This is a genomic window from Vibrio xiamenensis, assembly GCF_900100015.1.
Classification (GTDB): domain Bacteria; phylum Pseudomonadota; class Gammaproteobacteria; order Enterobacterales; family Vibrionaceae; genus Vibrio; species Vibrio xiamenensis.
The window spans coordinates 1-52,095 of sequence record NZ_FNDD01000035.1 but is presented as its reverse complement, the minus strand read 5'-3'; the positions used below and the strand labels follow the sequence as shown (position 1 = coordinate 52,095).

General features: G+C 47.1%; 76 protein-coding genes, 1 tRNA gene and 3 pseudogenes (1 of these 80 only partly in view). 74 read left to right on the top strand and 6 right to left on the bottom strand.

The window, feature by feature from the left end:
* The 37 genes and pseudogenes from BLS03_RS21740 to BLS03_RS21570 form a co-directional block, all read left to right on the top strand.
* Positions 1 to 543, top strand: partial view of a DUF4336 domain-containing protein gene (locus BLS03_RS21740; RefSeq protein ID WP_093278890.1) — the 3' portion only. 144 nt of this gene lie to the left of the window's left edge; 543 of the gene's 687 nt are visible here — the last part of the coding sequence; its start codon lies off the left edge, out of view; the stop codon is at positions 541 to 543.
* Between the two features lie 53 nt (positions 544 to 596).
* A complete protein-coding gene (locus BLS03_RS21735; protein ID WP_093278888.1) occupies positions 597 to 1,223 on the top strand; it encodes a LysE family translocator in 627 nt (208 codons plus the stop codon).
* The gene (locus tag BLS03_RS21730) at positions 1,213 to 1,773 is read left to right on the top strand and encodes a nucleotidyltransferase family protein (protein ID WP_176765665.1); all 561 of its coding nucleotides are present in this window, start codon (positions 1,213 to 1,215) and stop codon (positions 1,771 to 1,773) included. Before BLS03_RS21735 ends, BLS03_RS21730 begins: the two co-directional genes overlap by 11 nt.
* A gap of 34 nt (positions 1,774 to 1,807) precedes the next feature.
* A complete protein-coding gene (locus tag BLS03_RS21725) occupies positions 1,808 to 2,071 on the top strand; it encodes a hypothetical protein (RefSeq protein WP_093278885.1) in 264 nt (87 codons plus the stop codon).
* 104 nt (positions 2,072 to 2,175) lie between these two features.
* A complete protein-coding gene (locus BLS03_RS21720) occupies positions 2,176 to 2,493 on the top strand; it encodes a hypothetical protein (RefSeq protein ID WP_093278883.1) in 318 nt (105 codons plus the stop codon).
* Positions 2,494 to 2,904: 411 nt separating this feature from the next.
* Positions 2,905 to 3,555 carry a GNAT family N-acetyltransferase gene (locus BLS03_RS21715; protein ID WP_093278881.1) on the top strand — a complete coding sequence of 217 codons (651 nt, stop codon included), beginning with the start codon at positions 2,905 to 2,907 and terminating at the stop codon, positions 3,553 to 3,555.
* A 3-nt stretch (positions 3,556 to 3,558) separates the two neighbouring features.
* Entirely contained in the window at positions 3,559 to 4,137 is a 579-nt protein-coding gene (locus tag BLS03_RS21710) for a chloramphenicol phosphotransferase CPT family protein (protein WP_093278879.1), read from the top strand.
* A gap of 29 nt (positions 4,138 to 4,166) precedes the next feature.
* The gene (locus tag BLS03_RS21705; protein WP_093278876.1) at positions 4,167 to 4,709 is read left to right on the top strand and encodes a GNAT family N-acetyltransferase; all 543 of its coding nucleotides are present in this window, start codon (positions 4,167 to 4,169) and stop codon (positions 4,707 to 4,709) included.
* Positions 4,710 to 4,715: 6 nt separating this feature from the next.
* Entirely contained in the window at positions 4,716 to 5,234 is a 519-nt protein-coding gene (locus tag BLS03_RS21700) for a tetratricopeptide repeat protein (RefSeq protein WP_093278874.1), read from the top strand.
* Positions 5,235 to 5,239: 5 nt separating this feature from the next.
* The gene (locus BLS03_RS21695) at positions 5,240 to 6,016 is read left to right on the top strand and encodes a phosphotransferase family protein (protein WP_093278872.1); all 777 of its coding nucleotides are present in this window, start codon (positions 5,240 to 5,242) and stop codon (positions 6,014 to 6,016) included.
* Between the two features lie 39 nt (positions 6,017 to 6,055).
* The gene (locus tag BLS03_RS21690) at positions 6,056 to 6,289 is read left to right on the top strand and encodes a cysteine-rich CWC family protein (RefSeq protein WP_093278870.1); all 234 of its coding nucleotides are present in this window, start codon (positions 6,056 to 6,058) and stop codon (positions 6,287 to 6,289) included.
* On the top strand, positions 6,238 to 6,420 hold the full coding sequence (locus tag BLS03_RS25495) for a hypothetical protein (protein ID WP_143015675.1): 183 nt from the start codon (positions 6,238 to 6,240) through the stop codon (positions 6,418 to 6,420). The genes BLS03_RS21690 and BLS03_RS25495 overlap by 52 nt, the downstream gene beginning before the upstream one ends.
* Positions 6,421 to 6,460: 40 nt before the next feature.
* Positions 6,461 to 6,868 (top strand): GFA family protein, encoded by a 408-nt coding sequence (locus BLS03_RS21685; RefSeq protein WP_093278928.1) that lies wholly within the window; start codon positions 6,461 to 6,463, stop codon positions 6,866 to 6,868.
* Between the two features lie 62 nt (positions 6,869 to 6,930).
* A pseudogene (locus tag BLS03_RS25980) lies at positions 6,931 to 7,170 on the top strand (nucleotidyltransferase domain-containing protein); the annotation flags it as partial.
* A 606-nt stretch (positions 7,171 to 7,776) separates the two neighbouring features.
* On the top strand, positions 7,777 to 8,244 hold the full coding sequence (locus BLS03_RS25975) for a GNAT family N-acetyltransferase (protein ID WP_245696766.1): 468 nt from the start codon (positions 7,777 to 7,779) through the stop codon (positions 8,242 to 8,244).
* 154 nt (positions 8,245 to 8,398) lie between these two features.
* The gene (locus BLS03_RS21675) at positions 8,399 to 10,807 is read left to right on the top strand and encodes a putative bifunctional diguanylate cyclase/phosphodiesterase (RefSeq protein ID WP_093278866.1); all 2,409 of its coding nucleotides are present in this window, start codon (positions 8,399 to 8,401) and stop codon (positions 10,805 to 10,807) included.
* A 76-nt stretch (positions 10,808 to 10,883) separates the two neighbouring features.
* On the top strand, positions 10,884 to 11,420 hold the full coding sequence (locus BLS03_RS21670) for a GNAT family N-acetyltransferase (protein ID WP_093278864.1): 537 nt from the start codon (positions 10,884 to 10,886) through the stop codon (positions 11,418 to 11,420).
* Positions 11,417 to 11,938: a GNAT family N-acetyltransferase gene (locus BLS03_RS21665; protein WP_093278862.1), complete on the top strand. Its 522-nt coding sequence runs from the start codon at positions 11,417 to 11,419 to the stop codon at positions 11,936 to 11,938. Before BLS03_RS21670 ends, BLS03_RS21665 begins: the two co-directional genes overlap by 4 nt.
* Before the next feature lie 64 nt (positions 11,939 to 12,002).
* The gene (locus tag BLS03_RS21660; RefSeq protein WP_093278860.1) at positions 12,003 to 12,389 is read left to right on the top strand and encodes a nuclear transport factor 2 family protein; all 387 of its coding nucleotides are present in this window, start codon (positions 12,003 to 12,005) and stop codon (positions 12,387 to 12,389) included.
* Positions 12,390 to 12,393: 4 nt separating this feature from the next.
* Positions 12,394 to 12,888, top strand: a complete 495-nt coding sequence (locus BLS03_RS21655) for a DinB family protein (protein ID WP_093278858.1) — start codon at positions 12,394 to 12,396, stop codon at positions 12,886 to 12,888.
* Between the two features lie 103 nt (positions 12,889 to 12,991).
* Positions 12,992 to 13,510 carry a pyrimidine dimer DNA glycosylase/endonuclease V gene (locus BLS03_RS21650; RefSeq protein ID WP_093278856.1) on the top strand — a complete coding sequence of 173 codons (519 nt, stop codon included), beginning with the start codon at positions 12,992 to 12,994 and terminating at the stop codon, positions 13,508 to 13,510.
* Between the two features lie 72 nt (positions 13,511 to 13,582).
* The gene (locus BLS03_RS21645) at positions 13,583 to 13,963 is read left to right on the top strand and encodes a SpoIIAA family protein (protein ID WP_093278854.1); all 381 of its coding nucleotides are present in this window, start codon (positions 13,583 to 13,585) and stop codon (positions 13,961 to 13,963) included.
* A 366-nt stretch (positions 13,964 to 14,329) separates the two neighbouring features.
* On the top strand, positions 14,330 to 14,572 hold the full coding sequence (locus BLS03_RS21640) for a hypothetical protein (protein WP_218122031.1): 243 nt from the start codon (positions 14,330 to 14,332) through the stop codon (positions 14,570 to 14,572).
* Between the two features lie 89 nt (positions 14,573 to 14,661).
* Positions 14,662 to 15,291, top strand: a complete 630-nt coding sequence (locus tag BLS03_RS21635; RefSeq protein WP_093278850.1) for a LysE family translocator — start codon at positions 14,662 to 14,664, stop codon at positions 15,289 to 15,291.
* A gap of 268 nt (positions 15,292 to 15,559) precedes the next feature.
* A complete protein-coding gene (locus BLS03_RS21630; protein ID WP_218122030.1) occupies positions 15,560 to 15,760 on the top strand; it encodes a hypothetical protein in 201 nt (66 codons plus the stop codon).
* A 43-nt stretch (positions 15,761 to 15,803) separates the two neighbouring features.
* A complete protein-coding gene (locus BLS03_RS21625) occupies positions 15,804 to 16,247 on the top strand; it encodes a GNAT family N-acetyltransferase (protein ID WP_093278846.1) in 444 nt (147 codons plus the stop codon).
* A 4-nt stretch (positions 16,248 to 16,251) separates the two neighbouring features.
* A complete protein-coding gene (locus BLS03_RS21620) occupies positions 16,252 to 16,737 on the top strand; it encodes a GNAT family N-acetyltransferase (RefSeq protein WP_245696758.1) in 486 nt (161 codons plus the stop codon).
* A gap of 90 nt (positions 16,738 to 16,827) precedes the next feature.
* Entirely contained in the window at positions 16,828 to 17,523 is a 696-nt protein-coding gene (locus tag BLS03_RS21615; protein WP_093278842.1) for an SDR family NAD(P)-dependent oxidoreductase, read from the top strand.
* Between the two features lie 184 nt (positions 17,524 to 17,707).
* A complete protein-coding gene (locus tag BLS03_RS21610; RefSeq protein WP_093278840.1) occupies positions 17,708 to 18,058 on the top strand; it encodes a DUF805 domain-containing protein in 351 nt (116 codons plus the stop codon).
* 173 nt (positions 18,059 to 18,231) lie between these two features.
* Complete coding sequence (locus tag BLS03_RS21605; protein WP_093278838.1) at positions 18,232 to 18,417, top strand: hypothetical protein; 186 nt, start codon at positions 18,232 to 18,234, stop codon at positions 18,415 to 18,417.
* 150 nt (positions 18,418 to 18,567) lie between these two features.
* Positions 18,568 to 18,993, top strand: a complete 426-nt coding sequence (locus BLS03_RS21600; RefSeq protein WP_093278836.1) for a GNAT family N-acetyltransferase — start codon at positions 18,568 to 18,570, stop codon at positions 18,991 to 18,993.
* 3 nt (positions 18,994 to 18,996) lie between these two features.
* Entirely contained in the window at positions 18,997 to 19,470 is a 474-nt protein-coding gene (locus tag BLS03_RS21595; RefSeq protein ID WP_093278834.1) for an HIT family protein, read from the top strand.
* 1 nt (position 19,471) lies between these two features.
* A complete protein-coding gene (locus tag BLS03_RS21590; RefSeq protein WP_093278832.1) occupies positions 19,472 to 20,074 on the top strand; it encodes a DUF2238 domain-containing protein in 603 nt (200 codons plus the stop codon).
* Positions 20,075 to 20,165: 91 nt separating this feature from the next.
* Positions 20,166 to 21,074: a DMT family transporter gene (locus BLS03_RS21585; RefSeq protein ID WP_093278830.1), complete on the top strand. Its 909-nt coding sequence runs from the start codon at positions 20,166 to 20,168 to the stop codon at positions 21,072 to 21,074.
* Between the two features lie 94 nt (positions 21,075 to 21,168).
* Entirely contained in the window at positions 21,169 to 21,594 is a 426-nt protein-coding gene (locus BLS03_RS21580; RefSeq protein ID WP_093278829.1) for an MAPEG family protein, read from the top strand.
* A 210-nt stretch (positions 21,595 to 21,804) separates the two neighbouring features.
* On the top strand, positions 21,805 to 22,773 hold the full coding sequence (locus BLS03_RS21575) for a D-2-hydroxyacid dehydrogenase family protein (protein ID WP_093278827.1): 969 nt from the start codon (positions 21,805 to 21,807) through the stop codon (positions 22,771 to 22,773).
* A 73-nt stretch (positions 22,774 to 22,846) separates the two neighbouring features.
* Entirely contained in the window at positions 22,847 to 23,437 is a 591-nt protein-coding gene (locus BLS03_RS21570) for a hypothetical protein (RefSeq protein WP_093278825.1), read from the top strand.
* A gap of 41 nt (positions 23,438 to 23,478) precedes the next feature.
* Here BLS03_RS21570 and BLS03_RS21565 read toward each other — a convergent pair whose 3' ends face one another.
* On the bottom strand, positions 23,479 to 24,117 hold the full coding sequence (locus BLS03_RS21565) for a MarC family protein (RefSeq protein ID WP_093278823.1): 639 nt from the start codon (positions 24,115 to 24,117) through the stop codon (positions 23,479 to 23,481).
* A gap of 194 nt (positions 24,118 to 24,311) precedes the next feature.
* Between BLS03_RS21565 and BLS03_RS21560 the strand changes: the two genes are divergently transcribed.
* From BLS03_RS21560 to BLS03_RS21535, 6 genes are all read left to right on the top strand, one after another.
* Positions 24,312 to 24,737, top strand: a complete 426-nt coding sequence (locus tag BLS03_RS21560) for a bifunctional diaminohydroxyphosphoribosylaminopyrimidine deaminase/5-amino-6-(5-phosphoribosylamino)uracil reductase RibD (RefSeq protein WP_093278821.1) — start codon at positions 24,312 to 24,314, stop codon at positions 24,735 to 24,737.
* A 98-nt stretch (positions 24,738 to 24,835) separates the two neighbouring features.
* Positions 24,836 to 25,381, top strand: coding sequence for a cysteine hydrolase family protein (locus BLS03_RS21555; RefSeq protein WP_093278819.1), 546 nt, complete (start codon positions 24,836 to 24,838; stop codon positions 25,379 to 25,381).
* Between the two features lie 95 nt (positions 25,382 to 25,476).
* Positions 25,477 to 25,950 (top strand): NYN domain-containing protein, encoded by a 474-nt coding sequence (locus BLS03_RS21550; RefSeq protein ID WP_093278926.1) that lies wholly within the window; start codon positions 25,477 to 25,479, stop codon positions 25,948 to 25,950.
* Between the two features lie 73 nt (positions 25,951 to 26,023).
* Positions 26,024 to 26,515: a GNAT family N-acetyltransferase gene (locus BLS03_RS21545; RefSeq protein WP_245696756.1), complete on the top strand. Its 492-nt coding sequence runs from the start codon at positions 26,024 to 26,026 to the stop codon at positions 26,513 to 26,515.
* Between the two features lie 8 nt (positions 26,516 to 26,523).
* Entirely contained in the window at positions 26,524 to 26,880 is a 357-nt protein-coding gene (locus BLS03_RS21540; protein WP_093278817.1) for a MerR family transcriptional regulator, read from the top strand.
* Positions 26,881 to 26,972: 92 nt separating this feature from the next.
* On the top strand, positions 26,973 to 27,359 hold the full coding sequence (locus tag BLS03_RS21535; RefSeq protein WP_093278815.1) for a carboxymuconolactone decarboxylase family protein: 387 nt from the start codon (positions 26,973 to 26,975) through the stop codon (positions 27,357 to 27,359).
* A 79-nt stretch (positions 27,360 to 27,438) separates the two neighbouring features.
* Here BLS03_RS21535 and BLS03_RS21530 read toward each other — a convergent pair whose 3' ends face one another.
* Entirely contained in the window at positions 27,439 to 27,681 is a 243-nt protein-coding gene (locus tag BLS03_RS21530) for an RNA recognition motif domain-containing protein (RefSeq protein WP_093278813.1), read from the bottom strand.
* 221 nt (positions 27,682 to 27,902) lie between these two features.
* Here BLS03_RS21530 and BLS03_RS21525 point away from each other — a divergent pair, with 221 nt between their 5' ends.
* The 6 genes from BLS03_RS21525 (at position 27,903) to BLS03_RS21500 (ending at position 31,354) form a co-directional block, all read left to right on the top strand.
* Positions 27,903 to 28,118, top strand: a complete 216-nt coding sequence (locus BLS03_RS21525) for a VF530 family protein (RefSeq protein WP_093278811.1) — start codon at positions 27,903 to 27,905, stop codon at positions 28,116 to 28,118.
* Between the two features lie 30 nt (positions 28,119 to 28,148).
* Positions 28,149 to 28,439 (top strand): YkgJ family cysteine cluster protein, encoded by a 291-nt coding sequence (locus BLS03_RS21520; protein WP_093278808.1) that lies wholly within the window; start codon positions 28,149 to 28,151, stop codon positions 28,437 to 28,439.
* 33 nt (positions 28,440 to 28,472) lie between these two features.
* The gene (locus BLS03_RS21515; RefSeq protein WP_093278806.1) at positions 28,473 to 28,820 is read left to right on the top strand and encodes a DUF4144 family protein; all 348 of its coding nucleotides are present in this window, start codon (positions 28,473 to 28,475) and stop codon (positions 28,818 to 28,820) included.
* Between the two features lie 139 nt (positions 28,821 to 28,959).
* A complete protein-coding gene (locus tag BLS03_RS21510) occupies positions 28,960 to 29,577 on the top strand; it encodes a pentapeptide repeat-containing protein (RefSeq protein WP_245696754.1) in 618 nt (205 codons plus the stop codon).
* Between the two features lie 159 nt (positions 29,578 to 29,736).
* Entirely contained in the window at positions 29,737 to 30,624 is an 888-nt protein-coding gene (ypfJ, locus tag BLS03_RS21505; protein WP_093278804.1) for a KPN_02809 family neutral zinc metallopeptidase, read from the top strand.
* Between the two features lie 235 nt (positions 30,625 to 30,859).
* Positions 30,860 to 31,354, top strand: coding sequence for a DUF2127 domain-containing protein (locus BLS03_RS21500; RefSeq protein WP_093278802.1), 495 nt, complete (start codon positions 30,860 to 30,862; stop codon positions 31,352 to 31,354).
* 253 nt (positions 31,355 to 31,607) lie between these two features.
* Here BLS03_RS21500 and BLS03_RS21495 read toward each other — a convergent pair whose 3' ends face one another.
* On the bottom strand, positions 31,608 to 31,790 hold the full coding sequence (locus tag BLS03_RS21495) for a hypothetical protein (protein ID WP_093278800.1): 183 nt from the start codon (positions 31,788 to 31,790) through the stop codon (positions 31,608 to 31,610).
* A gap of 411 nt (positions 31,791 to 32,201) precedes the next feature.
* Between BLS03_RS21495 and BLS03_RS21490 the strand changes: the two genes are divergently transcribed.
* The 22 genes and pseudogenes from BLS03_RS21490 to BLS03_RS21390 all read left to right on the top strand — a co-directional run bounded on the left by BLS03_RS21490 (position 32,202) and on the right by BLS03_RS21390 (position 45,138).
* A complete protein-coding gene (locus tag BLS03_RS21490) occupies positions 32,202 to 32,636 on the top strand; it encodes an EamA family transporter (protein ID WP_093278798.1) in 435 nt (144 codons plus the stop codon).
* 159 nt (positions 32,637 to 32,795) lie between these two features.
* A pseudogene (locus BLS03_RS21485) lies at positions 32,796 to 32,981 on the top strand (LysE family transporter); the annotation flags it as partial.
* Positions 32,982 to 33,181: 200 nt separating this feature from the next.
* The gene (locus BLS03_RS21480; protein WP_093278796.1) at positions 33,182 to 33,694 is read left to right on the top strand and encodes an arsinothricin resistance N-acetyltransferase ArsN1 family B; all 513 of its coding nucleotides are present in this window, start codon (positions 33,182 to 33,184) and stop codon (positions 33,692 to 33,694) included.
* Between the two features lie 30 nt (positions 33,695 to 33,724).
* On the top strand, positions 33,725 to 34,126 hold the full coding sequence (locus BLS03_RS21475) for an NUDIX hydrolase (protein ID WP_176765664.1): 402 nt from the start codon (positions 33,725 to 33,727) through the stop codon (positions 34,124 to 34,126).
* 16 nt (positions 34,127 to 34,142) lie between these two features.
* The gene (locus BLS03_RS21470) at positions 34,143 to 34,676 is read left to right on the top strand and encodes a GNAT family N-acetyltransferase (protein WP_093278788.1); all 534 of its coding nucleotides are present in this window, start codon (positions 34,143 to 34,145) and stop codon (positions 34,674 to 34,676) included.
* Positions 34,677 to 34,738: 62 nt separating this feature from the next.
* On the top strand, positions 34,739 to 35,281 hold the full coding sequence (locus BLS03_RS21465; RefSeq protein WP_093278784.1) for a histidine phosphatase family protein: 543 nt from the start codon (positions 34,739 to 34,741) through the stop codon (positions 35,279 to 35,281).
* A 75-nt stretch (positions 35,282 to 35,356) separates the two neighbouring features.
* Positions 35,357 to 35,821 carry an OsmC family protein gene (locus BLS03_RS21460; protein ID WP_093278781.1) on the top strand — a complete coding sequence of 155 codons (465 nt, stop codon included), beginning with the start codon at positions 35,357 to 35,359 and terminating at the stop codon, positions 35,819 to 35,821.
* 48 nt (positions 35,822 to 35,869) lie between these two features.
* A complete protein-coding gene (locus BLS03_RS21455; RefSeq protein WP_093278778.1) occupies positions 35,870 to 36,262 on the top strand; it encodes a MazG nucleotide pyrophosphohydrolase domain-containing protein in 393 nt (130 codons plus the stop codon).
* Positions 36,259 to 36,741 (top strand): GNAT family N-acetyltransferase, encoded by a 483-nt coding sequence (locus tag BLS03_RS21450; RefSeq protein WP_093278775.1) that lies wholly within the window; start codon positions 36,259 to 36,261, stop codon positions 36,739 to 36,741. The genes BLS03_RS21455 and BLS03_RS21450 overlap by 4 nt, the downstream gene beginning before the upstream one ends.
* A 160-nt stretch (positions 36,742 to 36,901) precedes the next feature.
* A complete protein-coding gene (locus BLS03_RS21445; protein WP_093278772.1) occupies positions 36,902 to 37,252 on the top strand; it encodes a hypothetical protein in 351 nt (116 codons plus the stop codon).
* Between the two features lie 125 nt (positions 37,253 to 37,377).
* The gene (locus tag BLS03_RS21440) at positions 37,378 to 37,854 is read left to right on the top strand and encodes a hypothetical protein (RefSeq protein WP_143015674.1); all 477 of its coding nucleotides are present in this window, start codon (positions 37,378 to 37,380) and stop codon (positions 37,852 to 37,854) included.
* Positions 37,855 to 38,009: 155 nt separating this feature from the next.
* The gene (locus BLS03_RS21435; protein WP_093278767.1) at positions 38,010 to 38,225 is read left to right on the top strand and encodes a DUF4177 domain-containing protein; all 216 of its coding nucleotides are present in this window, start codon (positions 38,010 to 38,012) and stop codon (positions 38,223 to 38,225) included.
* A gap of 350 nt (positions 38,226 to 38,575) precedes the next feature.
* Positions 38,576 to 39,103: pseudogene (locus BLS03_RS25970) on the top strand (AAA family ATPase); the annotation flags it as partial.
* Positions 39,098 to 39,589, top strand: a complete 492-nt coding sequence (locus BLS03_RS25835; RefSeq protein ID WP_245696764.1) for a GNAT family N-acetyltransferase — start codon at positions 39,098 to 39,100, stop codon at positions 39,587 to 39,589. The pseudogene BLS03_RS25970 and the gene BLS03_RS25835, both read left to right, overlap by 6 nt.
* A gap of 30 nt (positions 39,590 to 39,619) precedes the next feature.
* Positions 39,620 to 40,150 carry a GNAT family N-acetyltransferase gene (locus BLS03_RS21425; protein WP_093278761.1) on the top strand — a complete coding sequence of 177 codons (531 nt, stop codon included), beginning with the start codon at positions 39,620 to 39,622 and terminating at the stop codon, positions 40,148 to 40,150.
* 29 nt (positions 40,151 to 40,179) lie between these two features.
* On the top strand, positions 40,180 to 40,536 hold the full coding sequence (locus BLS03_RS21420) for a hypothetical protein (RefSeq protein WP_093278759.1): 357 nt from the start codon (positions 40,180 to 40,182) through the stop codon (positions 40,534 to 40,536).
* Positions 40,537 to 40,607: 71 nt separating this feature from the next.
* Entirely contained in the window at positions 40,608 to 41,042 is a 435-nt protein-coding gene (locus tag BLS03_RS21415) for a GNAT family N-acetyltransferase (protein WP_093278753.1), read from the top strand.
* Between the two features lie 34 nt (positions 41,043 to 41,076).
* A complete protein-coding gene (locus BLS03_RS21410; RefSeq protein WP_093278750.1) occupies positions 41,077 to 41,718 on the top strand; it encodes an HAD family hydrolase in 642 nt (213 codons plus the stop codon).
* Positions 41,719 to 41,965: 247 nt separating this feature from the next.
* On the top strand, positions 41,966 to 42,370 hold the full coding sequence (locus BLS03_RS21405) for a GFA family protein (protein WP_093278920.1): 405 nt from the start codon (positions 41,966 to 41,968) through the stop codon (positions 42,368 to 42,370).
* A gap of 43 nt (positions 42,371 to 42,413) precedes the next feature.
* Positions 42,414 to 42,989: a DJ-1/PfpI family protein gene (locus tag BLS03_RS21400; RefSeq protein ID WP_093278747.1), complete on the top strand. Its 576-nt coding sequence runs from the start codon at positions 42,414 to 42,416 to the stop codon at positions 42,987 to 42,989.
* A 172-nt stretch (positions 42,990 to 43,161) separates the two neighbouring features.
* Positions 43,162 to 43,680 (top strand): GNAT family N-acetyltransferase, encoded by a 519-nt coding sequence (locus BLS03_RS21395; RefSeq protein ID WP_093278745.1) that lies wholly within the window; start codon positions 43,162 to 43,164, stop codon positions 43,678 to 43,680.
* A 264-nt stretch (positions 43,681 to 43,944) separates the two neighbouring features.
* Entirely contained in the window at positions 43,945 to 45,138 is a 1,194-nt protein-coding gene (locus tag BLS03_RS21390; RefSeq protein WP_176765663.1) for a sugar efflux transporter, read from the top strand.
* A gap of 91 nt (positions 45,139 to 45,229) precedes the next feature.
* Here the strand turns inward: BLS03_RS21390 and BLS03_RS21385 are convergent, their stop codons facing one another.
* Complete coding sequence (locus tag BLS03_RS21385; protein WP_093278741.1) at positions 45,230 to 47,092, bottom strand: DEAD/DEAH box helicase; 1,863 nt, start codon at positions 47,090 to 47,092, stop codon at positions 45,230 to 45,232.
* A 368-nt stretch (positions 47,093 to 47,460) separates the two neighbouring features.
* Here BLS03_RS21385 and rnb point away from each other — a divergent pair, with 368 nt between their 5' ends.
* A complete protein-coding gene (rnb, locus tag BLS03_RS21380) occupies positions 47,461 to 49,497 on the top strand; it encodes an exoribonuclease II (RefSeq protein ID WP_093278739.1) in 2,037 nt (678 codons plus the stop codon).
* Positions 49,498 to 49,611: 114 nt separating this feature from the next.
* On the opposite strand, the gene BLS03_RS21375 is transcribed toward rnb, so the two are convergent.
* The gene (locus tag BLS03_RS21375; protein ID WP_093278737.1) at positions 49,612 to 49,947 is read right to left on the bottom strand and encodes a DUF3024 domain-containing protein; all 336 of its coding nucleotides are present in this window, start codon (positions 49,945 to 49,947) and stop codon (positions 49,612 to 49,614) included.
* Positions 49,948 to 50,092: 145 nt separating this feature from the next.
* Between BLS03_RS21375 and BLS03_RS21370 the strand changes: the two genes are divergently transcribed.
* Positions 50,093 to 50,917, top strand: coding sequence for a phosphate ABC transporter substrate-binding protein (locus tag BLS03_RS21370; protein WP_093278736.1), 825 nt, complete (start codon positions 50,093 to 50,095; stop codon positions 50,915 to 50,917).
* 82 nt (positions 50,918 to 50,999) lie between these two features.
* Here the strand turns inward: BLS03_RS21370 and BLS03_RS21365 are convergent, their stop codons facing one another.
* A complete protein-coding gene (locus BLS03_RS21365; RefSeq protein ID WP_093278734.1) occupies positions 51,000 to 51,689 on the bottom strand; it encodes a MaoC family dehydratase in 690 nt (229 codons plus the stop codon).
* A 310-nt stretch (positions 51,690 to 51,999) separates the two neighbouring features.
* Between BLS03_RS21365 and BLS03_RS21360 the strand changes: the two genes are divergently transcribed.
* Positions 52,000 to 52,090 (top strand) — tRNA-Ser (locus tag BLS03_RS21360).
* Positions 52,091 to 52,095: the final 5 nt, after the last annotated feature.

The following is a 52,095-nucleotide window of genomic DNA, read 5'->3' as shown; positions in this document are numbered from 1 at the left end:
CTTAAACAGCAAATAGAAGACTTGGGCACAGTCGCTTACCTTATTGCGCCCAATTCTCTTCACCATCTGTTTTTACCTGAGTGGATTGATGCGTTTCCGATCGCTGAAGTGTTTGGTACCGACGAGGTAATTAAAAAGCGCAGTGATATCGCCTTTACGCGTTCACTAAATACCAGTGCGAAATGGCCTTGGCAAGATGACATCGACCAACTGGTCTTTACCGGTTCCCCTGTTATGCAGGAATGTGTATTTTTCCACAAGTGTTCCGCCACCTTACTGGTGACCGATCTGGTTGAAAACTTTTCCGGGCAAGAGTTTAATGTTTGGCAGAGATGGGTGGCGAAAGGTGCCGGTATTCTTGCGCCCAGAGGCAAAACCCCATTGGATTGGCGGCTCAGCTTTATGTTTGGTAAAGCGCAGGCACGTTCGCACCTCGCCAAATTGTTGGTGTGGCAACCCAAGTGCTTGGTGATGGCACATGGCGTTATTGTCAGAGATAACGCCACGCAGTTTTTAGCCCAATCATTTAAATGGTTACTTTAATTACTCAGCGCCAAAGTAGGTGATGAATTGAGCTTAATTTAAGGAGAGAGAATATGGATGGACACACACTGTTACTGTTTGCGCTGGCTTGTCTGGCGATCAATCTGATCCCTGGTCCCGATGTGATTTACATTGTTTCAAACACCATGAAGGGCAAAATGGCCACTGGCCTTAAAGCGGCAGTGGGGCTGGGTGTCGGATATGGTGTGCATACTTTGGCAGCGAGTGTAGGTCTTTCTGCCCTGATACTAAGCTCTGCGTTGGCGTTTAGCGTAGTGAAGTGGCTAGGCGCAGCGTATTTAATCTATTTAGGCGTTCAAGCCTTGCGCTCAGCATGGAAAGGGCAGACGTCGCTTGTAGTCAAAGACAGCAGCGATACTCCACGCAATGTGTTTGTTCAAGGTGTGGTGGTGAGCGTGCTGAATCCTAAAGTGGCGCTGTTTTTCCTCTCCTTTTTACCGCAGTTTATCGACCCTACTGCTAATTCGACCACAATCCAATTGTTGACACTGGGCCTGTTGTTTAGCAGCTTAGCAACGTGTTGTAACTTGTTGTATGCCTTTGCTGGGCATTGGTTATTTAGCCGTCCGAATGCGCAGCGCTATTCGCGAGCGCTTGAGGGAGGATCGGGCTTTTTACTGATTGGTTTAGCCACTAAGGTTGCCGCCAGTGAGCGCTGATTTACATAACCGCCATTTCGATGAACTTTGTGAATTTTTGGCGAACGATGCGAACCGTCTCAAGGCGTTAGATTGTGTCGCAAAGCTGCTTCTCCCTCATTGCTATGTCGCGGCTGGCTTTGTGCGCAATATGGTGTGGGACCATCTACATCATCATCGCGTGGCAACTGAACTCAATGATGTCGATGTGATCTATTTTGATAGTGCAGAGCGCGATGTTAATGCGTACCTGCACTACGAAACTCAGTTGCGCACGCAAATGCCGCAGATCAATTGGCAAGTGCGTAATCAAGCCGTGATGCATAAGCGCAACGGCGATCCGGCGTATCAAAATCTGATTGATGCCATGAGCTATTGGCCGGAAAAGGAAACGGCGGTCGCTGTGCGTCTGGTACAAGGGCAACTAGAAGCGGTTTCGGCGTTTGGTTTTGAGTCATTATTTCGCTTAGAAGTGACCCCCAATCCGAAACGTGACAAAGCGATATTTGCCGAGCGGCTGCACAGTAAAGGTTGGTTAACCCGCTGGCCGCAGTTAACGGTGATGGAGTGACAGCCAGCGATGTATTTTGACAAGGAAAATCAAGATGGAAGCTGAAAAACAAGTGTTTTTGGCGTATTTGAAAAAGGTTCAGCTTGAACACACGTTAATTCCCAAACGCGATTTGGCGCAAAGGCGTGAACATCAGCAGTTTATTCATGGTTTGGTGACGGCAGCGACGCTATTTGGCGTTAGCAGTAGCGAGTTAAATGCCATTGTGAAGCCGGTATCAGACAGTCAATTTGAAAGCCTGGATGATAAGCTGTCGGTGCCGACTTACTTACGTAATAACGTCAAGATAACTCGCTGATCTCGTTCGCGATATCGGCGTTTTCTGACGTCATATCATGAGATGTGCTGATAGCCTGCGAAGTTAACTATGCCAATATTTCAATGATGCTATTGGGAGGTTAAATGCAGGATTTTATTCGTGTTGATCTACAGCGCCTACAACAGATCATTGATGGTTATTGTGGTGGCGAGTTTAAAACCGCCGACATCATTCGTGCTTATAGCGGCGGATTCTATTCAAACCGTAACACTCCGGCGTGTTACTCATTTAACGCCCAATTTGGGCAATTGCTAAAACGTAACGAAAATCAGCTCGGCATTATGGAAATCGAAAGTGGAATCCGCATCCAAGATGATCTTGGTCATCATACTTCGACATCCGTTTGGTGCTCGACGCAAGTTCGCGCTCGGCGCCGTAAAGAGACGTCATCAGATCTCTAACTTATCTTGAATCGTAACTTATCGTTATTGAGGTTTAAGGCGTTGGTTTCTCACTAAGCCACGTTTTACGTTGGTGCGCCTCATGGCAGTGATTCGATCCGGCTTTTTTGCCATGTTATTTTCAAATCCGTTAAAGCCCATCAGTGTAGATATTTAGTATTAGCCGTCTATTGCCATAAAGTGGTAAAGTGAAAAAATTCTTTTGTGAACAAGATGTTTGCATTCAATACGGTTTACTTTAAAATCAAGAGGTTGGAGTAAATAGGAGATGGTAGTGAGTCACAACATGGATGGTTGTTATCGCGCTTACCTACACGATTTTCCAGTGACTTTAACAGCGCCCGCGTCTGCTTTGTATACAGCAGATATGATAAATAACGCCTTATTAAGCCGCATGTTGAGGTGAAGGCAATGAGCCGAGTGACGCTAAGACCCATCTCCGAGCAAGACCTAGACGTTTTTGCATGCTTATTTTCTGATCCACAAGTGATGGCTTACAGTGAAGGACGATTATCAAAGCCACAAGTCGCAGATTGGATTGAATCTGTTAAAACGCAATATCAGCGCCAAGACGGGTTTGGTTTTTATGCCATTACGCTTGAGCGCTATACCATTACGCTTGAACGCCATGCCAATAACGCATTCATATGTCCCTCAGTGATAGGCCAGCGCTCGTTCCCCAAAATTGACCCCAACACTAGCATCGTCGCGGGCTATTGCAGTTTGCAGCGCTCGAGCTATACCCAGCAGCCGGAGCTGGGCTATCGACTGTTGCCGCAATTTTGGCGCCAAGGTTTGGCGTTCGAAGCGGTGAGTTTACTGCTTGAATATGGCTTTCGAGAACTTGGTTTCGCCGAGATTAGCGCGCAAATAGACCCACACAATCGACGTTCTCAAGCACTTGCCAAGCGCCTTGGCATGAGCGTTAGCCGAGAAATACAACCCGATGGCTACGATTATCCCGACCAAATCTGGACGTTATCTCATGCTCAGTATCAAATGTTGATGCCAGCAAACGCGGATTCGTCAAACTACATTGAACGCCAGAAATCGAAGGGTTAGGGCATGGATGTGATTATTTTAAATGGCGCGAGTAGCTCGGGTAAAAGCTCAATTGCCAAACAGTTACAAGCGCTTTTACCATCGCCTTATCTGCATCTTGGTATCGATACGTTTATCGCCATGATGCCTGAGCAAACCAATTCACTCTCTGCGCCTGATAACAAAAACAGCGGTTTTTATTGGCAAACCACTCAAGTTGATGGTAAATCGAGTTTAAGAATACAAAGTGGTGAGTATGGCCTGCAAGTCAATCGCGCCTATCATTCGACGGTAAAACATCTGGTCGCCAACGGTCTAAAGGTGATTGTTGATGACGTGATGAATGGCGGCGAAGAGCAGTCGAGCTGGCGCGCAGCACTGGATGGCTGTCGCTGCGTATATGTGGGTGTATTTTGTGATCTCGATGAACTTGAGCGGCGTGAAATCGAGCGCGGTGATCGCAGTGTCGGCTCTGCTCGAGAACAAGCGCAGCGCGTGCATCATGGCGTGCAATACGATGTGACGGTGTCCACCAGCGCCGCGTCGGCCCAAGATTGTGCGCAGCAGATTGTTACCTATGTCAATGGGTTAACGCGTCTTTAAAGACCAATGATGACTAAGGAGTGATGGTCATGGAAACTGCACGGCTTAAGTTGGTGCTACCGAGTATGGATATTCGGCTGGCGGTTAAAGTTGCTGTTGAGCAAAGTCAGGCGGCGCTGAGAGAATTTGTGCCTTGGGTTTCTGCTGCATTGGACGAACAACTCTCGATTGCCGATACCAAGCAAATGGTGGCGAATCATCAATGTGGTGAAGGCGAACTGCGTTTTATCTTAGTTGAGAAAAGCTCAGAGCAAGTCATTGGTGCCATCGCGCTGATGGTGGGCGATAAGCAAGTCCCCGCGTTTGAAATCGGCTATTGGCTGCACAGTGATTATGTTGGTCACGGTTACATATCGGAAGCGCTAACAGCACTTGAGCATCACGCTTTTGTTGAACTTGGCGCTAAGCGAGTCGAAATTCGCGCGGCTGCCACCAACAGCAAAAGCCGCGCGGTAGCAGAGCGCAGTGGTTATCAGCTTGAAGGCACGCTGCATAACGCGCGCCGCTTGCCATCTGGCGAACTCGATGCCACGGTGATCTATGCCAAAACCCAGTTATTGGTCACGGAGTAAGTTTTGATGTCACACTCTCACCTTATCCCAACGCAATCTCAAGTTGCCGCGCTGATTGATAACGCAGTGGCACTGAGAAAATCGGGCAATCATATCGCATCCATTGCCCTGTTAGAGCCTTTGTTAGCTCATGATGCCTATCGAGCACAGGCAAGCCTCCATATTGCTTGGAACCATGACCAGCAAAGCCAAGAGCAGCAAGCGGTGCAACACTATCAAGCTGCGCTTGAAGGGCCGTTATTGCCAAGCGATCGCTTTGATGCGCTGTTTGGCCTTGCTTCAACGCTGCGCAGTTTGGGCGATTATCAACAGGCTCGACACTACTTTGAACTGACGCTGCAAGAGTTCCCTGAGCACCTTGAAGTCAAACCGTTTTACGCTATGTGTTTGTATAACTTGGGTGACAGTAAATCTGCGCTGGCTTTGTTGCTCGAATTGCTGGTCAGCACCACAGATAACGCGGCCATTCAAGATTATCAACGCGCGATTCGGCTCTACGCCGCTGATCTCGATAGAACTTGGTAGTGCATATGGAGCAAAAAGATTTGGCTCAAATGGGCGCCGCCGGTGTCATTATTACCGAATTTGAAGGGATTCGCTGCGTGCGTAAAATCCTCGCTTCGCGCACTGAAATTGGCTTTTATCAGCAAGGCGCAAAGGCGCTGTCGGGGGTCAATACTCCCCATCTGATCGCTGTGCAAGGGCGTGATCTACTGATTGAATACCTTCCCGAGCGGTTGACACTCGAACAAGTGAACACCTGCATCAACACGTTTGAGCAGCTTGCGACCATTCATCGCAGTGACTATCAACCGCAATTTGAACTTAAAGCCCATCAATGGCCAAGAGAAGCGAGCGAACGCGCGTTACAAACTCTGCAACTTCCAAAGCGCAGCCAGCAAAGTCTGCGGGCGATCCAGCAAATCAGCGCTGAACTGTTTGAATCCGATACTCTGATTTCAGGCGATAGCAATCATGGTAATTGGGGGGCTCGGCATAACGGCCAGCGCGTATTGTTTGATTGGGAGCGCTTTGGCTATGGTAGCCCGGCGATTGATCTGGCGCCGTTGGTATTTGACCTTGGCGATATCAGCGCTTATCAAACCATTGTTGAACGCTACTTGCGCGGCGGCGGTATCGGCGAGGCCGAGTCGCTTATTCGTCACCTAATCATCGCCAAAGCATGGCTGGTAGTGGAAGTGACCAACATTTTACAGGCGCGCAATAAACCCGATGCCGAGCGCTATTTTAATTGGTATCGGCAAAATTTGCCCGCTTGGCTCGAGCAAATAGAGAATCATTTTTAATTTAGACCAGCAACAACGCGAACCAAAGGAACCGCCGCTATGAAGATTACCTCACTCGCGCCCGATCCGCTGATTTGCCCGTTATGCGGTAAACCTAATTCGTGCGTTAACCTCGGCGCTAAAGACATTCATAAAACCTGCTGGTGTAACGACCCGAATATCCACTTTAGCAATGAGCTTCTGGAACAGATTCCGGCGGACAAACGGCGCAAGGCTTGTGTATGTCGAGCATGCGCTTTGGCATTTATGCGCAAAAATACCTCGCCAGATTAACCATCAAACTTGAGGTTTGGCTACGTAACGAATCGAGTGTTAATCGCTTAACTATCGGCTATTTAGCGATTGGCGCCGCGGCCTATTTGCGTTATTTTGAACGTCGGACTGCAGTAAGCGATGAACACTAACTGGTAGTAAATGGATGGCCGTAACATTAAAGGGAAGCCGATGAATAACACAATCACAGGTGGCTGCGTATGTGGCGCAGTGCAATTTTCAGTTCAAGACGAGTTTATACATTTCTTTTTGTGTCACTGTGAGCAGTGCCGCAAGATGACGGGCTCAGCTCATGCCAGCAATCTGTTTACCCGTATTGATAATATTCAGTGGTTAAAAGGTGAGAGTTCGGTGCGTCGTTACGATCATCCAACACGAACGTTTTCACAAGCATTTTGTCTGCATTGTGGCTCTGGTCTGCCGTTTGTGTCGAAAAGTGGTAAAGCCTTGATTGTGCCAGCTGGCAGCTTGGACAGTGAACCAGCCAAAACGCCTGAGGCGCAAATTTTCTGCGCCGAACAAACCGAGTGGCACAAAGCGGGAATGCAAAGCCCTAAATTTAGAGGTTTTGTCGAGTAATCTCTCCATCAATACAGTGCGCCGCCGGTTAATCATCGCGGCCAAACTCAGCAAAGGAAACCATGACCCACACCAAAGTACCGTCAACGTTGCGTGGCGTTGAAGCGACCAATGCCATTACCAATCTCTGCGCGCCTTTGCGAATTCAGCCAGAATTTTCTGAGCTGGTGGATGCGCTATTGAAACGTCTAACTGCGCAGTTTGGTGCGCGTTTGCACAGTGTGTATCTGTACGGCAGTGTCGCTCGCGGCCAAGCGCGACCTTATCACTCCGACCTTGATGTGTCTTTGCTGCTAAGTGCGCCAAGCACAGAAGACCAACCTGCCTTTGCGGCCATAGCTGCAGGCTTAGCGGCGGATTATCCAGTGGTGAGTAAAGTGGACTTGGACCCTGGTTATGTTGCCGAGGTACGTCACTGGCGCGAAAAATATCGTTGGCAGTTTTGGCTCACGCACTGCTGTGGCTGCGTTTGGGGCCAAGATTTAAGCGTTGAGTTTTCGCCGCTTGCACCTAATCAATTGATTGGTAACGAGCTCAATTACGATCTTAAGCAGGTAATGCAAACCACGCTCGCGACGTTGACGGAACAAAATGCGTCAGTGAGTGGCAAAATGGCGGCGAAAAAGATTTTACGCAGCGCTTATTTGTCGGTGGCTGAAAAGGACGGCAGTTGGTATAGCGATTTGAATTCGATGCTTGATGTTAGCGTGGCGTATTACCCGCAAGAGGCGAGCGCGCTACAAAACGCGTTTCAAATCGCCCAAGGAGAACGTTCATCCCTAGCCCAAGTGGCGGCGATGCTTGAATATTTTGCAAGCAGCGAGCTGGCGACGCAATTAGAAACCGCGCCGCGCTATTCGCAAAACTCAAATCAGAATAACTCTGAGGTCATTACGATACGCGATTTCATGCCGGCGGATGCAAAAGCATTGTGGGAGGTGTATTTCCATACCATTCGCAATATCAATTGCCGCGATTATTCACCGCAGCAAGTGCAGGCTTGGGCGCCGAGAGATTTTGATTTTGCTCTATGGCAAAAGCGAGTTACGGAGTTAAAGCCATTTGTTGCGTTGGTGAATGGTGTGATTGCAGGATACAGCGACTTGCAGCAAGACGGTTTGATTGATCATTTCTTCTGCCATCATCAGTTTCAAGGCAAGGGGGTTGGCCGTGCTCTGATGTCGCATATTTTTGCGCTCGGCGAGCAGCGCGGCATTACGCGCTATTACTCCCATGTCAGTCTAACTGCGCGCCCATTTTATGAGCGAATGGGCTTTGAGGTGGTGAAACAGCAGACCCTCGATGTGCGAGGCCAGCAGCTCACCAATTTTGTGATGCAAAAACAGCGCATCGGAGTTCGTTTAGCGAATTGTTAAGCGGCGCTATTGGATTGATATGGGCATGAAGTTGCATTTATAAGCTCATAATAATTGATGATATATGTGCAATTAAGTTGATGAATTAATAATAGAAATGGACAAAAATTTATAAACTACTAGGCTATTAGCATCGGGACTTAGGTGTGATGTTATGCTTGAACTGTTTGCTCTGCAGATTGTGGTTTTTTCAATCTTTCCTCTTTACTTTACGTCGCTACACGGCTCAATTCGTAAAGCCGCTTTCTACATCTATATTGCGCTAGTGCTGCTGATTGGCGGCTTTTTTGGCAATGTCTATTCACTACCGATTAGCCCAGATATCAACGTCTCTGGCGGCAATTTGTGCTACGGCGCGTTTATGATGTCGGTGGTAATGTTTGTGCTGGTGGAACGCGATGTATTGATCCTGCGCCATATCGTCAAGTTGGTGGTGCTGGTGGATTTATTCAACGTGATTTTTTCGGCGTTGGTGGCAGAAACGCTTCAGCATCAAGCGGTGATCAATCCACATAATATTTCAGCGCAACTGTTCAATGTCTCCACGGCGTTTATTATTTTGGGCGGCGTGTTAATTCTGCTCGAACTGCTGACCTTATTGTTTGCGTTTGAAAAACTCAAAAAGCTCAATCTGGGTTTTATTATTACTGGTTTGCTGTATGTGGCGCTGTTTATTGCGGTACTGTGTTTTGATGGCATCGCGTTCCCACTGATTGCGTTTGGTTTTAGTCCTGAAATCGTCGCGATTGTGTTTGGCGGTTTGGATGGCAAAGTGTTAACCGCCAGCGCTTATGCGGTGCCTTTGCTGCTGTTTGTACTTCTCAAGCGCCACACATTTGTCAGTTACCTGCAAGCCGACGATTTTCGCTGGGGATTATTGTTTACCACCAGCCGTCAATTGCTCGATGAGATGGAAAGCAAAAACTATCAGCTTGAGCAAGCCGCGACGGTATTTAGCAATGCCAGCGAGGGCTTGGCGTTTGTGAATGGTGATGGCCGCATTTTGCACGCCAACGAGACATTTTGCGCCATGCTCGGTTTGGATAGCGGCAATTTTTCTGAGCAATATCGAGTGGTTGGAGCGCTGTTTCAAATCGATGGCCGGTTTATTGATCTTGACACTGTGCTCAGTGAGCAGTGGCGCGGTGAGGTTCACTTTGGTGACGGTTATCAGCATCAAGGCTTGCTAGCAGTCAACCAAGTGGTGTCGCAGCAAAATAAGCAGGCGACGTTCGTGTTTTCACTGGTCAATATCGACGAACAAAAACGTGCTCAGCAACGCTTAAGTTATTTGGCGCGTCATGACCAATTGACCTTGCTGCCCAATCGCCGTGTGCTCGACGAGCATTTGTCTGCAATTGCCAATCAAAGTGCCACTTTGTTAGTCATTGACCTCGACCACTTTAAAGACGTTAACGACAGTTACGGCCATGGCGCCGGTGACAATGTGCTTAAACACGTTGCGGCGCGGTTAACTCAAGTGCAAAACAATCATCGCCAGCAGATTGATATTCTGTCGCGAACTGGCGGTGATGAATTTGCGCTGTTAATTAACAGCAGTGATTTGACTTTGGTGGAACGGATCATTGCCGACATTCAAAGTTTGTTAAAGCCCGAAATGCAGATTGGCGAGCAGACCGTCATTTACGCCTCGGCAACCATCGGCGCCAGCATTCAGCGTGGCGGCGAAAAGCGTAATTTATTGCAAGAAGCCGACGCCAGCCTATACGAAGCTAAGCGTCATCGCCGCGGCTCTTATGGCTTATATGAAGATCGCCTCACCGAGCAGAGCCAACGTAAACTGATGCTAAGTTTTAAACTTAAAGCAGCGCTGGAATCGCAAGGTTTGCAAGTGTTCTATCAGCCGCAATTTTCGCCTCATGAGTCTATGCCGGTCGGGGTTGAAGCGCTGGCTCGCTGGCATGATGATGAACTGGGCTGGATATCGCCTGCAGAATTTATTCCGATTGCCGAAGAGACCGGTAACATTGAAAAGTTGGGCCATTACGTGTTGCGCCAAGCCTGTTTTGATGGTGCCAGTTGGCATGCACTGGGTTTCGCGCAGCTCAAAGTTTCGGTTAACGTTTCCGCTTATCAGCTACGCTTTGGTCACTTTATTAATACCTTGACGGAAGTGCTTCAAGAGAGCCAATTTCCGGCACAATCTCTCGAGCTTGAATTGACCGAATCGGTGTACATTGAGCGCGAAAAAGAAGTTCTGCCGCTGCTTAATCAAATTAAAGCGTTGGGTGTCTGTTTGGCGATTGATGATTTTGGTACCGGTTACTCGTCACTGTCTTACTTATCTAAGATTCCGTGGGACACGCTTAAAATCGACCGCAGCTTTATCATCGATATTCCACAAAATGAAGAGCAGTGCCAGCTGATCTCTACCATCATCACCATGGCGCACGACCTGCGATTAACCATCGTGGTGGAAGGGGTTGAAACAGCAGAGCAGCTCGCGTTTGTTGAGCAGCGTGGCTGCCAATTTATTCAGGGCTATTACTATTCACCGCCACTGGATAAAACCCGTTTAGAACAGCGACTTGAACAAGGTTAATCAATGACTTGGATAAATGGTCTGGAATCGATATATTGATGGCTTCGCTCGCCCGTTTCACTCATAAGGATATGTTATGCCGTCGCTGTGCATCAAAACACCGCGTTTAACTCTAACTCCCATTACCGAAAACGACTGGCCGCTGTTTTTTAAACTCAATACTGACCCCAAAGTGATTGAGCTGTGTTTTGATCGAAAAGACGAGCTGCAGGTGCGGGAGAAGTTTGACGCGCGTTTGCAGCCGTGGGTTGAAGGTAGCGCCTCTTGGCTGACGTTAGTCATTCGTGATATCAAAACCCAACAACCCATAGGCGTCACCGGCTTTTTTACCACCGAAGATGGCGCGTATGAGGTGGGTTATTTGCTGCTTGCAGAGCACCATGGCAAACAATACGGCACGGAATCGTTGGCGGCTTTGCTCGATTGGGCAGTGCGAGCGCATCAGATTGGTGAGTTTCAAGCCGTGGTCACGGCCGGTAACATCGCGTCAGAGCGCGTCTTGATCAAGTGTGGGTTTTGGCTTGATGAAGTGGTGGAAAACGCCTATCAAATTGGCGGGCGTGTGTATGACGACCACATTTTCCGCTGGCGCGCGCCGAGCACTAACGCATGAATTTACTGACCCAATTATCCCTTGAATCGCTGCAACGCTTGATTGATGACCAGCCCCTCAAGTCCGATTCAAGCGTGCAGTTTTGCGCACAAGCTTGCCCGCCACCCCATGTTTTGCAAAGGTCAATACAACTTGCTCAGGCTGGTACTGCGACAAAGTGGGCGTTGCCGTACTTTATCTGTATGGAGAAAACTATTTGTATCGAGAAAACCATTTGTATCGAGCAAACGGTGGTTGGCAGCATTGGCTTTAAACAGGCGCCTCAACATCGGCAAGTCGAGATTGGCTACAACGTCGCACCATCAATGCAAGGTCGAGGACTGGCAACCTTGGCGGTGAAAGAATTGGCGCAAATCGCGTTTTCCGCTTCGCTCATTGATCAAGTGTACGCACAGATATCGCCGTACAATCACGCATCACTGAGCGTGGTAAAAAAATGCGGCTTTGTTTACCAACACAATGTCGTGGACGACGATGGGGAATGCTTACAGCGCTGGGTTCTGTCTCGCCCGGAATAGCCACTATTTTCCAATTCAGTGTTAACGCTGCAATTATCTTATACATCAACAAGGACCGATTTTTATGGATGCAAAAGCGGTGGTCATCGCGTATTGGCAAGCGATGCAAAGCAATGATTTTTATCACGCCAGTGAGTGGCTGAGTGAAGACTTTACCTGTGACTGGCCTCAGTCGGCTGAGCGCATTAAAGGGCGGGAGAATTTTGCCGCGATCAACAGCGCTTATCCTGCCAATGGCCGTTGGCAATTTGAGGTAATGTCTATCGTTGCCGAAGGAACGCAAGTGGTCACTAACGTGGCAGTCACCGATGGTGTCGTACGTGCCAATGCGATTACCTTTCACATTGTGAAAGATGGCTTGATTCATCGCCAAACCGAATATTGGCCAGATGATTACCCCGCGCCAGAGTGGCGCAGTGCTTGGGTCGAAACTCTAAACGTTAAGGAGTAAGGAAATGGATTTTAGTAAGGCGTTTGCCTATAAACGTTGGTCTAATCAAGAAATTCTCGATTTTGGTGAGCGCCAAGAGAGTCAGTTGCCTGGCGATGACCGCGAGTTTTTCGTACGGATTTTAAATCATACTGCGGTGGTGGATGCGCTGTTTATCAGCCGACTGCAAGGTTTGCCCGACCCATTTAGCGGCGACAATACGCCTGAAACGCCAAGTTTTGCCGAGCTGAGACAACGTATGTCGAGCCAAGACCAGTGGTTGTGCGATTACGTGGCTGCGCTCAATACGGATCAATGCCTGCGCCAGATTGCGTTTCGTTTCACCGATGGCGACACCGGGAGGTTGTCGGTGGAAGAAATTCTGCTCCATCTTTTGACTCATGGCAGCAATCATCGCGGTATGGCATCGCGCACTTTAGCATCCAATGGTTTAGAAAGGCCAAAAGATACGTTCACGCGGTATTTGCATCAAAGCGAGCCTGAGCGCCGTTTTGAATAGTGAGATTGCGGTTTTTGACGCCCTTGATAAGTAAGACTAATCCAATATCACAGCGAGTACGTATACAGAGACAGTGTTTAACTCAGGTCAGTTATGGCTAGCGATGAATATTTTTATCTTGGATCTCGATATCGAGCGCTGCGCTCAATACCACTGCGATCAACATGTGGTGAAAATGATTTTGGAAAGCGTGCAACTGCTTTGTACCGCGCTGAATAAAAAGGGGTTCACCACGCCCTACAAATCCACCCACATTAAGCACCCATGCGTATTGTGGGTGGAAGAATCTTACGCCAACTTCCAATGGTTATATCAACTTACTCAGGCCCTCAACCGTGAATACCAATTTCGTTACGCAAAGAGTGAGGATCACAAGTCGATGGCGGTGCTAAAACAGATTGGTGATATTCCCGAACTTAACCGCGCCTTCCCGCATCAAAGTCTTACCCCGTTTGCTCAAGCGATGCCCGATGAGTACAAAGTGGTCGACGACCCGGTATTGGCGTATCGCCGATTCTATTTAGGGGACAAATCTCGTTTTGCTAAGTGGAGTAAGCGTGAAGTGCCGAGTTGGTATCGTGATAACGCTTTTAACGGCGGCCTTTACGCTGATTCAATCTAAGGTTGCAGCTGGGCATTTTTTACCTGGGTGAGCCATGCTTACGATGACCATGCCTTTACCAAGGAGCAGATCATGAACATCAGCAAACATGGCGTTTCTATCGGGCTTGACCGTGTCGGCGAACACTTTTTTGTTGCCATCAAAGCGGTTGGCAAATTAACCCATGATGATTACCAACGGTTGGCTCCAATGTTGGAAGCCGCGTTAGCCAAAGTGAATGAGCCGCGCGTCAAAGTGCTGTTTGATGCCAGCGAGTTTGAAGGGTGGGAACTTAGAGCCGCTTGGGATGATTTCAAGTTGGGGCTTAGCCTGGGTTCTGAGTTTGACAAAATTGCCCTGTATGGCGAGCACGACTGGCAAGCGTGGGCGGCGAAAATCGGTGATTGGTTTATCAACGGCGAAGTGCGTTCGTTTAACGATTATCAGCAAGCCTTGAGTTGGTTGGCAAATTAAATCCAACACTCAGTTAAATAAAAACTTAGTTAAATAATGGATAAAATGCGGTTTTTAAGGGAGAGCGATGTGTACCAACTGTATTATTCACCCAATAACGCCAGCCTAGCGGCCTCTAGCGACCAATCCGCACATCAAAGCGGTGTGCGAAATCGAAGCGATTGATCTCACTGCCTATCAGTCTATTTGTTGATAACCTTCTGCTATGGCTGAATTTTTATATCACTGGCTTGTATTGAATTGGCAATTCAAATAATGTGGAGCAAGCCAATCGTCAGTCGCCCATGACTTGCAAAACTCTACTCAGGTTTGGCCCTTTTAACGCTTCCGTATTCATAACTGTGGTGGACAAAAAGTATGGTGACGATGCAGTTTTTAATCAAACATGATGTAGTGATAGATTGTGATGTGGACAGCGCAACCTACCCGCAAGAACTCGAACAATTGTTAAAGCAGGGCTTTGAGCTGTCTGGAAATACAATTAGCGCTCAAAGTCGGCAGCACGCGCGAGATTTATATCAGCAGCGTTATGGCGAGGATTTGGCGCAATATTCGATTGTTTCAAGTCTGCTTGAATTGCCTCAGATGCTAGGAGCAAGATGCGGATAAGCCTTATCGCCACAGCCGTCAGGTAAGAAGGGAAGATTTCGGTGTCGCTGAGCGAATTAAGGTTGGCGGCAAGTCACAAGGAGTAAGTGATGAGTTTGGAATTATGGTTGATGTTTTGCGCCGCGTATTTGCTCACGACGCTGGCGCCCGGGCCAAACGTGCTATTGGTGCTCAAGAACAGTCTGCAATATGGCTGGAAATCTGCGATGGTGACCATTTTAGGTAATCTAAGCTGCCAGCTGATTGTGGTCGGTTTGGTTGCGGTTGGGGTAGGTGAGCTCATCAGCCGTTTGCCTGCATGGTTTATGGTGATGAAGCTATTAGGCGGTGGCTATCTGATTTATCTGGGCGTTAAAAGTCTACTCTCTGGCGCTAAACGAACGCCAACCCAGCTCTCGGTTAGTGGCACGCCAGTTCGTCCGCGGCATTTATTTCTACAAGCATTTATGGTTTCGGCAAGTAACCCGAAAACGCTGATCTTCCTTTCGGCATTTTTGCCTCAATTTTTGGATATTACCCATCCCCATCTAGAACAGTTTTCAGCGATGTATTTATCGATATGCGCTATTGTCACCAGTGTGCATTTAGGTTATGCCTTGATGGTTAGCCGTCTTGGTCAAAGCGCCTTGTTTTCGGGCCTCGAAGCTAAAATGGCAAAAATCACTGGCGGACTGTTTATCACCATGGGCGGTGGCGTGCTATTGAGCTCGCGCAGTTAGTTAGCAGCTACAACGAGATCGACAAGTATTCGCTGCAAGTGCATGCAACCAATCACGCCGCCTTTGCCTTATATCAAAAGTTTGGTTTTGAAACGCAGGAACGCAGCGCCATGCGGCGTTTATCCGCGTTCAATATGTGGATGCTTTGGTGTTGGCACTGCAATGCTGACACTTTGGTTTATTGCTTGTGTCTTTTTAGCGCTTCACTTAGTCTTGAAAGCGATACTCGCCACCTCGGAATGTGGCTTACGATGGCAACAAGGAAGGCATGATGAATATTTCTCTTACAGTGATCAGTCAAGCAATCATCGGCTTGGTAATCGTGATGACGCTTCTCGGTTATTACTTGGGTAAACGTAAAACGGCAACGCCAAAAACTACCGCCGCGATGGCCGGTGCTTCGGCTTTGCTTCCGCCTGTCGCGCTGATTTTTTTGCTGGTGCTGATAACAAAAGACGATATTAAGTAGCGGCTTATTGTTCAAAAATTGGCTGATTAAATGTAGGTGGTAAATGGACGAATTTAGAGTCAGTAGCGACCCTAGCGAACTCGATTTTTCGGTGATTTATTCTTTTATCTCGACGAGTTATTGGGCTCAAGGGATTCCTCGTGAAACCCTGCAAAAGGCTATCGATAACTCCTTGTGTTTTGGGGTTTATACTCAAGATAATCAACAGGTTGGTTTTGCGCGCTTGGTTACCGACAAAGCAACCTTCGCCTATTTAGCGGATGTATTTATTGACCAAGCGTACCGCGGGAAAGGTCTGAGTAAGCGTTTGATAGAGGCTGTCACCATGCATCCTGAAGTGCAAGGTCTGCGCCGAATCGTGCTCGCAACGCGAGATGCACATGGTTTGTATCAGCAATTTGGTTTTAGCCCGCTGGATGACCCTGCGCTGTTTATGCAAATCGTTCGACCAAACATCTATCAGAAACACCCAGAAGAGCATGGTTAATCGCGTGTCTGAGTTTGATAGCTCGTTTACTTATCAATTGGTTACGCCTGAGCATCACGATTTCCAAGCGTTGGTTGCCGAGCTTAACGCCTCGTTAACCCGCCTTACGCAGGACAGCGGCGAAAGTTCATTTGTGGCTGAAGAGTATCATGCAGATAGCGACCGCTATGGCGTGGTTTACGTTGCGAACGAGCCTGTTGCGTGCGGTGGATTTCGCGCCTATGACGCCCAATGCGCTGAGCTTAAACGTATGTACTCCAAGCGCCAAGGCGCGGGCAGTTATCTGCTTGAGCAATTGCAACAGGCGGCCGCAGAGCTTGGTTATCAACACTTGATACTATCCACGCGGCGAGTCAACCAAGCTGCTGTTCAGTTTTATCGTAAACACGGCTATCAAGAGTGCACGCCCTATGGCAAGTATGTTGGTCGCGATGTTTCGATTTGTATGAGTAAAGTTTGTATGAGTAAAGATAGTACCGCAAACACTTAGCGTTTAAGCGCGCTTCAACCCGATTGCCTTGTGCTCAGAAATTCATCCTGCCTGACGACATCTTTCTCAGCCGTTAAACAAGGACATAGTATGCGTAATATATTGATCACCGGAGCCAATCGTGGTTTTGGTTTGGCACTCGCCAAACAAGCCTCACAGCAAGGCTATCAACTGTATTTGGTGGTGCGAAGTGAGAAGGCAAAGCAGCAGCTTAGCCAAACGTTAACAGGCGCCCAAGTATTGGTGTGTGATATTACCCGCGCGGATTATCAGACGCAGTTAAGTCAATGGCTTGGCGATGCCACCTTAGATGTCGTGATCAACAATGCCGGTTCAGGGACCCGAGCGCCGAGCCTTGAAAGCACAGAGCCGGAATTCTTGCGAAAAGAGCTTGAAACCAACTGCATTGCAGTACTGGCAACGGTCAAAGGCGCATTAGCCGCGTTGCAGCGCTCCTCTCAGGCTTTGGTTATCAACGTCAGTTCCAGACGCGGGTCACTCTCGCTGCAAGCCAATTTAGCCGCAAAAGGCAGTGGTTGTTCCTATTCTTATCGCATCAGTAAAGCGGCGCAAAATATGCTCACTCTATGTTTAGCCGATGATCTTGATGAGTTTGGGATTGCATTGGTTGCGCTGCATCCCGGGCGAATGTTGACCACCATGGCGGCCAAAGACGCGCATTTAACTGCAGAGCAATCGGCGCAAAAGTTGCTGACGTTAATCGCGCAAAATCAACTGAAAAGTCGCGAGTTTGTGTGTTTAGAAAGCGGAACTTTACCTTGGTAATCAATTAACTAACAATTTAAATTACAAACAAATTCTCGGCTTTTTCTTTAACTATTTGCTCAATAAGTCGCCTCATTGGCTATGTGGAAGACAATAATTTTGGCATTCGCCCACGTCACCACCGACCACCCACTCAGCGCTGGGTTGGTTGCAACGTTAGGACGCTAAATTGAGGAAATGAATTGTGAAATGGTTTATTCAGGCTTTTAAAAAATACGCGGTATTTAATGGTCGTGCACGACGCAAAGAATTTTGGATGTATTATTTGTTTTTAATAATTTTCATGGTGGTTGCTGCGGTTATTGACGCTGCTATGGGAAGCTTCGTGCTCAGTGCTGTTTTTACGCTGGTTACGCTGGTACCAACGCTGTCTGTGTACATTCGTCGTTTACACGACACTGGTCGAAGTGGCTGGTGGATACTGATTTCACTGATCCCATTGGTTGGCGGCCTAGTGCTGTTCTACTTCCTCATTTCTGATGGTGGTGTGGAAGACAACCAATACGGCGAAAGTCCGAAAATGGTTGCTGCCTAACCCTGACGTTGATGTAGTGGTTATTGATGAATGACGTGTTTAAAGGCTTTGAATTTAAATAGCGAATTGTTATTTGCTCATTAAATAGTGAATCAACCATGACCTTCTTATGACGTATGTCACTTTGCTTTGGCTACACTAAAAGTGTGACTTAAAGCATAAAGGACATAAGGATGAGAACCTATCTGTTATTGGCAGTGAGTTTGATGGTATTAAATGGTTGCCAATTGACGCGAGTCGAAGGGCGAATTCACGATGTTGATGTCAAAGCCAGCACGGGCACAAATCACGATCATGATACCAATGGTGGCCAGTTCTGCCCGCCAGGGCAGGCAAAGAAAGGCAATTGCCATTACTGATTGGCCATGTAACCCGCCGCGTGATAGTGACTATCGCGCGGCGGGTTTGTTTTTGCTGTAATGATTGGGTTGGGCGACTTAACGTTTCGCGCTACACTCGTCACCGTCATACCGACAAACATTCGCCGTTTAATCACAGGGAATTACCGAATGGACATTGTGGATTATCATCCCGATCACCTTTATGCGCTGCGAAAACTCTATTTGGACGTGCGTCGGCAAACCTTTACTTGGCTCGATACCCATCAATATCAACTCAGTGATTTTGACCGCGATACACTTGATGAGCAGATCTACGTTGCACTTTGGCGTGGTCAAGTGGCGGGTTTTATCTCAATTTGGCAGCCAGACCATTTTATTCATCACTTGTATGTCGACCCTCAATACCATCATCTTGGCTTGGGAAAAAATTTGCTTGCCAAAGCGCGAAGTGAACATGCAACATTGAGCCTTAAGTGTATGACGCAAAACGTGAAAGCAGCGCGTTTTTATGCATCACAAGGGTTTAAAGTCATCAGTCATCATCAAAACGATGAGGGTGGCTATCAGTTAATGCGGTATGGCGTAAAGGAGTAAAGTATGGGATGTGTGTTTTGTGATATTGCCAGCGGTAAGATCCCTTGTCATAAAGTGTGGGAAGATGACCGCCATCTGGCGTTTTTGTCGATTTTCCCCAATACCGACGGTTTTACCGTGGTGATTCCTAAGGCCCACCATAGCAGCTATGCGTTTGAACAAAGCGATGAGGTGCTGTGTGATTTGATCGTCGCGACCAAAAAAGTCGCCAATTTGCTGGATAAGGCGTTTGATGATGTTGGCCGCACCGGAATGTTTTTTGAAGGCTACGGTGTTGACCATCTGCACAGTAAATTATCGCCAATGCACGGCACCGGAAACAGCGCAGAATTTCAATTGATCGAGTCCAAAAGCAACAAATATTTTGCACGTTATGAAGGGTATCTGTCATCCCATGACTGCGAAGCCGCCGACCCGGAAAAATTGGCTCAGTTGGCGCAGATGATTCGCGCAGCAGATACCGAAACGAAGGAGTAATATGAAGCACGCACTGCTTTGGCTCGCGATATTTTTCGCGGCGTTTATTTGGTCTGCCATCCAACCTTATGACCGTTTTACTTGGGTACTGGAAGTGATTCCGGCGGTGATTGGTTTAGCCGTTTTAGCGCTGACTTATCGGCGTTTTAAGCTGACCGGATTGCTCTACAGTTTGATTCTCATTCACTGCATTATTTTGATGATTGGCGGCCATTACAGTTACGCTAAAGTGCCGCTGTTTGATGATTTTAAGCTGTGGTTTGATTGGTCGCGTAATAACTACGACAAACTTGGCCATTTCGCTCAAGGTTTCGTGCCTGCGGTCATTGTGCGTGAAATCGTGATTCGCCGCGGGATCATCAATGGTCGCGTGTGGCAAAACGTGTTTAGTGTGGCATTTTGTCTCGCTTTTAGCGCGTTTTATGAATTGGTTGAATGGTGGGTTGCAGTGGCAACAGGCGATGGCGCGGATGCGTTTCTTGGCACGCAAGGTTATGTGTGGGACACTCAGTCCGATATGGGCTTTGCCTTACTTGGCGCCATCATCAGTGTGTTGCTATTAAGTCGCTGGCACGACCGCCAAATGGCTGCGCTAAGCGATTAATTTTATTTCGCTCCTGATAGTCTGATTTTCAGGCGCGAGTTGTACTCTGGCTAAGCTGCTCTTGGCGACGCCATGTTTAAGTCGTAACTTTATGTCTCTCTCTTGGTTTTTCTCTATCCCTGTCGGCATTCGCTACATTGTGATGTCGGCGCTGGGCTTTTCTTTGATGACAGCGCTGGTGAAATTAGTCAGCGTTTATAATATGCCGCTAATGGAAATTGTCGCGGCGCGTTCGCTGGTCTCTTTTATCATCAGTTTTCTCGATGTGAAGCGCAAGGGCATCTCGATTTGGGGACATAATAAAAAGCTGCTTCTGGCGCGTGGTACGATGGGATCCATCGCGCTGATTTGTGTTTACTATTCGGTGTCGACCTTGCCGTTGGCAGAAGCGACCATTTTGCAATATTTGCATCCGGTATTTACCGCTTTGCTGGCGCTGATTTTCCTAAAAGAACGCATTCAGGGTTCAACCGTGATTTGTATTGCGCTGTGTCTGTTTGGTCTCATGTTGATGGTCAGCCCAAGTTTGATGGATACCCAGCACAGTGAATTGCCGCTGTTTAGCGTTGGCGCCGCGATGACCGGTGCGTTTTGCAGTGCGGTTGCATACGTGATTGTCAAACGCTTAAGTGGCAGTGAAGACAGTTCCGTGATCATTTTCTATTTCCCACTGTTGGCACTGCCATTATCGTTAGTGCTATTAGGCAATGATTTCGTGATGCCAAGTTGGGATGCGTTGTTAATGCTGATTTTCATCGGCGTGTTTACTCAGATAGGCCAAGTGGGCTTAACCAAGGCGATGCGCAGCGAAGTGGCCAACAAAGTAGCGGCATACTCCTATATTCAAGTGGTGTTCTCGATTATGTTCGGCTTGATTCTGTTTGGTGAATTGCCGCCCGTTTTAACTTGGATTGGCGGCAGCTTAATCATTGTCGGCGCTCTGATAAATATCTTGGGCAGCGTCAAGCCAAAGATCGCGGTGACAAAACCTGCGAATTGATGACTGTCTTTAAGTTGCCACAGCGATTGCGCACTTTTGCGCGCCGCTGTGGTGTAGACTATCAAGCTAATCCATTGAAAGAGAAATTGAAAATATGGAATTTACTCACTATCACACCGCTTTGTGGGGGATGGCACTGATCATTTTGATGACGGTAGCGCAGTGGCTGATTGCAACCGTTTCTAAAGCAGCACAGAAAGACGCGATACCCGGAAAAATTGATGAGTCGCTCAGCCATGACTCGTTTGTTTTCCGTGCTCACCGCACCTTTATGAACAGCATGGAAAACTTGCCGATGATGATGAGCTCGGCGTTTTTGGCGCTGTTTGTCGGCGCGTCACCAACTTGGACCAGTGTGTTTATTTGGGTGTTTTTGATCGCAAGGCTTGGCCATATGGCGCTGTATTACCGCATCGCCACCGAGAAAAACCCCAGCCCACGCAGCTACTTTTTTGCGCTTGGATTTTTTGCCAGCAGCGCATTATTGATCTTAAGTATGGTTACCTTAGCTGGGTTTTAATCGCCGCCTTATACTGGCGTCAGAGGCGATGTTATGGCCTCTTGACGCTATCCAGTCTCTATTTTTCGCCATTCCCACTTCAGTTAATCACATAATTTCAACTGCTTAATCACGTTTTTGCGTTGCTGCTATTCGTTTGGATCTGTAACTCGTTATAGTGAACGGGACGGAATCGGCTACACCGATTTCCTAACCTGCAAGGAGTGCCTAGTGAAGATAGCAATATTGGATGATTATCAGGATGCAGTGAAAAACCTAGCGTGTTTTGACTCGCTGCGTGGTCACGAGGTTAAAGTTCTCACTCAAAGCTATTCAGACCCTCAACAGTTGGCGGCCAAGCTACAAGGTGTTGAAGGCTTAGTGTTAATTCGTGAGCGTACTGAAATCAGCGAAGCGTTACTCAGATTGTTGCCTAGCCTGCGCGTGATTAGCCAGACGGGTAAAGTCAGCGCCCATATTGATGTTGCGCTGTGTGAGCGCTATGGGGTTCGCGTATTGGAAGGTGTCGGGTCGCCAGTGGCGCCAGCAGAGCTTTGCTGGGCGCTGATTATGGCGGCGTCGCGGTATATTCCTCAGTATTATTCGGCGCTGCAAAACGGCCAATGGCAACAAAATGGCGGGTTAGGGCTTGGCCGTAGCTTGAACGGTCGAACGCTTGGCATTTGGGGCTATGGTAAAATCGGTCAACGTATTGCAGGCTTTGGACGAGCATTTGGTATGCAAGTGCAAATCTGGGGCAGTGAAGCATCGCGACAGCAGGCGCAAGACGATGGTTATTTAGCGGCGCAAACTCGCAGTGCGTTTTTCGCCACATCTGATGTGTTGTCGCTGCATTTGCGCCTTAACGATGTTACCCGCAGTATCGTTACGGCAGAAGATCTGGCGCAGATGAAATCGGACTCGCTGTTTGTCAATATTAGCCGAGCAGAGCTGGTCGAGCCTGGCGCGCTGTATCAAGAATTGTTAGCGAATCCGAGTAAACAAGCTGCGTTGGATGTCTATGAGCAAGAGCCGACAGATAGCGCCAATCAGCCACTACTGAGCCTTGCAAACGTAACCGCTTTGCCACACTTGGGCTATGTGGAGCAAAACAGCTACCAGCTGTATTTTAAAGCCGCACTGGACAATCTATTGGCGTTTATTGCTGGCGAAAGTGGTGGAGATTCGATATCAGGTTAACATTTTACTTGCACTGACTGCGGCGATTTTGTTTAGTCTGCTATGAATGAAATTTGAGCAATAAGAGAGTGATATGTTGGGATTGCAACGCTTAAGACGTTGGCTATGGCGCTTTATGATGGTCGGTTTACTGGTCACCAATGTACTGACGTTAACCAGCGCTAAATTTTACGATTTCCTCTACAGTGCGGTCTCGCATCTGCCGTATCAAAACCTGTTAGTGAAGAGCAAAGCGGCGAAGATGAGCGCGCTGTCGGCGCAGAATCAGCGTTTGACTCAGCAAGCCAAATTACACAAAGCCAAGTTGGTGAAAGCGCACGGTTTGTCACGCAAAATAGCCAAACGCGTGGCGCGTAACGTGGCGATGAACGTGACTTCAGTCGTCGGAGAGTCACTGCCGTATGTGGGCATCGGTTTGATTGTCTCGGTCACCGCCGCGGATATTTATGATGGCTGTCAGACCATCAAAGACACCAACGCCATGCTTACACTGTTTGGCGAGGAGCCAGACAGCCACGAGCAGGATAGTGTGTGTGGTATGCAAGTGCCGAGCTTTTCTGACATCAGTAACTACGCTGGGCAGTACAGCGATAAAGCGCGCGATGCGCTGGACGAGTGGTTTGCAAAAGAAGGGCAACCCGAGCAAAGGCCGCCACTTAAATAACCGTGGATAGTATAAAGCCCGACAAGTCGGGTTTTGTTCGTTTAGTTATTTGCGTTTTGAAACAACAGCCAAGCATCGTGCACACCTTGGATCAGCATCTGCATCGCGATGATGGTTAATATCAGTCCCATCAATCGCGTAGTAATGCTAATCCCGCTTTTGCCAAACCGTTTAACGATTTTAGGTGCATAAACAAAGCACACAAAGGTAATTAAGCACAGCAGCGCAAAGGACACTATGGTGGCGATAATGTTAATCAGCTGCCCCGATGCTGAGTAGTTCATCGCTGTCGCTATGGTTCCTGGTCCAGCCAAAATTGGTGTGGCGAGTGGTGAGATTGCGATGTCGTTCTCTTCATCGGTATCGCCCGCATGATCGGTATGCATTTTTGAGCTATTGCCATGCAGCATATGATAGCCAACCAGAAACACTAACACTGAACCGGCAAGGCGCAGCGCGGGTAAGGTGATGCCAAACAGCTCAAAGATGCCTTTGCCGAGTAAACTGAATGTGGTGATGATCAAAAAGGAGCACAGCAGCGCTTTGATTGCCACTTGTTTACGCTCGGCATCATTTTTATCTGCGGTCATACCAATAAATACTGCGGTATTGGCAACCGGATTCATCATGGCAAAAAAGCCCATAAAAACGGTAATGGCCATGGTCGTCACATCATGCATAGCTGGTTTCACTCCAAATGAAATCTTAATTCAACCCTATCACTGTTAGACATCTGAAAAATAAAAATGACGTTATTGATTGAAATAAATAATGAAAAGATTGAGAAATTCTAAGTAGACGCTTGCTTTTCTACCTCGGCTTTGGTGATATGCCGCAATCGCTTTTCCTTACGCCTGACTCCGGAGTTTCTCTCATGAACGAAGATTTTATGCGCCGCGCGTTGGCGATTTCTCATCAAGCGCTACCCGAGTGCCAACCTAATCCGCCAGTGGGTTGTGTGCTGATCAAAGATAACCTTATCGTTGCACAGGGCTATACTCAGGCCATCGGTGGCGATCATGCTGAAGTCCAAGCGCTTAAAGCCTATAAAGGCTCTCTTAGCACGGTGACGGCCTATGTTACTCTTGAGCCGTGTTCATTTGTTGGCCGCACGCCAGCGTGCGCCAAAACCTTGGTCGAGCGCGGCATTGGCAAAGTCGTGGTCGCGATGCTCGATCCCGATCCTCGTAATAGCGGCAAAGGTATTGAGGTCCTCAAAAATGCCGGCGTTGATGTCGAGGTTGGGCTGCTTGGTGATGAGGTTGCGGAGTTTCTTACGCCTTACTTAGGTAAGTCATAGTTCGCCATATGCGTGACAATGTCACCAGGCCTGGCGTTTTAATTAAACGCTTTCTGTAATCGAAGGCTGTGATGGAAAACGATTTAAAAAGGAAGACCATGAAAACTGCACTGCTCGTTATTGATGTTCAACACGGATTATTTGCCCCAAACCCACAACCTTTCGAAGCAACCGAGGTTGTTGCGCGAATAAATGCGCTCACCGACTGGGCGCGAGCAAGTGAGTTGCCGGTGGTATTCATTCAACATGAAGAACCGGGCGACGAACTGGCTTATTTGAGTGAAGGCTGGCAATTGCAGCATGATTTAGAGGTGAAACCGAGCGATCTTCTAGTGCGTAAAACCACGCCGGATTCGTTTTTGCGCACTGAGCTGTTTGAACATCTTGATAAGCGCGGCATTGAACATGTGGTCATCTGTGGTTATGCGACCGAGTTTTGCGTCGATACCACCACCCGGCGCGCAGCAGGGCTTGGCTATGCGGTCACGTTAGCCGCTGATGCGCACACCACTCACGATAAAGCCCATGCCAGCGGCGAACAGATTCGTCGCCATCACAATGCAACCTTACCGAGCATCGGCAGCTTTGGGGTCAAAATTCAAGCATTAAGCAGTGAATCGATCATTGCCCCGCCAGTAGCTTAAGCTTCACGGGTTGGCGCACAATTTTTCAGGCTTTACCTTTTAATAGAATGTGAAGCCTGACGTTATTAGACAATGAGTTTATTGGAAAACCCATGATGGAAAAAGTCGTCGTTTTAGTTGATGTACAAAACGTGTATTACACCACCAGACAAGCGTTTAAACGCAATTTTGATTACAACCAATTTTGGGCGGTTGCGACCGAAGGACGAGAGGTGGTGAAGGCCTTTGCTTATGCCATTGATCGCGGTGACCAAAAGCAGCATGAGTTTCAAAATATTCTGCGCGCGATTGGTTTTGAGGTTAAGTTGAAGCCCTTCATTCAACGTGCGGATGGCTCGGCGAAAGGCGATTGGGATGTCGGGATTGCTATCGATGCGATGGAATACGCTCGCCAAGCGGACGTGGTGATTTTGGTGTCTGGTGACGGGGACTTTGACATTTTGGCCAACAAACTGCGCGTTGATGGCAATAAAAAAGTCGAAGTCTATGGCGTGGCCGAGTTGACCGCGCGCTCGCTAATGAATGAAGCCAGTGAGTTTATTCCAATCGGCGGCGATCTACTGCTGTAGATAAGAATAAGCCCATGTTAGTTTATTCCGCGCGGGTCAACAAAAGCCTCAACATAACGATTTATTGGAAGAGATGATGAAAGCAATGCCCGTAACACTTAGAGCGATTCGCAGCGATGAATTTGAGGCGTATCAACGCTATTTTATCGCTGCCTATAGCGAGGAAATTGCCGAGAATTTTGGCTTAGATGAAGAGCACGCTATGCGCCGAGCCAATCATGAATTTCAGCGCTGCTTTCCCGATGGTATCACCACGCTCGACCACGATCTCATGTGCATTGAAGCGCAGGTTGAAAAGCACACTCAGGTGGTTGGTTATTTATGGTTTAGCGCCAATTTAAGCGATCGCAGCGCCTTTATTTACGACTTTTTTGTGTTTGCGGAGCATCGCAGCATGGGCTTTGGTCAGCAGGCGCTTAAGCAACTTGAACACAAGCTTGCTGCGCTTGGAATGGAGCAAATAAAGCTTCGCGTCGCGTTTCACAACCAGCGTGCTTTGGCAATGTATCAAAAAGTCGGTTTTACGATTACCGGTTATAACATGGCCAAGCCCATCGCGGGCTAGGAGGTCTTATGAACATGCAGGCGTTTTCACGTCGCACCGGTGTGTCGGCACACACACTGCGCTACTACGAAAAAATTGGTTTGCTGGGGCAAGTGCAGCGCAACCCTAGCGGCCATCGTATCTATACCGATAAAGACTTCACTTGGATAAGCTTTATTCTGCGCTTAAAAGACACTGGGATGCCGCTAGAAGGTATTTTGCAATACGCTAAGCTTCGCGCCCAAGGCGCTAGCACCTGCGCCACGCGTCAATCGCTTTTAGAAGCACACCGGCAACAACTGATTGACCATATTCAAACTCAGCAGCAGCACTTAGCGGCGCTTGAGGCAAAAATCGAGCTCTATCAAAATGGCGAAGTCGCTTGACTTAGAGTGAACTCTAACTTTTAGGCTGTGGTTGTCGAGCCGATGATGTGTTGCGCATCATCGCTGTGTCTCATTAATTAGGAACTGCAGCTATGAACGAATTAAACTCCCAAGAAAGATATCACCGCGGCTTAGCCAAACTGAACCAAATTGATGGTGAAGCTGGCCAGAAAGTGGTTGAGAGCCTACAAGATATTTGCCCCGATCTTGCCAAGTACACCATCGAATTTCCGTTTGGCGATATTTATTGCCGTGACGGCCTGGATCTTAAAACCCGAGAGATTGCGACGGTTGCGGCGCTCACCGCCCTTGGTAATTGCCAGCCGCAACTGAAAGTGCATCTGCAGGCGGCGCTGAATGTCGGTTGTAGCGAACAGGAAATTAAAGAAGTGATCATTCAGATGGCGGGTTACGCTGGATTTCCAGCTGCGCTTAACGGCATGTTTGCGTTTAAAGAAGTATTGAGCGAAGCGTCATAATCGGCCTAAAAACCAACAAAGCCCGCGATAGCGGGCTTTGTTTTATGCGGCGTGAGCAAACATCATCGATGAAAGAGTATTATCTTTGCTCAGCGATTTTTACGCGAATTTTGCTCTTGGCAACATTGGTCATATGCAGGCTGGTGATCGCGGCTTTGGCTTCCTGTTCATCGGGCATTTCTACAAAGGCAAACCCTTTAGAAAGACCGGTGTTTTGGTCTAACACCAAAGAGCATTCAGTGACAGTGCCGTGGGAAGAGAACAGAACGCGGATGTCGTGTTCGGTCATGGAGCGAGCTAGGTTACGAACCAGAAGTTTCATAATGAACCGTGTGATAAACAAATGAGGCTAAATTGTCGCAGTTATTTTGCGACAAACCAAGTGAATTTATTGCCCTTAACAGAGCCTTGATTAATTTGACTTGCTGCGTGGTTGATGCTCTGGGTTCAAGGCATGCATACATGGCGGACAATTTGTGTTAGCGTGCCGCTGCTGCGCACTGTTTGCGTAGTGTAATTTCGCTGAACGTTGAGAGTTTCATCATGCAATCGCAGCCCAATAACCGGTTACACGGTATCAAGCTTGAGCAAATCGTGACTCAGTTAGTTGAACATTATGGTTGGCGCGAGCTTGCCAGTATCATCAATATTAACTGTTTCAAAACCGACCCAAGTGTTAAATCCTCGCTGAAGTTTTTGCGCAAAACCCCTTGGGCACGTGACAAAGTCGAAGCACTGTATCTTGATACGTTTTGTTAGTTGAGAGCAAGTGCAACCAAGGAGACGTCGATGAATATTGAGATTAAGCAAGAGCCGAGTGAAGAGGTGAGCTGCGCCAATTGCAAAGCGTGTTGTTGCCGCCTAGAAGTTTTGCTTATCACTGATACCGGCGTCCCAAAGCAGCATATCGCGGTTGATAAATGGGGCGGTGAAACCATGCTTCGCCTCGATGATGGCTGGTGTTCGGCCATGGACCGCAAAACCTATCGCTGCACTATCTATGAAAACCGCCCGTGGATCTGTCGTGAATTTGAAATGGGGTCGTATGAATGTCTGCAAGAGCGCGATGCTTGGTTGTAGCGCTGTGAGCGTAACGGAAATAGAAGGACGTTTATGATTGAGTTTCCAGCATTAGTTAAACTTGATGGCGACCACGAACTGCTGTTTGTGGCGACCCGTCAAGCTTTGCACACCGACGCCGCGCTGCAAGGTTTGATTGCCAGCGACCAAGATTGGCTGATCGACTCAAAAGGTCACGGCTTTGGTTTAAATACCTTACTTGAACATTCGAGCTTGGAGGCCGATGAAGTTAAGTTCGCGGTCAAAAAGCGCTTCACTCTGGATGACGTCATTTGCCTTATTCGTGAACATGAGTTTAGTCAGTGCCGAGTGTGCTTGGCGAAGATTTCCTTTCCCGACATTCGCGCCGCCGTTGCCTCTTTGGCGTTTGAGTACCCGTAACTTGGTGACAATTTCAACGCGGTTGCGCTAGGATGTTGACCACGGTTCGAAGCCACTGGATAACTGGACTGGCAGCCGTGCTTTAAGCGGTGAGTTTTGTTACAGTCGTTGCCAGTAACGATAGAAAAAGAAGTGCACTGTGAGCAATCCCTCCCTAGAAAACGGCATTGAAAGCCAGCAAAACTATTTTGAACACTCATTTAACAAGTTAGAGCTGATTGATGAAGACATCAGCCACAGTGAATTTGAGGAGTGTGAATTTTATGATTGTGATTTTTCATCCTCGCGTTTTGAACGCTGTAAATTCATCAATTGCCGCTTTGAGCGCTGCAATTTAAGTCTAGTTAATCTCACCTACACGCGGGTATTTGAAATCGAGTTTGTGGATTGCAAACTGGTCGGCATTGATTGGACTCGCGCCCATTGGCCAAGCTTTAATCTTGACCATGAATTGAGTTTTAAGCGCTGTATTCTTAACGACTGTTCGTTCTTTGGTTTAACCTTAAACGAGCTCAAACTCGATGAGTGTAAGCTTCATGATGCCGACCTGCGTGAAGCTGACTTGGCGCATGCGACGTTGACCTATTGCGATTTTCATCATGCGCTGTTTATGCGCACCAACCTTAACTGTGCGGATTTGACCGAATCGACCAACTTCCATATCGATGTACTGGAAAATACGCTAACCAAGGCGAAATTTTCTCGCTATGAAGCGCTTGCTCTTCTTGAGAGCCTAGGCATAGAGTTGGTCGACTAACTCAAATTGAGCGGTGCAGGCTTGTCAGAAATGACCGACTATGTGTTTGCGCTATGTCAATTCTCAATTAATCCGTGCCTGTCGCATTTTCGTTCCTAGGTTACCAAGCAGGTTTGAACTATGTTTAGCGCAGTTTTAATAACCCTATAGGATTCTGTAATGCGCTGGCGTGATTCGAAGCAAAGTTACAACGTAGAAGATCGGCGTGGCCAAGAGCCGATGCAAGCGGGAATGGGCGGTGCAGGTTTGTTGCGTCTGCTGCCATTTTTGCTGCGTACCAAAATTGGCCGTATTGTCTTAATTGCTGGAGCGGCATTTTATGCGTTCCAATATTTTACTGGCGTTAACATGCTGCAAGGCGGCATGCCAGATACCTCATCCTCTGCGATGAGCGGTGAGCAAGCCGCAGCAAGCAGCAACGATGAAAACCGTCAGTTTGTGGCGGCGATTTTGGGCACCACAGAAACGGTGTGGCAGCAAAAACTTGGTGGTGATTACAAAGAGCCAACCTTGGTGCTGTACAGCGGTATGACTCAAACTGGCTGTGGCGTTGGTCAAGCGCAAACTGGGCCGTTCTATTGCCCTGCGGATCAAAAAGTCTATCTTGATCTGAGTTTTATGAACGAGTTGAAAAAACTTGGTGCGCCGGGTGACTTTGCTTTTGCTTATGTGATTGCTCATGAAGTCGGTCACCATGTACAAAAACTGCTTGGCACCAGTGACCAAGTTCATCAAGCGCAGCAAACCAGCGGTAAAGCTCAAGCGAACACATTGAGTGTGATGCTGGAGCTGCAAGCTGACTGTTATGCTGGCGTTTGGGGCCATGAAGTCAACAAGCAGATGAACATGCTCGAAGAAGGCGATATCGAAGAGGGTATTCAAGCGGCCAATGCTGTTGGTGATGACCGCTTGCAACAAGCCGCAGGTCAAGCTGTACATCCTGATTCGTTCACCCACGGTTCTTCGGCGCAGCGTATTGAATGGTTCAAGCGCGGGTTTGAAAGTGGTGACATGACAGCCTGTGATACCTTTGCTGAGCTAAAATAGCCCATAAAGACAAAATACCATGCCGTGTTTTGGCGAAGTGTTGTATACACTTTATCCAAAACGCGGCTTTTTTGTCTTTTGGTATCGAAAGTCAGCTTAATGTCAGGGTGGCAGGGAACCATTGGCAACGATAGTGCTCTAAACCAGAGCCCGAAAGCGGTGCGAATCAGGACCCGAAGTGGGTCAGGTAAGTGAATTAAATGCCTGATTCAAATTAGAATAACGAGAGGTAAGTGTGTCAAAAGCGAAAAAAGGCTTGCAGGCGGTAGCAACCTTAGAGGCATCAAAAGGCGTATTGTCTTTGATTGTAGGACTAGGTTTGCATATGTTAGCTGGGGAAAATCTTCATTTGATCATCAGCGATTTGGTTGCGCACTTACACCTTAACCCTGCCAATTACGTCACCCATATGTTATTGCAAGAATCGCAAAGTATTTCGAGTAGCAATATTACCTTGGTAGAGATTGGCGCGTTTGCTTACGCGGCGATTCGTTTTATTGAAGCTTATGGATTGTGGCATGGCATGGTGTGGACTGAGTGGTTCGCTTTTATTAGCGGCACTATATATCTACCGTTTGAAATTTATGAAATGATCGTCAATTTCAATGTGCTAAGCGTGGGAGTATTTGCGATTAACGTTGCGGTGGTTTGGTATATGTACACCATACTCAAAAGCCAGCGCGAACTGCATAAACAAGCGCTTAACGAAACTCAGGTAAGTGAAGAGTGACTTGCCGAAACGGCACACAGACAAAAAATCAGCATGTGCGCTGATACATTCCAAAGGGTTGTAAACCCATCACGTGGCAATTCACTTAGCAGTGACGTGAATAAAACAGTCGGCGCCGGCAGAATGACGCCAAATAGGATCTCATAATTTAGGGACGAGCTTACTGCGCGGCTAAATTATGAGACTCATTTATCGCACCAAAATCTTCCTCAAATTGCTTCAAGAACGATCACTTAGCGAACAAATGCGTGCGTTAAGCGCTGAATACAACTTCGTTGTTTTCGTCGGTGTAAAGATGCGCTTGTTTTTCTTTAATCAAGTGCGCTGCGTATGCTGGAGTAACGGCTTGAATGTCACCTTTTGCGCGCAGTGTGGTGGAATCCCAAAGATTGTCTTTGTATTTACCTGCTTGATCGAATTGAATTAATACTTTCATCGCTACCTCTTTTTCATCTCGTGTTGATAAACGATGAAATAACGATAATCTCAATTTTGACGTTACGCATCTGTTAAAAATGCAACGTTAGATTTCCAAATTAGTTGATCTAAGTCACGTTTTTGGTGTGTTACAAGAAAATAATTAAGAATATGCTGATTTATTAATCAGTTACGCTTTTAGGTGCCGCAACTAAAATTGTCACTTTGTAGTGAGATTGGTCATCAGTGATAACAGTTTATCGTGCTACAAAGCAGATAAACTTATTTTAGATCAAATCAGATTTAATTTATTGGCTAGGCGAATTTAATGCTGGATGTGTGATTGAAATTTGCTATGTTTGCATCCTTGGGTTAAATCGCGTTCTAGCGACTGAATAAACCCAACGTAATCAAAGGCAAAGGAGAGCAAATGGCTTCATCATATACTTGGTTTTATTGGGCAATCCTGTCGGCGATTTTTGCCGCTCTCACCGCTATTTTTGCCAAAGTAGGCATTTCTAACGTCAATTCTGATGTGGCGACCTTAATTCGCACTGCGATCATCTTCGTTATTCTCTCTGTGTATATTTGGCTTACACGCCAGTGGCAAAACCCGTTGACCCTTAAAGCCAGCACATGGATATTTCTGGGTCTGTCAGGGCTTGCAACGGGCGCTTCTTGGGTGTGCTATTTTCGCGCTTTGCAGATTGGTGAAGCATCAAAAGTCGCGCCGGTGGATAAATTCAGTTTGGTGCTGGTGGCGATTTTTGCCACGATTTTCCTTGGCGAACGCCCAGCGCCCAAAGATTGGCTCGGCATCGCTTTAGTCGCAAGTGGTGTTCTGGTGCTCGCGTTTAAACGTTAATACAAAATTGACATTATTCATCGCGGTTGTGTGATTGATTGCCTGATTTGATGCCTTCACGGTTTAAAAAATCCGCATTTGACCACATTTGCTTGAGACGAGCGCTCAAAGCCTCTATTACGCCGACGTTTCCCACCTTAAGGATAAGGATTCGAGCTTATGGAATATTTTATTGCCGTGGTATTGTTTGCCATCTCGTCATCGGTCACGCCTGGGCCGAACAACATCATGGTCATGACCTCTGGGGTCAACTTTGGGGTGAGAAAAAGCGTTCCTCTGCTGGTGGGGATATGCATAGGGTTTGTCATCATGTTGGCGTTGGTCGGCGTGGGTTTTGCTTTGTTGGCGCTCTCGGTATTGCCAGTTGCGGCCGAGTTTCCCAGTGAATGGTTGGGGTATTTAGCGGCCTAATAACCGAATCCGTTTGAGTGCTAAGTTTTAGCGGTAATCGTACTAAATACAGTGCTCGAACTCTTTGCAACTCAGTGTATAGTTAACCCCATATATAGGTGAAAAAACCTGTGATTCAGGCTCAGGGAGGGAGCATGAATATTCGTCCAGTCCTTAAATCCGACGCAGCGCGGATTGTCGAAATCTATAACCATTACGTGCAAACCACCACCATTACGTTTGAAGAGCAGCCAGTGAGCGAAGCCGAGATGCAAGCGCGCATTGACAACGTCTTGTCAGCCGATCTCCCTTGGTTGGTCGTTGAAGAGGACGGACTCGTGCAAGGTTACGCTTATGCAGGACCTTGGAAAGGGCGTAGCGCTTATCGGTTTACGGTTGAACCATCAGTCTATCTTGCCCCGGAAGCGCTCTCACTTGGGATGGGTAAACGCCTTTATCAGCATTTACTCGATACCTTGCAGCAACTTGGTATTGAACAGGTTCTAGGCGTGATTGCGTTACCAAACTCCGCCAGTATTGGTTTACATGAAGCATTTGGCTTTAAAAAAGTTGGCGAATTTTCCCGAATTGGCTACAAGTTTGGCCGCTGGCTGTCAGTGGGTTATTGGCAGTTGTCTCTTGGATTACATAGCGCATCTAACGATTAGTCACAGTAGGCAAACTCAAGGAGTGAATTGATGAAGGTTCACGAATGCGTGTCATTTTTGTTGGTTAATCAAGACAAGCAAGTATTGCTTGAAAAACGTGCCCTTACCAAAGCGAGCGACCCAGGGTTGGTGGCGATTCCTGGCGGCCATATGGAAGCCGATGAAACCCAACTGCAAACATTGGTGCGTGAAATTGACGAAGAGCTTGGTGTACAGGTGACCTCAGGTCAGTATCTGTGCTCTCTTTATCACCCAACCAGCGAGTTGCAGCTATTGCATTACTATGTGGTGACTCAATGGCAAGGGACGATTTCGGCGCACGAAGCCGATAGTGTTTTTTGGTCGAGCATCGCTGCCGCGCCAATTGATTGCAGCGCCGATAAAACGGCGTTATCTGAATATCAACGCCTGTCGAGTGCTGGCGTTATCTAACATCACGAGTGACCTTATGAAGCACGATGTCATTTTGCGTGCCGCTTATGCGCACGAAAAAGAAACCTTGTACCGGCTGGTTACCCAAGATGAAACTTGGACCCAATTTAACGGTCCGTACTTTCCTTATCAAACCCCAACAATGGAAGAGTTTGGCTACGATCTCTTTGCTCGAATGAGTGAAGGGAAAGAGATGCGAGTCATCGTCTATAACGAGTTGCCAGTTGGGTCAGTAAGTTATTACTGGGAATGCCAATCCACGCGTTGGCTGGAAATGGGGGTGATCATTTACGACTCCAAATATTGGAATAAAGGCATCGCGATCCAAGCCTTGCGCCAGTGGATCACGCATCTGTTTGAACAGCTTGATATTGCGAGAGTCGGTTTAACCACTTGGTCTGGCAATCCACGTATGATGGCGTGTGCAGAAAAGCTTGGCCTGCGCCAAGAAGCGCGGCTGCGTAAAGTACGTTTTTATCAGAATACCTATTACGACTCGGTAAAATATGGCGTGTTACGTGAAGAGTGGTTTGAAGCGCTCAATATTTAAACGCTAAAAAAAACAAAACATAACGTGTGTTCTAATACCGATAACCATGATTAAGGAGTGATATGGAGATTTTATTCGTTCGCCACGGCGTGCCCGATTACCGCTTGTGTGACGAGCGCCAAATGACGCAACTGGAAAAAGATTATGCACCGTTGGATCGACGTTATCTCGATGAGATTAAAGCGTTAAGTCTGAACCCAGAATTTCAAAACAGCAGCGTCGTTATTGCTTCCCCCTATACTCGAGCTCTGCAAACTGCCGAGCTTATTAATCGCGAACTGAAGCTCGAACTGTTTGTTGAGCACGATTTACGAGAATGGCGCGCCGACTTGGCTGGCGGATACCTGGATTTGCAAGAGCGCGATCGCCGCTGGCATGAATATCGACAGGCGTTGAAATCGGGCGAGCCGATTACGAGTCACGATTATGAGTCCGCCGCTGAGCTTAAACGCCGTACTTTGGATGTGCTAGAACGTTATCAAGGCTATCGTAAAGTGATTGTAGTGTCGCATTTCAACGTGCTGGAAAGTTTGATTGGCTTTCAGCCTCAAGGCATTGGTTGCGGACAATATTACCGCTTCAGTCTAGATGATGTTCGCCTCTAGAGCTTGATTTATCTTTTACTTTTTAATTTCAAATCATTGAAATAAAGCGCTTTAAACCTAAACAGGAGAGTTGGTATGTCACAGCACAGTGCAACCATAGTATGGCAGCGCGCCGAACATGAAGCGTTTTCAGACAATCACTACAGCCGCGGCCATCAATGGCACTTTGACGGGGGCACGGTTGTCGACGCTTCAGCATCACCTCACGTCGTTCCGCTGCCCTATTCGGTGGAAGCCAACGTTGACCCGGAAGAGGCGTTTATTGCTGCACTGTCGAGTTGTCATATGTTGGTTTTTTTAGGCATAGCTGCGAAACGTCGTTATGTGGTTGACTCTTATGTGGATAACGCCGTCGGTGAGCTGGGTAAATTGAGTAATGGCCGAGAAGCGGTGACGACAGTACGTTTAAGACCTCAAGTGGTCTTTTCCGGGGAGCGCCAACCCAGTTCAGAGCAAATCGAGAAGCTGCACCATTTAGCTCATGAGAACTGCTTTATCGCCAACTCAGTGACCACCGAAGTCATCACCGAACTAGACTAGCGGCGAGCCGTCAGCACACAAGTCATGCGCGAAAAATAAGGGAAACCCATGAGTGATTTAGAACGCCTGTTTGAACTTGCCAAGCGCAAACACGCCATTGACCAACAATCGGGGGGGGGGGGCGAGCACGGACTCACCTACTTAAACGACATTAAGGCTGAAGTCGACGAAGTATTAGAAGAGCGTCCAAGGCTTCGGCGTTGCTATCTTGAAGACGAGTTGGCGGATGTCATTTGGAATTATGTCAATGTGCTCACAGCGTTTGAACATAACGGCGAAATCGAGATCAATTCGCTGTTGAAACGCGCGTGTGACAAGTATCAGCAGCGCGTGGATGGCATTGAGTCGGGCATCAAGTGGCAACAGATAAAAGTGTTGCAACAGCAACAATTGGCCAATGAGCATCAGCAGCAGTTAACTAAGGAATTGGATACGAAATGATCATCACACCGATAACTTTAAATAACAGTATTGAGTTGGTCGAATTGTTTAGTGAGTTAGAGCATTACTACTTCGGTGACCAAGCGGCGAGCAAATCAGAAATCGAGGCCTATTTTACCCATGGCTTATTTGCACCTCATTCGGGCGTGCAGCTGATTGGGGTAAAAGTGAACGGCGATATGCTCGCCTTTGCCAGCTATTCAATACTCTATCCAGCCCCGAGATTATCTGGGCAGCTATTTATGAAAGATCTGTTTGTGTCCAAGCGCGCTCGAGGCCAAGGCTTGGGTCGAGCCCTGATGGTGTATTTGGCTCGTGAAGCACTGGATAAGGGCTGCCTGCGAATGGATTGGACCGCGGAGTCGACCAACCCCAATGCCGGGCGATTTTATCAAGCCATGGGCGCCGCACTTATCGAAGAAAAGCAATATTTCCGTTTTGAAGGTGGTAGTTTGAAAAATTTTGCGAGCTCTAATTGAATCGTTGGATGAACGAAATACTTCATTTGAATTAGTATCACATTTGAGATTTTATTTGGCCGTTTTTTTGGGACAAAAAGACTTTTTTAAATAAAACATATTCATCTTTGAGTTGAAATGACGCCTTATATACCATCGGCAAATGGAAGGGTGTGATGTCATGAATGTAGATGAATTCAAAGTGGTATGTACCGAGTGTAAATATGAGCATATCATCGATAAAGAAGCGATGTATCAACTGGATAATGGCGGCAGTTGTCGCTGTCCTAATTGTTTGACTTTACTTAGCACCAGAAAACCAAACAAATCGCGCTTAAAACATCTTGCTCTTCTGGCTGCAGTATTCGTGAGTGTTATTTTTATCGTGCTCTCGAACTTATTTAATCTTGCCTTCAATTCGAATATTCCAGTCCTTATCATCTCCTGTGTGATCTTTGTTTGTTTAGGCATGACCGTTCTTATGACGAAGACTAAGGGCGTCGGCGAGAAAAATATTTCCCACACGTGCTAGTCTCTTCACCTATCAATTTAATTATCCCTAAATAGCCGTCGCCTTTTGTCCATGGAGGATAGCGGTTGGAGCGCTGTCTTTTATGCATGTAATTATTATAACGAATGGTTGTTTAGGTGGTTGTTTTGAAAACATGGATACAAATAGCGCTGATGAGCGCTTTTTTGACGGGTTGTTCGTGTGGACCAACGTTCGTCCAAGGCGAAATGGAAGATGAGTATGAGGTCAAAACCATTGGTCAAGTCGAAGATAACTCCCCAATTGTCTATGGCGCTCATAATGTCTATTTCACTAAGGTTAATAGGCAAAAGTTATCTGGAATCAAATATTTACGTTTAGGCTTAAGCGGGTTTCCCAATGCAATAAAATTGCCTGAGGGCGAACAAACGCTCTACTTGTGGCGCGACGGTAATCCCGACTTTAACTTGTTTCTATCTAAGATTCAGCTAAGCAATAATCACAAATACTTGGTGGATTACATCACTAAGCCAGAGGGTAATTTTGTGCGGATTTTTTATTGGGTTGAAGATCTCAACGATGGAGCAGTGGTTTATGGTAAACGTGTTACACCAACTATGATGATCAACTCTCCGACAGAATGACTCACGAAACGATGGCCTGAAGCGGCATCGCAAAAAGTTCGTGTTCGGTGGTCGCTTTTAGGATGCGACTGAATTTGTTACTTGATAACACTTGCCATTCTTCGGTTTACAGCAGTTTTCATCGGTGAAGCGATCTGCGATGAGGTGGAAGTAAAATGCCAAAGTTCAGCGAGTACAAAGTGGTTCACATTGATGAGCAGGCCTGCCCAAGTGTTTTGCATGGTGCCAAAGTGACTCAACGTGAACTTCTTGAAGCGCAACTGGATAGTTTAACCGAAGATGGTTGGCAAGTGATTTATCAAGTGGTTGAAAAAAAACGTCATTGGTTATTTTGGCATCGTGAATCTGTTATCACCACGTTAGCTCGTTAAACCTATTTTGTTTACAGCGCCTTTTTCGCTTGCTCAACCGCTAGCCCATTGAATGCTAAAGGCCCAGCTGCCTTGACTACCATATCAATTAGTGAGAAATCTGAGTCTCTAATCAGAGATATTTCGTGCACTTTGTTCTTTATCAACCTGAGCTCGCCAGTGCTTTAAATACACGGTTTGATTGCGAGAATGTGGCTCTACTCTAATCTGTACGTATGCTGGTTTTCCTCGTAGTCGATAAGGATTCAAAGTTTAAAATGTTCCAAGCGAAAAATGGCCTCTACATCAGATGAAATTGATGTTATAAATCAACAGCATGAATAAATTATGTTGATTGAGAGATGCCGGTGATGAACAGAGTTAATGTAGTTGGGACCAGTGGCAGTGGAAAATCGACATTTGCACGACAACTTGCAGAGCGCATGCAAGCGCCTTATATCGAAATGGATGTCATTCATTGGTTACCCGATTGGCAAGAAAAGTCGGACAATCAGTTCTTTGCGGATTTGAAAAGCGAGTTGCAAACCGAACATTGGGTGCTAGACGGTAATTATAACAAGAGCTTAGAGGTAAAGTGGCAAGACGTTGATACCGTGATTTGGCTTGACTATTCGTTTGCTATCACAGCTTATCGCGCAATCACACGTGCGCTTTCACGCTGTCTATCCAAGCAAGAGCTGTGGCCGGGTACTGGCAATGTTGAAACCTTTAAGCAGACGTTTATGAGCAAAGATTCCATCTTGCTTTGGACTCTTAAGACGTTCCGCCGAAATCGCCGTCGCTATTTAGATATGATTGCAGCGCCTGAGTATCAACATATCAAATTTATTCGCATTCGCCATCCAAAGCAGGCTAAGCGCTTTCTGGCTAATATTCAGCCGGTTGGTCGCGCTCAGACCGTTGATATCCGTGCGGCACATGAGCAAGATATCGACGCTTTACTTGATCTCAACCGCCAGATCGGCGAGATGCATCATCAGCAGGCGTCACACGTCTTCGCACCACCGTCAGAACAAGAGCGCGAGTTCTTATTGCAGGCATTAAAAAGCTCAGAACGGCTGTTTTTGGTTGCCGAGTACGATCATCAAGTGGTGGGCTTTATCACCGCGGTTATGCACAGTAATGAAGCGATTCCATTTTTGGTCAAAGACCCCATTTGTAGGATTGGAACTTTGGTGGTGGATGAGAAGCATCGCGGTCAAGGAGTCGGCGAGAAATTAATGCAAGCTTGCCTTGATTGGGCCAAGCAATCTGGCGCAAGCGATATTCGCCTTGAAGTTATGGCGTTTAATCAGGGCGCTGAGGCGTTTTACCACAAGCTTGGTTTTGAGTGCCAATCAAAAATATTGTCTAAACGCCCATAATAACGGGCTTAATTAATCGAAGAGAACGCTATGGAACTTGTGCCACTTTGTGCAAATTTGGAAGCGCAATTTGAACGTTTTTATAACGACTTTGTCGCGCATGACCCAAGTAATGGGGAATTCTACGCTCAAGGTATGTCGGATTTTTTAAGTTATGTTCTTGAGTTAGATGACCATAGCCGAGGCGTCAATTTGCCTGAAGATTATGTGCCGTGTACCACTTACTGGTTAAAGTTGGATGATGGAGAATTGGCGGGCGCAATTCGAATTCGTCATAACATCGACAATCCTTTTTTGAGCAATGAATGCGGCCATATAGGCTACGATATTGCGCCGAGTCAGCGCCGCAAAGGCTACGCCACGAAAATGCTGGAACTTGCACGCATTAAGGCCGCTGAACTTGGCATCGACAAAGCGCTAGTTACTGCCGATTTAGATAATATCGGCTCGCGTAAAGTGATCGAAGCCAACGATGGCGTGTTTGACGGTATTGTTTATTCGGGTGTGTTTGAGTCCGATATTACCCGCTACTGGGTAAGTTGCAGTGATTCGCCTCAATAGTGGTGAATAGTGTAATGAATAGGGAAACTATGAAATCTAGCCTGATTTTTACTCTGATTGCCAATATTGTCGCGGTTATTGCGGTGGCACTGATTAATACCTTTAGTGATTTTTTAGGTATTCGTTATTGGCAGGATTATGCCTTTTATGTGGTGTTTTTGCTTTGGGGTATCGCCACTTTACTCTATATGTATCCACCTCTAGGCCATAGCAGCGGTCAAGGTGAACCGATTGATCAAGTGTCTGACATGGTCGACGGTAGTCATAGTTTGATGGCGGAAAATGATCTTCGCGAAGCGGAAAATATTCAGTTATTTATCCAATTTTTGATTGCAGGAGTACCATCGTTTGCACTGTGTTTGGTGTTCCATTTTCTTGGGAAATAACATCTTGTATTGCTGATGATAGAGCCAGCCTAATCACACCCTATTGAAACCAGATAGTTAAAGGAGTAACTATGATCACCTTTCGAGAAATGCACATCGACGATTATCAAGCAGTCATCGATTTGTGGATGGCAACCGAGTCGATGCGCCTTCGCGACAGCGACTCGAAATCAAGCATCGAATCTTACCTCAATCGTAACCCGGGCCTGAGCTTTGTCGCTTTTGATGAAGAAACCTTAGTCGGCGCCGTGCTGGTGGGCACCGATGGCCGCCGCGGTTATTTACAGCATCTTGCGGTTGCAGAGTCAAACCGAGGCCAAGGCATTGGCAAGAGTTTGGTTGAACTGGCGATATCGGCACTTGCGCGCCAAGGCATCGCCAAAACCCACTTATTTGTTTTTAACCACAACGTCAAAGCGCAAGCCTTGTATGAAAAATTGGGTTGGTTTGCACGCGATGAAGTGCGAATGTATTCGTTTAATAGTAGCGTGAATGACAACGTATAACCTTGGGCTCGGCCCAAACGAGTAAGGAGAGCACTTGTTGCAGTATCAAGCTTATCTATTTGATATGGATGGAACCTTAGTTCAATCAGAACCCCTCAAAGGCCAAGCGTTAGCTATGGCATGTCACGATTTCGGAGCGAAGGTTAGCGCTGATATCTATAAGGCGGTAATGGGGGAGAGCTGGTCTGTCGTGACCGGACACTTTTTTAAACAAGGCGGTATTGCGCCGCAACTCGATGAGTTTAATCTTAAGTTTCGAGCCCATTATCAAACCTTACTAGCAAACGAGCTCAAAGTGACGCAAGGCGCGATTGAGCTACTGCAACACCTTAAGGCTGAGCAGCGCGCGGTTGCGGTGGTGAGTTCTGCGGCGACTTGGATGGTCGATGAGATTTTAAACCGCTTAGGCATTGCTGAATTGTTTGATGTGGTAATAACCCAAGAGCATGTGTCACGCCACAAGCCTGACCCACAAGCCTATGATTTGGCTCTGAGTCAATTGGCGCTTAAGCCAAGCGAGGTTTTGGTGTTTGAAGATTCTAATGCGGGCGTTGAAGCCGGTGTACGCGCCGGATGTGACGTGGTCGCGATTCGTCATGACTTCAATGGCCAAAATGATTTATCCAAAGCACTGGCCGTTATCGAAGTTTTCGACCCACAATCACCTCACTTATAAATGTCATATTTATCATTGGTTTTCTTGTTTATAGAAGTTCTCTATTTTATCGAAGCACCCGGTCACAGCAAATCGCAGTGGTCAGCTTGGCTCAGAGGTAAACCACGCGAAATATGCTGGTGCGTTCGCGTTTTATACGTGTAATCGGTTGAGTGGCTATTTTATTGGTCATGGCATGCTCAGTGCGGGGTAAGATGGTCGAGTAAAACGATACGCTCAACGAAAAGAAAGGAGTTCTGCCATGAGTATGACAAAGAAAATTACTCAAGTTGGACCAACCGAGATTCAGCCCAAGCACCTTGGGCGCTGCCACTGCGGTGCGGTTGAAATTGAATTTTCGTTGCCCAATGGCATCGTGAATCCAAGGCGCTGCGATTGCTCAATCTGTCGCCGCAAAGGGGCGATCGTTGCCTCGGTAAACCTTGACCAGATTCGAATCTTAAAGGGCGAAGATGCGCTTACCCTGTATCAGTTTAATACCCACACCGCTAAGCACTATTTTTGTCGCCATTGTGGTATTTACACCCATCACCAGCGCCGCTCGAATCCGCAAGAATACGGATATAATCTTGGCTGTTTGGAAGGTGTAAATCCATTTGACCTCGGTGAGGTGGTGACCAATGACGGCGTTAATCACCCCGCAGACCGTTAACGGTGATTGAATGAGTTAACTTGCAGCTAAGGAAGGATGCACAGTGAATATCGGCATCTATATTTATGACCAAGCGGAGGTGCTGGATTTTTCCGGCCCGTTTGAAGTATTTAGTACCGCAAAACGCCTTGGCGCGCTCGACTGGCAAGTCAGTTTGATTGCCGAGCAGCCCGGTGTTGTCAAAGCGCGAGGCCATTATTTGATTGAGCCTCACTACCACATCGACAATCATCCGCCACTGGATTTGCTGATTGTCGTTGGCGGCGACCATAGTCAAGAGATGCACAAAACGGCGGTGCTTGAGTGGTTGGCGCGTATTGCTCCTGACACGCCTCAGGTCGCATCGGTGTGTACTGGCGCATTTTTGCTGGCTAACGCTGGTTTACTCGATGGTTTAACGGTAACGACTCATTGGGAAGATATCGACGCACTTAAAGCGTTTAGCGCGCTGAATGTGGTTGACGATAAGCGTTTTGTAGAACAGGGGAAATGGACCACTTCAGCGGGCATTTCTGCAGGTATTGATATGAGCCTGCATCTGGTGGCTAAGTTGGTGAGCCAAGAATTGGCGGAGAAAACCGCTCGGCAAATGGATTACCGCTGGATACAGACGCCTTAAAAAGAAAATGCTCGATAACCGCGAATTTTACCTGACGCCGTGCTCGCAAAGCTCTAAGATTACCGTATAACATGACAAAGGAAGTGGCGAGCCGCTTCCTTTTGCTATTTCGGCGCTTATCCTTTCAACATTAAATGGCGAAATAGCTGAGGTAATCTGCAACGGAATCGTGATGAGCTGGCATTTAAAATTACTAAACGACTCAGATGCAGACGCGTTATTGGCATTTGAAAAACACAACCAAGCTTGGTTTGAGCTAAATATCCCACCGCGAGAGGCGAGTTTCTATTCAAAACGTGGTGTTCGTAATCAAATCGCGTTTTTTCTGCGTGAGTACCGGGCGGGGCGTATGCTCCCCATGCTTATTCTATCTGGCGATACCATTATCGGTCGAATCAATCTTAGCGAAATCAATACCAATATTGGTGAGGCCACGCTTGGCTACCGAATTGGTGAACAGCACACTCGTCAGGGTGTCGCGAGTTTTGCCACCCAAGCGGTCTTGGAACTCGCCCAGCGTGATTACGCAGTACATACCTTTTACGCATTGGCCTCCGTCGACAATCCTGGCTCAAGGAGAGTGCTGGAAAAATCAGGCTTTGAAGAGGTCGGCTTGCTTCGTAATCATGCCGATGTACAAGGTCAAGCCGTGGATTGCATCGAATACATTAAGCGAGTTTATTTCGATTAAGTTTTGATATTGCTGATGGTTATGCTTGGGCGTATATTCGATTAAGCAGCGCTCCCACATTACTTTCATTTGGCACTGAGTAGCTTTTCTGTTTCAAGTAGCCTTTGGGTTTCAAGTAACCTTTCGCTTTCATGGTGTTGACCTGTTTGGTGATGGGGTCGATGAGCGCTGAATCTAGTGATTAATATTGAGTCGATCTTTCCCAATCGATGGTTTTTTTGAATTGATGTCGTAAGGCGCTGCCAGGAGGCGAATATTAAAGCGTTGCAATTTTTTCGTGGTCAAACCGGAGCTTATTTTTTAATTAATGGGCTGGCCGCTCTCTCTTTCTCTTTTATTTTACCGATCATGAGTCTTTTTTTGGTCGACGGTTTGGGGGCTAAACCCAGCTTGATCGGTGTATATACCACGTCGACCGCGCTGGCGACGATAGTGGTAAGTCAAACCTTAGGCGGTTTGACCGACAGAGGCTTGTCCGCCAAACGGTTGTTTCTATTTTCGATTGGCGCGCTGTTTCTGGCCGCGAGCTGTTTTTCTATCGCCAGTGAATTTTGGCATGCGCTGCTGATTGGTGTGTGCTTGATGTCGTTTGGCTCGTCATCAATTCCACTGATTTTGGGGATGATTCGTCGCTACGCGGAAGCCAGCGGCCAAAATAGTACGCGTTTAAACTCGCAAATGCGCTCCTCGGTGTCATTACTATGGATCTTAGGGCCGCCGATTGCGTTTTTGGCCATCGATCAATTTGGCTTTAAAGGGACATTTTATTTATCGGCAGCGGTGGCGCTGGTGGTGTTGGTGCTCTCTGTTTACGCTCTTGACGAATCTAAGGCGCAGAAACCCGCGAACACCGGCAAAGGATTAAGCCTCAAAGACGTGCCTGCTGCGGTTTGGCTACTGGGCGCGGTGACCTTTTGCGCCAATATGGCGAACAGCACGTACGTCAGCGCGATGCCGCTGTATTTAACTCAGCAAATGGCTTGGTCAAAGTCGCTGCCGGGGATTTTACTTGGTATCACTGCGGCGATCGAAATTCCGGTGATGCTGCTGGCGGCGCGTTGGTCTGAATCATTTGGCAAAGAGAAAGTCGTGATGCTAGGCTTTTTTCTCGCACTGCTGTTTTACGGCGGCTTGCAAATGGTCGACAGTATCGCTGGGTTGTTTTTGTTACAGATTTTAAACGGTACTTTCTTTGGCATTTTTGTCGGCTTAGGGGTGAGCTTGATGCAAGACAACGCGCCGAGCATCGTAGGTAAAGTTTCGGCGTTTTATACCAACTCGATGCTGGTAGGCACTATGGTCGGGACTAGCACCATGGGCGTTGTGTCGCAGTATTTTGGTTATAAATTTGCCTTGATGGTGTGTCTGATTCCGATGTTAGTTGCGATCAGTTTGCTGTTTGTATTTATTCATTTGCAGCGCACAAAATGGGCTGGTATTCGTCGCGCTTCGGTTTAAGTTAATAAATCGCAGCCAATAAAAAACCCCGCATTGCGGGGTTTTTTTATGATCTTTACTAAAGCAACAGAGTCGTTGCTAAAGCGAAGTATTAATCTTCGTTACGACGTGTACTGTGACCACGTTCGCCGCGGAAGTTACCGCGTGAATCGCCACCGCGGTTACGGTCAAAACGACGTTCGCCACCAGAGCGTTTACCACGGAAGTTACCGTCACGATTACCGCCGTTACCACGGAATGAATCACGACGACCACCACCGTCACGACCACCTTCACGGCGACCACGAGTTTGGAAGTCGTTGTATTCAACCACAACCGCACCGGCGTCTTTTTGACGAATGCGCAGTTTACGTAGTTTGCTCGCTACCGCTGAAGACATTGCTTTTGGCAACTGAACGTAAGTCTCTGCACGATCAAGTTTGATTGCGCCGATAGAACCTTTAGTCAAGCCAAGTTCGTTCGCTAGAGCGCCAACGATATCTTTAACTTGAACGCCTTGCTCGCGGCCAACTTGTAATTGGTAAGTATCCCAATCTTGGTTGTTGAATTCACGACGACCGCCTTCACGACCACCACCTTCGCGGCGCTCTTTACGACGTTGTTTGTCACGCTCAACAGCCGCAACCATTGGATCATCGCCAACGTAGAACAGTGGACGTTTTCCTTGTTGGCGTTTAAGTAAAATCGCCGCAAGTGTCGTGGTATCTAGCTCAAGAGACTCTTGCAGTTTTGCTACAAGCTCTTCGAATTTCTCGAGCGATTTATGTTCTTTTTCAGCTTCCAACTCAGCGCCAAGTTTTACTAGACGAGACTCAGCCACTTTGTCGCGGTGAGGAAGTTGGATCTCTTCCATTGATGATTTAGTCACGCGCTCAATCGTGCGTAGCATGCGAATTTGGTTAGTACGAACCAACAGAATCGCTTTACCTTTACGTCCTGCACGACCAGTACGGCCGATACGGTGGATGTAAGATTCCACATCAAATGGAATGTCGTAGTTAAATACGTGAGTGATACGCGGCACATCAAGACCACGTGCAACAACGTCAGTCGCGACCAAAATATCGATAACACCTTGTTTGATGTGATCAACAGTGCGTTCACGTAGTGATTGAGGGATGTCGCCGTGTAGCGCTGCTGCTTTAAAGCCGCGCGCTGATAGCCAGTCCGCCAAACGCTCAGTGTCTTGACGAGTACGTACGAACACGATAGATGCGTCTGTCTCTTCGGTTTCAAGTAGACGAGCCATCGCTTCGTCTTTCTCTACGCCTTTCACAACCCAGAATTGTTGCTCAACTTTTTCTACGGTGTGGTTTTGACCAGCTACGTCTACACGTGCTGGGTCGCGCAGGAAGCGGTCGACAATAGTTTTTACCATAGGAGGCATGGTCGCAGAGAAAAGAACACGCTGTGCGCTTTCTGGCGCTTGTTCCATGATCCAAGTGACGTCGTCAACGAAGCCCATTTTTAACATTTCGTCTGCTTCATCAAGCACGAAAGTGTGGCATTCGTCTAGGTGTAGACGTTCACGAGAGATCAGGTCTTTTACACGACCAGGTGTACCCACAACGATGTGAGCACCATTTTTTAGCGCGCGCATTTGATCAACGATAGATGCACCACCGTAGATCTCTAAAACTTTTAAGCCTTTAATGTTCTGACCAAGGTTTTTCACTTCCGCAGCAACCTGAATCGCCAACTCACGAGTTGGTGCCATAACAATGGCTTGCGGTTTGTGTTGAGCAAGGTCAACCTTGTTCAATAGTGGCAGTGAAAATGCGGCTGTTTTACCAGTACCAGTTTGCGCTTTACCCAGAGCATCACGGCCTTCAAGAAGAAGCGGAATCGCTGCAGCTTGGATAGGAGTTGGTGATACAAAGCCCATTGAGTTTAGAGCAGATAAAACAGAGTCGTTCAGTGCTAATTCACTGAACTGGATTACAGAATCTTGCATTGGGATCCTACTTACATAGTTCAAATTACAGGTCCCAGGAGCTCTACCAATTCCAATACCAATCCAGAAGTTGCTTCCGTGTAGGTCAGTCGCGGACAAGTGTTAAATCGCGTTAAGCTGTTTGGGACATCTAAGGGAGGCGGATTATTCCTTAAATGCATAAAAAAAGCTAGGAAAAATTGAATTTCATCACAAAAATTTCCCTAATTTTATAAAACTGAACATATTCACACCATAAATGATGGTTTTTACACCAATAACTGCTTTTCAGACCAAAACCACAATGCCTCATTATTCCCGGCTTTTTGTTAGTAATCCGACTGTGCAATGTTATAGTGTGCCCAATTGTGTCCAATAGAATAGTAAAGATGTTTCAAGATAACCCATTACTCGCTCAGTTGAAGCAACAAATTCAAGAAAACTTGCCGAAAAAAGAAGGCACCATCAAAGCCACCGATAAAGGCTTTGGTTTCCTAGAAGTTGACAGCAAAACCAGTTTCTTTGTACCACCACCATATATGAAGAAATGTCTTCATGGTGACAAAGTCATGGCGATCATCAGAACCGAAAAGGAACGTGAAGTTGCTGAGCCACAGGAGTTGCTTGAGCCATCTTTAGAGCGTTTTATCGGCCGCGTTAAACTGTTTAAAGGTAAGCTCAATGTCGCGCCTGATCATCCGCAACTGAAGAAGCAATCGCTTAAAGCCAAAGTCAAAAAAGGCCTTAAGAGTGATGACTTTGCCGAAGGCGATTGGGTAGTGGCGCGTTTGATTCGTCACCCATTAAAAGGCGATAACGGCTTTTTTGTTGAAATTACTGAGAAAATCACCGATGCGAACGACAAAATCGCACCGTGGTGGGTGACCTTGGCACAAAACGATCTTCCAAACAAAGAACCAGAAGGCATTGATAACTGGCAAATCAAAGATGACGAAGCGCTACAACGTGTCGACATGACTCACGTGCCATTTGTCACCATTGATGGCGAGTCGACCAAAGATATGGACGATGCGCTGTACGCCAAGAAAACCGCTAATGGCGATTTTGAATTGACCATCGCGATTGCTGATCCAACGGCTTACATCACGCCAGAAGATGACATGGACAAAGTCGCTCGCGAGCGCGGCTTTACCATCTATATGCCGGGTCGCAACATTCCTATGTTGCCACGTGACCTCGCTGATGAGTTGTGTTCACTGCACGAAGGCGAAGTTCGTCCAGCACTTTGTTGCACCGTAACTGTTGATAAAGATGGTGTGATTGGCGATGACATTAAGTTTTTTGCCGCTAATATTCAGTCTCATGCCCGTTTGGTCTACGATCACGTGTCTGATTTTATCGAAAACGGTGAAAGTGCGCAGTGGCAACCTAATGATGAGATTGCCGCGATTGTTCGCGACTTGTACGATTTCTCGTTGGCGCGTGCCAATTGGCGCCAAACTCACGCAGTGGTTTTCCCAGACCGCCCGGATTACCGCTTTGAACTAAGCGAAGATAACGATGTGGTGGCGATTCACGCTGAAATGCGCCGCAGCGCCAACCGCTTGGTTGAAGAAGCGATGATCACAGCCAACATTTGTGCTGGCCGCACTTTGCGAGACGCTTTTGGTCACGGCGTATTTAATACCCACTCAGGCTTTAAAGCTGAAAAAATCGAAGACGTGGTCACCTTAGTGAACCCAGAAGGCAGTGAAAGCTTTGATGCAGATTCGATCGCAACGCTTGAAGGTTTTGCCAAGCTGCGCCGCTGGTTGGGTGAACAAGATACATCATACCTTGATAACCGCATTCGCAAGTTCCAAGCGTACAGTGAAATTGGTAACCAGCCGTTGCCACACTATGCGATGGGGCTTGATATCTACGCGACTTGGACATCACCGATTCGTAAATACGGCGATATGATTAACCACCGCATGCTGAAAGCTCATATTTTGGGTAAAGAGCCGGTGCAAACTGCGGATGAAACCGTGGGTGAAGAGTTAGCATTGCATCGTAAACACCACAAAATTGCCGAGCGCAATGTGGCGGATTGGCTATATGCACGTACTCTGGAGCAAGAGCCAGAAAAAGGCACCACTTATACTGCTGAAATCTTTGATATCAACCGTGCCGGTATGCGCGTACGTTTGATGGAAAATGGCGCCGCTGCCTTTATTCCTGGTTCGATGATTCTGGCCAATAAAGAGCGCTTACAATGCGATGGCGATAACGGTCAGGTGATTCTTGATAAAGAAGTGCTGTATCGTCTGGGTGATACGCTGGAAGTGGTACTGGCAGAAGTGAACCAAGAAAACCGCAGTTTATTGGCCAAACCGACTCAAGTTTTCGCAGACGCGCCAGCGCCAGAAGCTGAAGCGGCTGAAGGTGAACAACCTCAGGCTAGCCAACAAGCTGAAGCGAAGTAAGCTTAATTTATTTTAGAAAACGCGAGTATATTAGAAAGCGCGAGTGGTGACATTCGCGCTTTTTTTATATCTATCGAATCGAATGAAGGGTGGTTTTGATTCACAACTCTCGACTTACCAAATTAAGGCATGTGGATCTTTGGCGATTTCATTCATGATGGTAAGTAAGTCGGCGCTGATATCGAGGTTAGGGTAAGGGTGCCAATTGGGCTCGGCGATATCAAACTGCCACTTCTGATGGTCATTGCTCCAGGTGACTTTCGCCACCGGGCTTGAATAACTGCAGTGATTTGAATCCAGCAAATAGTGCTGTTTGATAAAGGTGACGCCATTTTCAATCACTTCAAAACTGGCTTTGCCATGCTCAACACACACGCCTTGATTACGCTGCTGACAAGTAAGCCGCGCTCGCTGCTCTAACTGTTTTTGCCACAAATTGACCAACTCCATTTGACCACCTTATCTGCGCTGCGATCTATTATTTTAGGAAGTATGGCGGTTATGTTATGTCTCATATTTCACAAAATTGTCATCTAAGCGACATAAGATGAGCGCCAAGCACAAAGACCTATTAATACACAGTTTGGAGATTTTTATGTTGCGAAAAGCGCTCGCAGGTTTGGCGTTATGGTCATTGACCGCCTCAGCTCATGTCGCATTGGCTGAGGAAATTAACGTATCTGGCTCAACGTCCGTATCACGTGTGATGGATGTGTTAGCCGAAGATTATAACGCGATGCATCCGGGCAGTTTTGTTGCAGTACAAGGCGTTGGTTCAACAGCAGGGATTGCACTGTTGAAAAAAGGCGTTGCCGATATTGGTATGAGTTCACGTTATCTGACTGAAGGTGAAGAGAGCGACAACTTGGTCACCTTTAACATCGCCTTTGACGGCTTAGCTGTGGTCGTAAACCAAGCCAATGAAGTGACCAATGTCAGTCGAGAACAGCTGTATGACATCTACAAAGGCAAAATCACCAACTGGAAGCAGCTTGGCGGCGCTGATCAGAAAATTGCGGTCGTAACCCGTGAAGCGTCTTCAGGTTCGCGTTACAGCTTTGAAAGTTTGCTTGGGCTTACTCGCGTGCTTAACGGTCGTGAAGTCTCTGACATCAGCCCGAATAATTTGGTGGTGAATAGCAACAGCATGGTGAAAACCTTGGTCAATCACAACAAACAAGCGATTGGGTTTATTTCAATGGGTTCGGTCGACCGCTCAGTAAAAGCGATGAGCTTTGAAGGGGTGGCGCCAAGTAATAAGAGCATTGCTAGTGGCGAGTATCAGCTTTCAAGACCGTTTATGATTTTGTATCTGGATGACAAAATTGGCGATCAGGAAAAAGCTTTTCTTGAATATTTGCACTCAGATAAAGCCAAACAACTGATCGCCGAATACGGTTATATCGCAGTGAAGAAATAGCCGCATTTGCAGCTGTGAAGTACAAAAAAGAGAGCCATTAGGCTCTCTTTGTGTTGGTTAGGGATTCAGTCCGAAACGGAACTTAAAAGTGCAATTGAATCACAGAAACCACTACCGCGGCAGGGCGGCGAATGCCTTCAATTTCAACGCGAATTTCACGTTCTACTTCCAAGCCTTTTTTAATCGGCGTCACTTTAGATAGTGTGCTGACTGCGCGTAAACGGCTGCCTGATTTCACCGGGTAAGGGAAGCGCACTTGGTTTAAGCCGATATTGACCACCATTTTGGCAGTCGGAAACAATGCGTTGTCTGGATTCACGCTATCGGTCAATTTAGGCAACAGAGCGAGAGTCAAAAAGCCATGGGCGATCGTGGTTTTAAACGGCGACTCTTCTTCAGCACGTTCAGGATCGGTGTGGATCCATTGCATGTCTTCAGTCACTTGACCAAATTGATTAATACGTTGTTGGTCAACCATCACCCAGTCACCGGTATGGATGACTTCGCCAAGCTGCATTTGCAACTCTTGATAGACTTTCTGCGCTTCAGGTTTTAGTACGATCGGCTCAGGTTGTTTGGCTTCACGAACTGTATCTTCATTGACCGCAGGAAGTTGGAAACCGCGTAATTTATCAAATAGTTCACGGCGATTGGCCTTATTTAGGAACTCGTCCCAATATTGGCGCATCGCAGGCGACATCCACTGCATCAACTCAGATTGATGGCGGGAATTTGATTCATTACGATGTTTAAAAAGATCCGCAACTTTCATACAAACCTCAGAAAATAGTCTTAACCAGTTTCGGTAATGTATTAATTTTGAAGTACTTCACAGTTGTGTGCAATGTTTTTCGGGCGTACATGCGTTATCTGAAACGTATATTTATTATATATTTCAATATGTTGCTAATAAAATAATGTTTTATTAGAATTTGAGAAATTAGAGGTATTACCCAAATTTTAGGGCGAATTTTTCGAATTTTTTCTCAGATCCAACTGTTTAGTTAATCGCCAGTTGAACATTAGAGGGGTATTTAGTGCTTTACAAGCCACATGCCAAAATCTATTATTGTGCCCGCTGCGGAGAGATGGCTGAGTGGTTGAAAGCACCGGTCTTGAAAACCGGCATACGTTAATAGCGTATCTAGGGTTCAAATCCCTATCTCTCCGCCACTATT

Excerpts from the sequence above, each read along its gene's own strand:
- BLS03_RS21735 (WP_093278888.1), top strand. The coding sequence starts at position 597 with ATGGATGGACACACACTGTTACTGTTTGCGCTGGCTTGTCTGGCGATC.
- BLS03_RS21725 (WP_093278885.1), top strand. The coding sequence starts at position 1,808 with ATGGAAGCTGAAAAACAAGTGTTTTTGGCGTATTTGAAAAAGGTTCAG.
- BLS03_RS21720 (WP_093278883.1), top strand. The coding sequence starts at position 2,176 with ATGCAGGATTTTATTCGTGTTGATCTACAGCGCCTACAACAGATCATT.
- BLS03_RS21715 (WP_093278881.1), top strand. The coding sequence starts at position 2,905 with ATGAGCCGAGTGACGCTAAGACCCATCTCCGAGCAAGACCTAGACGTT.
- BLS03_RS21710 (WP_093278879.1), top strand. The coding sequence starts at position 3,559 with ATGGATGTGATTATTTTAAATGGCGCGAGTAGCTCGGGTAAAAGCTCA.
- BLS03_RS21705 (WP_093278876.1), top strand. The coding sequence starts at position 4,167 with ATGGAAACTGCACGGCTTAAGTTGGTGCTACCGAGTATGGATATTCGG.
- BLS03_RS21700 (WP_093278874.1), top strand. The coding sequence starts at position 4,716 with ATGTCACACTCTCACCTTATCCCAACGCAATCTCAAGTTGCCGCGCTG.
- BLS03_RS21695 (WP_093278872.1), top strand. The coding sequence starts at position 5,240 with ATGGAGCAAAAAGATTTGGCTCAAATGGGCGCCGCCGGTGTCATTATT.
- BLS03_RS21690 (WP_093278870.1), top strand. The coding sequence starts at position 6,056 with ATGAAGATTACCTCACTCGCGCCCGATCCGCTGATTTGCCCGTTATGC.
- BLS03_RS25495 (WP_143015675.1), top strand. The coding sequence starts at position 6,238 with ATGTCGAGCATGCGCTTTGGCATTTATGCGCAAAAATACCTCGCCAGA.
- BLS03_RS21685 (WP_093278928.1), top strand. The coding sequence starts at position 6,461 with ATGAATAACACAATCACAGGTGGCTGCGTATGTGGCGCAGTGCAATTT.
- BLS03_RS25975 (WP_245696766.1), top strand. The coding sequence starts at position 7,777 with ATGCCGGCGGATGCAAAAGCATTGTGGGAGGTGTATTTCCATACCATT.
- BLS03_RS21675 (WP_093278866.1), top strand. The coding sequence starts at position 8,399 with ATGCTTGAACTGTTTGCTCTGCAGATTGTGGTTTTTTCAATCTTTCCT.
- BLS03_RS21670 (WP_093278864.1), top strand. The coding sequence starts at position 10,884 with ATGCCGTCGCTGTGCATCAAAACACCGCGTTTAACTCTAACTCCCATT.
- BLS03_RS21665 (WP_093278862.1), top strand. The coding sequence starts at position 11,417 with ATGAATTTACTGACCCAATTATCCCTTGAATCGCTGCAACGCTTGATT.
- BLS03_RS21660 (WP_093278860.1), top strand. The coding sequence starts at position 12,003 with ATGGATGCAAAAGCGGTGGTCATCGCGTATTGGCAAGCGATGCAAAGC.
- BLS03_RS21655 (WP_093278858.1), top strand. The coding sequence starts at position 12,394 with ATGGATTTTAGTAAGGCGTTTGCCTATAAACGTTGGTCTAATCAAGAA.
- BLS03_RS21650 (WP_093278856.1), top strand. The coding sequence starts at position 12,992 with ATGAATATTTTTATCTTGGATCTCGATATCGAGCGCTGCGCTCAATAC.
- BLS03_RS21645 (WP_093278854.1), top strand. The coding sequence starts at position 13,583 with ATGAACATCAGCAAACATGGCGTTTCTATCGGGCTTGACCGTGTCGGC.
- BLS03_RS21640 (WP_218122031.1), top strand. The coding sequence starts at position 14,330 with ATGCAGTTTTTAATCAAACATGATGTAGTGATAGATTGTGATGTGGAC.
- BLS03_RS21635 (WP_093278850.1), top strand. The coding sequence starts at position 14,662 with ATGAGTTTGGAATTATGGTTGATGTTTTGCGCCGCGTATTTGCTCACG.
- BLS03_RS21630 (WP_218122030.1), top strand. The coding sequence starts at position 15,560 with ATGATGAATATTTCTCTTACAGTGATCAGTCAAGCAATCATCGGCTTG.
- BLS03_RS21625 (WP_093278846.1), top strand. The coding sequence starts at position 15,804 with ATGGACGAATTTAGAGTCAGTAGCGACCCTAGCGAACTCGATTTTTCG.
- BLS03_RS21615 (WP_093278842.1), top strand. The coding sequence starts at position 16,828 with ATGCGTAATATATTGATCACCGGAGCCAATCGTGGTTTTGGTTTGGCA.
- BLS03_RS21605 (WP_093278838.1), top strand. The coding sequence starts at position 18,232 with ATGAGAACCTATCTGTTATTGGCAGTGAGTTTGATGGTATTAAATGGT.
- BLS03_RS21600 (WP_093278836.1), top strand. The coding sequence starts at position 18,568 with ATGGACATTGTGGATTATCATCCCGATCACCTTTATGCGCTGCGAAAA.
- BLS03_RS21595 (WP_093278834.1), top strand. The coding sequence starts at position 18,997 with ATGGGATGTGTGTTTTGTGATATTGCCAGCGGTAAGATCCCTTGTCAT.
- BLS03_RS21590 (WP_093278832.1), top strand. The coding sequence starts at position 19,472 with ATGAAGCACGCACTGCTTTGGCTCGCGATATTTTTCGCGGCGTTTATT.
- BLS03_RS21585 (WP_093278830.1), top strand. The coding sequence starts at position 20,166 with ATGTCTCTCTCTTGGTTTTTCTCTATCCCTGTCGGCATTCGCTACATT.
- BLS03_RS21580 (WP_093278829.1), top strand. The coding sequence starts at position 21,169 with ATGGAATTTACTCACTATCACACCGCTTTGTGGGGGATGGCACTGATC.
- BLS03_RS21570 (WP_093278825.1), top strand. The coding sequence starts at position 22,847 with ATGTTGGGATTGCAACGCTTAAGACGTTGGCTATGGCGCTTTATGATG.
- BLS03_RS21565 (WP_093278823.1), bottom strand. The coding sequence starts at position 24,117 with ATGCATGATGTGACGACCATGGCCATTACCGTTTTTATGGGCTTTTTT.
- BLS03_RS21560 (WP_093278821.1), top strand. The coding sequence starts at position 24,312 with ATGAACGAAGATTTTATGCGCCGCGCGTTGGCGATTTCTCATCAAGCG.
- BLS03_RS21555 (WP_093278819.1), top strand. The coding sequence starts at position 24,836 with ATGAAAACTGCACTGCTCGTTATTGATGTTCAACACGGATTATTTGCC.
- BLS03_RS21550 (WP_093278926.1), top strand. The coding sequence starts at position 25,477 with ATGGAAAAAGTCGTCGTTTTAGTTGATGTACAAAACGTGTATTACACC.
- BLS03_RS21545 (WP_245696756.1), top strand. The coding sequence starts at position 26,024 with ATGATGAAAGCAATGCCCGTAACACTTAGAGCGATTCGCAGCGATGAA.
- BLS03_RS21540 (WP_093278817.1), top strand. The coding sequence starts at position 26,524 with ATGAACATGCAGGCGTTTTCACGTCGCACCGGTGTGTCGGCACACACA.
- BLS03_RS21535 (WP_093278815.1), top strand. The coding sequence starts at position 26,973 with ATGAACGAATTAAACTCCCAAGAAAGATATCACCGCGGCTTAGCCAAA.
- BLS03_RS21530 (WP_093278813.1), bottom strand. The coding sequence starts at position 27,681 with ATGAAACTTCTGGTTCGTAACCTAGCTCGCTCCATGACCGAACACGAC.
- BLS03_RS21525 (WP_093278811.1), top strand. The coding sequence starts at position 27,903 with ATGCAATCGCAGCCCAATAACCGGTTACACGGTATCAAGCTTGAGCAA.
- BLS03_RS21520 (WP_093278808.1), top strand. The coding sequence starts at position 28,149 with ATGAATATTGAGATTAAGCAAGAGCCGAGTGAAGAGGTGAGCTGCGCC.
- BLS03_RS21515 (WP_093278806.1), top strand. The coding sequence starts at position 28,473 with ATGATTGAGTTTCCAGCATTAGTTAAACTTGATGGCGACCACGAACTG.
- ypfJ (WP_093278804.1), top strand. The coding sequence starts at position 29,737 with ATGCGCTGGCGTGATTCGAAGCAAAGTTACAACGTAGAAGATCGGCGT.
- BLS03_RS21495 (WP_093278800.1), bottom strand. The coding sequence starts at position 31,790 with ATGAAAGTATTAATTCAATTCGATCAAGCAGGTAAATACAAAGACAAT.
- BLS03_RS21490 (WP_093278798.1), top strand. The coding sequence starts at position 32,202 with ATGGCTTCATCATATACTTGGTTTTATTGGGCAATCCTGTCGGCGATT.
- BLS03_RS21480 (WP_093278796.1), top strand. The coding sequence starts at position 33,182 with ATGAATATTCGTCCAGTCCTTAAATCCGACGCAGCGCGGATTGTCGAA.
- BLS03_RS21475 (WP_176765664.1), top strand. The coding sequence starts at position 33,725 with ATGAAGGTTCACGAATGCGTGTCATTTTTGTTGGTTAATCAAGACAAG.
- BLS03_RS21470 (WP_093278788.1), top strand. The coding sequence starts at position 34,143 with ATGAAGCACGATGTCATTTTGCGTGCCGCTTATGCGCACGAAAAAGAA.
- BLS03_RS21465 (WP_093278784.1), top strand. The coding sequence starts at position 34,739 with ATGGAGATTTTATTCGTTCGCCACGGCGTGCCCGATTACCGCTTGTGT.
- BLS03_RS21460 (WP_093278781.1), top strand. The coding sequence starts at position 35,357 with ATGTCACAGCACAGTGCAACCATAGTATGGCAGCGCGCCGAACATGAA.
- BLS03_RS21455 (WP_093278778.1), top strand. The coding sequence starts at position 35,870 with ATGAGTGATTTAGAACGCCTGTTTGAACTTGCCAAGCGCAAACACGCC.
- BLS03_RS21450 (WP_093278775.1), top strand. The coding sequence starts at position 36,259 with ATGATCATCACACCGATAACTTTAAATAACAGTATTGAGTTGGTCGAA.
- BLS03_RS21445 (WP_093278772.1), top strand. The coding sequence starts at position 36,902 with ATGAATGTAGATGAATTCAAAGTGGTATGTACCGAGTGTAAATATGAG.
- BLS03_RS21435 (WP_093278767.1), top strand. The coding sequence starts at position 38,010 with ATGCCAAAGTTCAGCGAGTACAAAGTGGTTCACATTGATGAGCAGGCC.
- BLS03_RS21425 (WP_093278761.1), top strand. The coding sequence starts at position 39,620 with ATGGAACTTGTGCCACTTTGTGCAAATTTGGAAGCGCAATTTGAACGT.
- BLS03_RS21420 (WP_093278759.1), top strand. The coding sequence starts at position 40,180 with ATGAAATCTAGCCTGATTTTTACTCTGATTGCCAATATTGTCGCGGTT.
- BLS03_RS21415 (WP_093278753.1), top strand. The coding sequence starts at position 40,608 with ATGATCACCTTTCGAGAAATGCACATCGACGATTATCAAGCAGTCATC.
- BLS03_RS21405 (WP_093278920.1), top strand. The coding sequence starts at position 41,966 with ATGACAAAGAAAATTACTCAAGTTGGACCAACCGAGATTCAGCCCAAG.
- BLS03_RS21395 (WP_093278745.1), top strand. The coding sequence starts at position 43,162 with ATGAGCTGGCATTTAAAATTACTAAACGACTCAGATGCAGACGCGTTA.
- BLS03_RS21385 (WP_093278741.1), bottom strand. The coding sequence starts at position 47,092 with ATGCAAGATTCTGTAATCCAGTTCAGTGAATTAGCACTGAACGACTCT.
- rnb (WP_093278739.1), top strand. The coding sequence starts at position 47,461 with ATGTTTCAAGATAACCCATTACTCGCTCAGTTGAAGCAACAAATTCAA.
- BLS03_RS21375 (WP_093278737.1), bottom strand. The coding sequence starts at position 49,947 with ATGGAGTTGGTCAATTTGTGGCAAAAACAGTTAGAGCAGCGAGCGCGG.
- BLS03_RS21370 (WP_093278736.1), top strand. The coding sequence starts at position 50,093 with ATGTTGCGAAAAGCGCTCGCAGGTTTGGCGTTATGGTCATTGACCGCC.
- BLS03_RS21365 (WP_093278734.1), bottom strand. The coding sequence starts at position 51,689 with ATGAAAGTTGCGGATCTTTTTAAACATCGTAATGAATCAAATTCCCGC.